Source organism: Microbispora sp. KK1-11, from assembly GCF_006874435.1.
GTDB classification, from domain to species: Bacteria; Actinomycetota; Actinomycetes; order Streptosporangiales; family Streptosporangiaceae; genus Microbispora; species Microbispora catharanthi.
In genome coordinates this window covers 54,576-110,748 of record NZ_VIRJ01000010.1, presented here as the reverse complement: position 1 = coordinate 110,748, position 56,173 = coordinate 54,576, and the positions used below count along the sequence as shown (strand labels likewise).

Sequence of the window (56,173 nt, the reverse complement as noted above, 5' to 3'; positions counted from 1 at the left end):
GCGGGCTGCCACCACGTGCCTGAAGTTGACCACGTAGGTGAATGTGCCCGGCTCGCCCTCGTGGGAGACCTGAAGGGGGACGACGGCGCCCTGCTCCATCCAAGTGACGAGTTTCTCGACGGCGGGCATCGTGCCGTGCACGCGAAGGATCAGTTCCTTCTCCTTGCCAACGCTAAGTAAGTAGAGCAGCCCAGTGGGAGCGTCGATGGTCATACCCCTCTCCTCACCGTAAGGACGGGACCGGCCCCACGTGGGTAGCCCCGCAGCGTCCCCGACCAGCATCCGCGTCACCGCTTTGCCGGCTCCGCGAACCTCTTCCCATAGCCGTGCCGCCACGGGCCCGACCGCCTACCAGTCCGTTACCGGTCCTGAACCGCTTCCTGTCCCATCATGGCCGCGACCTGCGGCCGCCGGACCCGGGCACCGGGTACACGTCGTACGGATGGGCGTTCGTGGCTTGGGTCCTCGATGGTCGCCGCTCCCTCGGAAGGCTCTATCTGTGATCCTTTGCGTGCGTCCGCATCCCCTGTGGCACTCCTGCGCCGGCTGGCGACAGCCGCGCACCGGCTGACGTCGCCGTCCCGAGGACTACTTCGCACGCCCCGGCCAGTGGGTCCGGATCGGCCCTGCAGGCCGTCGAAGAGGACCACTACTCACGATGAAAAGGGCCCAATGGTCAAGGAGGTGTCGCGGGAACAGGGGAAACCAGGGGGTAATCAGGATCAAGAATCGGGCCTGCCCACTTGCCCTCCGGGTGGACGAAGGCAGGCGGGGGATCGAGAGAAGTAATACGGGTTTATCGCCGGTACCGGCCATTTCGTCTACTGTTCGCCCATGTCCCTCAAACAACGCACACGCCGCCTGCTTACAGGTCAGGTCACCCTCTCCAAGGGCGTGGCTTTCGCTCTTGTAGGCGTTGCTCTCGTAATAGGCGGCCTCGCGGCTATTCACCTGCGGCTCGGTAACGTCCGCCTCACGCTGGCCGAGGGACACGCCATGCTGAACGGGACGGGTATCCACGGCACATTCCAGGCCGACAACGGTATCGCCGCCGGTGTCCCCGGAGAGGTGGCCTGGGCCGATCGAAGCGGCACCTGGCATGTGGGGAGCCGGCCCGCATGCCTATGGGATGAGGATCCGTCCGACAAGATGAATCGGAGTCAGGGAGCCCGCGTGGAAGCGGGATACAGGTGGGTCGAAATCCCCGGCGGAGGCTCCTATCCCCTGGTCATGTGGCTTCGCTGCCCATAGCGGCTCTTGCGAGGCGGCTCAAAACCCAGTCGCCCTTGATTGGTGGTCGGCCTACTCTGGCCGTATGGCCCATGGGAAGACCTCCTTCGTCTGCTTGCCTTGCCGAGCCTCGTACAAGCAGCCCTATCCAGGCCTGGGCCTCGACGATCGCCTCTGCCCACGCTGCGCCCAGCCGCTTGTCCATGTCGGCTCCGCCTTCGCGGCGCCGCGCCGTAGGGACAGGGCAGGCTGGCGGACGCTCTCGGTGCTGCTGCACGCGGGTGTCCGCTTTCACAAGAGTTGTTGCGGGGGCCCTGGTTACCGCCCGCGCTCGCTCAGCGAGGTGCGCGCACGAATGACGTACGCCCGGAGGACCGGAGAGCCCTTCTCCGAGGCTCTGGTGCGCCGCGAACTGCCCTAGCCGAGACCTCCCTGGCGGCCCTACCGGGCATGCGCATCTCCGGACCGAGGGTTGCCGTCGGCTTCCGGCCCGAGATGGTCGGCCTGCTTCTCAACCCGCTCGACGACCCGCCCCCTTGGCGTCCGTGAACGGCGTGCCTTCGAAGGCATGCTCACCGTCCAGATCGACAGGGGCGCGCCCTCGGGTCGCCGGAGCGTGCCGACGACTGTGGAGCCGTCCTCGGCAACGGCCGAGACCCCCGCCACACCCGCCCGGGCGTAGCTTGCGATGCGTAGATGACGCGACCTCCCACGACTCTTCGACGGGGCCGCGGGTCCCAGAAGGTGCCGGTGTGTGAACTCGTTTCCTGACTCGTGTGAAAGACGGGCGACACCACTTCCCTGGGAAGGCCCAACCCCATGCCGCTCAGCACGACCCTGTCTGACGCCGCCCTGATCGAACGGTCGTGGCGAGATCCCGAGGATTTCGCCTTGCTGTTCGACAGGCACGCAGGACACATCCACCGTTATGTGGCCCGCCGGCTCGGCGACGACACGGCCGACGACGTCGTCTCCGAGACGTTCCTCGCCGCGTTCAGGCAGCGCCGCGACTACGACACCGCCCGCCTGGAGGCCCTCCCCTGGTTGTACGGCATCGCGACCAACTTCATCCGCCGCCATCAGCGCGCCGAGACACACCGCTACAAGGCGTACTCGAAGATGGGCGCGCTTCCCGACGCCGACGACGCCGCGGATCACGCTCTTGAGCGGGCGAGCGCGCATGCCGTACGCCGCCCTCTCGCCCAGGCGCTCGCCACTCTGAAGGCCCGCGATCGCGACGTCCTGTTACTCGTGGCCTGGGCCGACCTCACCTACGAAGAGGTCGCCAACGCCCTGTCCATCCCGATCGGAACAGTTCGTTCCCGCCTCAACCGCGCGCGGGCCGTCGTCCGCGGCGCCCTCGGCAGCACCGACCCCACGACGGAGCAGACCTCATGAACGAACTGACCGACCTGCCCGAACTCCGCGATCTGTTCGCCGACAAGCCGCACCCCACGGCGGACCGCCTCGCCCCCGCCCGTACCGCCCTCCTGGCCGAGGCCCGCACGAAGCGGCGGCCCTGGACCCGGACCCGGACGGTCGGCCTGCGGCGTCTGATGCTGGCAGGCGGCCTGGTCGCGGCGATGGCCGGAGGGGTGATCGCCGTCCAGACGCTCACCCCCTCCGCTCCCGCGAGCGCCGCCGATGTCCTGAGGCTGGCGGCCGAGGCCGCGACCGCCACCCAGTGGCCGGAACCCCGCGACGACCAGTACCTCCACTACGAGCGGATCGCGTATACGCGCAGCGAGAACGGGGTTCCCAACGTCGGGCCGCGCCACATCACGGGCGAGGTCTGGGAGTCCGTCGACGGCTCCCGCCCAGGACTCCTCTGGAACAAGCCGGCGAAGTCCATTCCCCATGGCAACGAGTATCGGGAACTCCTGACCCGGTGCCCCGGCCATCCCGACCGGCCCACCTACGCCGACCTGCGCGGGTGGCCGACCGACCAGGAGCAGCTCCGGCACAAGCTGGCCGAACGCGGTAACCATCCGGCCGGGAACAAGGACACCGCGGCCCAGACCTGGAACGGCGCCGTCAGAGTCCTCGGCACCCCGGTCCCGCCCACGCTCCAGGCGGCCATCTTCGAGATCGCCGCGACCCTGCCGGGGATCGAGATGGAAGAGCTCAAGGACGCCACCGGCAGATCGGGCATCGCCGTGACCCGGGTGGACTCCGAGGGCCGCGAATCCCTCATCTTCGACAAGAGCTCCTACGTCTTCCTGGGTGGCCAGGAGCTCGTGCCGGGGCGAGGGCGTGAACTTTGGTCCATGACCCGTCCGCGGATCGCCGACGCACTCCCGGCCTGGTCCACATCCGTGAAGCAGAGGGGCTGCGTCTGACCCTGCGCTCACCGGACAGCGGGCGGGGCCGCACCGGCCCTGCCTGCCTGCCATCCCGGTAACAGGTGCTCGGCGCTGTCCGAGTGAATTGAGCCCGTGACGTCACACTTCGCTCTCCATCGTCCTCTCAGGAGGTGTGCCCGGGGAGGCACACCGAGATCACGACGACAGGGAGCACTCGGCATGACCGTTCTCGTCACCGGAGCCACCGGCACCGTCGGCCGGCAGGTCGTCCGCCATCTTCTCGAGCGCGGCCGGAAGGTGCGGGCACTGACCCGAGACCCCGGGCGCGCCGTCCTGCCGCACGGCGTGGAGGTGGTGGCGGGCGACCTCACCGACGCCGCCGGCCTGGAGGCGGCCTTCGACGGCGTCACCGCCGTCCATTTGATCAATTTCGGCGTCGGCTACCGGCCTCTCGCCAACGGACGCGACATCGTCGCTCTCGCGGAACGGGCCGGGGTCGGCAAGGCCACCGTCCTGGGCGGCTGGCAGGAGGGCACGCTGGAGCCGGCCGTCAGGGCGAGCGGCCTGGAGTGGACCTTCCTGCGGCCGCTGCAGTTCATGGCCAACTTCCTCAACGACTGGGGCGAGTCGCTGCGGACCACCGGACGGGTGCGTGAGCCGTACGGCGATCGCCAGAGCCCGCCGGTCGACGAGTACGACATCGGCGCCGTCGCGGCGGCCGTGCTGACGCAGGACGGTCACGGCGGCAGGTCCTACCACCTCACCGGCCCGGAGGTGCTGACGGCGCGGCGGATGGTGGCGATCATCGCCGAGGCGACCGGCCGCGACCTGCGGTTCGAGGAGCTCACCCCTGACCAGGTGCGCCGCGAGTGGAGCGTGCCGGGCCGGCGCCCGCCGCTGTCCCTCTTCCGCGCGTTCGCCGAGATCGACGGAACCGACGAGGCGGACCTGGTGGAGAGCCTGCTGCGGATGTACGGCACGCCCAACGAGTACGCCACCAGGCTGACCGACCACGTGGAGCAGGTCGCCGGCCGTCCGCCGCGCACGTTCGCCCAATGGGCCGCCGAGCACGCCCGTCACTTCCTGCCCACCGACCCGCGCTGACCGGACGAAGGCGAAAACCATGATCCTCATCACCGGAGCGACCGGCGCCGTCGGGCGTCTCGTCGTCCAGCGGCTCGTCGCAGAAGGCGCCCGTGTGCGCGCCGTGAGCCGCTCTCCGCGCGACGCGGCCCTGCCGTACGGCGTGGAGGTCGTCCAGGGCGACCCGGCCCGGCCCGGCACGATGGCCGAGCACTTCGCCGGCGTCGAGGCGGTCTTCCTGCACTCGCGCACCTTCGGCGAGTCCGCCGACCGGCTCCTCGCCCTGGCCGCCGAGCGGGGCGTGCGCACAGTGGTGGCCCTGTCGGCGATGAACATCGACGACCCGTTCGACCTGCAGCCGTCGCGCCGGCGGGGAGACCGGAACAAGGAGGCCGAGGAAGCGGCCGTCGCCAGCGGCCTGACCTGGACCAGCCTGCGCGCCAGCGCCTTCGCCGGCAACACCCTGCAGGCGTGGGGCGCCCAGATCCGCGCCGGCGACGTCGTGCGCTACGTGCACGCGGGCTTCCGGGAGTCCGTGCTGGACGAGCGGGATCTGGCCGACGTCGCGGCCCGCGCACTGCTCACCGACGAACTGGCGGGCCGCCGGCTGGAGCTCACCGGGCCGGAGTCGCTGTCGCACGAGGAGATGGTGGCCGTGATCGCCGCCGCGCTCGGCAGGCCCCTGCGCTTCGAGGAAGTCCCGTCGCGGACCGTCGCCGCGCATCTGATCGGCATGGGGCTGCCCGAACCGTTCGTCCGTGCCTTGATGGCCCGATACGACCACTACGCCGGCCGCGAGCAGCATCCCCCGACGGGTGAGATGGACAAGGCCCTCGGCCGCCCCGCACGGACGTACGCCGACTGGGTGGCCGACCACGTCGCCGCCTTCCGGAACGGATGAGCCTTCGATGCCGACCGCCTACGTCGTCACCTCTGTGGTGACCATCGCCTTCAACACGTTCTCCGGGTTCGCGGCCATGACCCGGTTCGCACCGATCATGCGTACCCTCGGCCCCGCGCTCGCCCGAGCCGGCGTGCCGGAGTCGTGGCTGGTCTGGCCGATCGGCGCGCTGAAGGCTCTGGGCGCGCTGGGACTCGCGCTGGGGCTGCTCGGCGTGCCCCTCGTCGGCACGGCCGCCGCCGCGGGCCTCGTCCTCTATTTCGTCTGCGCCCTGTACACCCATCTGCGCGTCGGCGACTTCTCGCCCCAGTTCTACCTGGCGATCGTGTTCCTCGGCCTGGCGGTCGCCACGCTGGCGCTCGATCCCGCCCTGGTGCTGCGCGCGGCGCGCTGATCCGGTATCCGTTAGCGGTAAGGAGTCCCATGATGCGTGAAATGCCCGCGGCCGACGCTTCCGAGGTGTTCGCCGACCACCGCGAGTTGTTGTTCTCCATCGTCTACAACATGCTCGGCACGGTCGGCGACACCGAGGACGTGCTTCAGGAGACCTGGCTGGCGTGGGCGGCACGGGATGTGGCCGGTGTCGACAACCCCCGCGCCTACCTGGTGCGTGTCGCGGTCAACCAGGCCCTCGGTCACCAGAGCGCGTTGCGCAGGCGCAAGGAGACCTACCTGGGCCCGTGGCTGCCGGAACCGCTGATCACCGGTCCCGACGCCGCCGAGCCCGCCGTACGCGCGGAGTCGGTGTCGATCGCGCTGCTGGTGATCCTGGAGACGCTCACCCCGCTGGAGCGGGCCGTTTTCGTCCTGCACGAGGTGTTCGCCTACCAGCACACCGAGATCGCCGCCATGCTGGACCGCAGCCCGACCGCGATCCGGCAGCTCGCCCACCGGGCCCGCGAACACGTGCAGGCGCGGCGTCCACGCGCCCGGGTCGACCGGCGTACGCACCGGGAGGTGACCGAGCGCTTCGTCGAGGCGGCGTTCGGCGGTGACCTGCCCGCGCTGATGGAGATGCTCGCGCCCGACGTCGTCCTGTGGCCCGACGGCGGAGGCAAGTCGGCGGTGGGCGGGCCGCGTCCGATCCGCGGCCGCGACAAGGTCGCCCGGGTTGTCGTGGCCAACGCGCGCGGCGGCGTGGACGTCCGGCACCGCCAGGTCAACGGCGACCCCTCCGTGGTCATCTTCGCGGAGGACGCGCCCCTCGCGGTGATGGTGCTCGACCTCGACGCGGGCGGGGAGCAGGTGCGCGACATCTACGTGGTCAGCAACCCCGACAAGCTCGGATCCGTCTCCGACCACACCGCCGGGCGAGGTCCGGAAACCTCAGAAACGAGTTGACGTGCACCGAAGCCGAAGGGCCGGGCGCCCGGAGGACGCCCGGCCCGGCGACATCAGCCGGCTTCAGCCGATGCGCTTCCAGGGACCGTTCGGGTCGCCCGGCTTCTGGTTGCGGGTCCACCACTTCGCCTGGTAGGCGACCCCCTGGTAGTCCGCCCGGTCGCCGGCGACGAAGATCCGTGACGGGGTCCAGACAGCGGTGCCGTCCGCCGTGGTCACGATCTCCTGCCACGGGCCGTACGGATCGCCGGGGGTCTGGTTCTTGGTCCACCACGAGGCACGCCAGACCGATCCGTGGTAGGACACCTGGTCACCGGTGTCGTAGGCCGTCGTGGCGGCCCAGGCCGGCGGGTTGCCGATGACGATGGAGACGGTCTGCTCGGTGGTCAGCCCGTTCGTGCCGACCGCGTCGATCTTGAGCTGGTAGGTGCCGTTCGGGTAGGCGGTGGTGTCGACGACGAGGTTGGGGTGGAGCCCGTCGTTGTGGCTGCCGGGTGCCTTGGTGTTGTCGGTCAGCCAGACGCCGCCGCGGTTGAGCTCGATGTAGGTGTAGGACACGTCGGACGCCGTGCCGCCGAGGTCGACGGTGAAGGTCGGCGTGCCGGAGACGGTGGCGCCGTCGGCCACCGAGACACCCTTGATCGTCAGGTAGGGCGCGAGGGTCCAGAAATGGTCGGGGACGGCGGCGTCGCCCGTCGCGGGCGCCGGGCTGGCGACGAGGGTCGCGTTGCGTCCGTTGCCCGACGAGTCCGCGACGGCCGTTCCCGTGCTCTCGTCGAACGTGTAGCGCAGGACGTCACCCGTGCCGGCCTGCCCGGTCGCGAGGGTGGACACCTCGGACGCGGTCAGCGCGCGGCTGTAGACGTTGAAGTCGTCGACCGCGGCGGCCAGGTACGGGTCTCCCGAGTACTGCGAGCGGCCGATCCAGTTCTGGGTGGTGTTGCCGAGGCTGGAGGGGTGCAGAGTCAGGTTGGTGTTGGTGCCCGCGACCTGGTCGTTGACGTAGAGGGTGCCGGTGGTGCCGGACACGGTCACCGTCACCAGCGACCAGGTGTTGAGCGGAAGCGTCGTGGTGGAGCTGATCTGCTGCTCCCCGCCGGCGCCGCTGGTCGTGATGGCGAAGCGGAGCCCGGTGTTCTTGTTGAGCGTCAGGAACATGTAGTTCGACGCGCCGGTGCCGAAGTCGAACACGCGCGACCACGTCGTGTTCTTGGCCGGGTTGACCCACGTCGAGACCGTGAAGTCGCCCGTGACGCCGCTCACCGCGCCGCGCGGCACGTTGACGTACTGGTTGGCTCCGGACAGCGCGACGGCCTTCCCGAGCTTGCCGGCCACCCGGGTGCCGCCGATGCCGGAGGACGTGACGGTGGTGTCACTCCACTGCACGACCTGGGCGCCGGAGTCCTTGCTCATGCCGTCGACGGCGAGCACCAGACCCGTGTCGTAGTTCACGAGCTGGTTGTGGCCCTTCCCATCGGGGACGACCTGCCAGAGCTGGGTGTTGCCGCCGGTGTCGGTCTCCACGACGGCGGACGCGCCGTTGCCTGACGAGGCGTCCTTCACCCCGAGCACCAGGCCACTGGCCGCGTTGACGACCTTGTACAGGCCGGAGCCGGTGGAGACCAGCTTCCACTTCTGCGTGGCGCCGCCCGCGACGGCGGCCTGGTTCACGAGGGTCCCGGCCGACGTCCCCGCGTCGTGGGTGTCGAGCGCGAGCCCGCTGTTGAGGTTGGTGATCCGATAGGTGTTCTCGAGGTCGGTCGCCGTGCCCGCGCCGCTGATCACCAGGTGGTAGGCGTCGGCGGAGCTCATCGCCACCGGCACGGTGATGGAGCCGTCGGTCACCTGGTAGACGGTGTCGGAGATGGTGATCGGGCCGGCGACGGGGTTGGTGCGCCCGTACGACGGGGTGTACTCGAGCCTGGCGTGGACGGCGGTGCCGCCCAGGTCGAGCTTGTCCAGTCCGTCGACCTTGACGGCGGTGGCGCCGCTGCCGCCGCCGAAGACCACGCTGACCTGCTTCTTGTCGCTCGGCACTGCGGCGGCGCCGTCGAGGCCGGTCGTGGCGTTGGGCGGGGTGGTGGTGACCATGTCCCCGCTCATGTCGGCGTACCACTTGTAGAGCCAGTAGGCGCCGTTCGGGCTTCCGCCGGTGCCGGTCAGCAGGTCGCCGAGCGCGCCGTAGCCGTTCCAGAACGCGAGCTCGGCGTCGTGGATGCCGTATCGCTCGAACTTCGCGATGTACCCCACCAGGGCGCCCGGGATGCCGACCTCGGAGGGCGCCGCGTACTCCTCGATCGCGATCGGGCGCGGGCTGATGCCGAGGTCCTTCATGATGGCGTTGACCTTGGCCAGGTCACCCACGATCTTGCCCGAGTTGATCAGCTCGTGCCAGGCGAGGATGTCGGGAACCGTGTCGGTCTCGACCGCGTTCCTCAGGAACTTCTCCATGTCGGTGATGTTGTCGGAGAAGCTCGGGCCCTGGATCGGCGTGGTCGGGTCGAGCGATCGCACCTGACGGAAGGTCTTCGTCCAGAAGTCCTCGTAGGTGCCGTTGGACGCGAGCCAGGTGTTGTCCGACTCGTTCCACAGCTCCCACGCCGCCATGTTCGTCGCTCCGGACGCCTGGACGGCCTTGACCTGCTGCTCCACCACGCCCGGCCAGGTGTCCCAGCTGAACTTGTACGGCCAGCCCGCGTAGTAGTCCGACAGGCGGTTCACGACCTTCGCACCCGCTCTGGCCGCCTTGTCGGCGACCACGAGCACGTCGCCCTTGGCCTGCTGCTTGCCGCCCACGGCCATCTGGACGAAGGTGTTCGGCTTGATGGCCTTGACCAGGGCGTCGGAGGGCGTCGCGTCGTCGGCGAGGCCGTACAGGGACCCCGTCGCGACATGCGTGACCGGGCGGAAGGGCTGGTCGGCCTTCACCACGAGCGTGGCCGCGGGGGCCGGTGCCGCGACCGCGGCCGCGGACGCGGGCGTGGCGGAGAGGGCGGCTCCCGCGGCCGCGCTCGTGAGCGCGGCCATCAGGGCCGCCAGGCGGCGGGACGCGCCCCGGGCCCGGTCGCGGCCACGGCGCGGGGCTAACGCACCTCCCGGGGAGAATGCCGTTCGAGACATGGGTGCTACTCCTTCGTGTTGCGTGAACGAGGGGGCGTTCACATCCGTTGTGCGTCGCCTCGAAGGGCTCCCGGCGGCGCCGCCGGGGCCCTGTGTTAGCGCTAACATTTCAGCCGAGCCGCGGTGGACGGCGCGTTCGTGTGGGTGCGGGGAGAGTCCTCAGTCCTTGACGGCGCCGGCGGTGACCCCGGCGGCGACGTAACGCTGGGCGATGACGAGCAGCACGGTGGCGGGGATGGAGGCGACCACGGCGGTGGCCATGATGGCGTTCCACTCCTGGTTGTTGTTGCCGATGTAGTGGTAGATGCCCAGCGTGATCGGCTGGTGGCCGCCGCCCTGGTCGAGGGTGGAGGCGAAGACGAAGTCCGACCAGGCCCACAGGAACGCGAACAGCGACACCGTGATGATCGAGTTGCGGCTGACCGGCAGCACGACCGACCAGAACGTGCGCAGCGCGCCCGCGCCGTCCACCCTGGCCGCCTGCATCAGCTCCTCGGGGATGCCGGACATGAACGCGGTGAAGATCAGCACCGCGAACGGCACCGCCAGCGTGGAGTCGGCCACGATCAGCCCCGGCACGGTGTTGAGCACGCCGGTGCTCAGGTAGATCGCGTAGAACCCCATGGCCATGATCACGCCGGGGATCATCTGCGCGATCAGCAGCACGAAGCTCAGCACCCCGCCGCCGCGCGGGCGAAGCTTGGCCAGCGAGTACGCCGCCGGAGCCGCGATCACCAGCGTCAGGGCCACGGTGCCCAGCCCCACCACGAGGCTGGTGGCGAGGAAGGGCCCCTGCTGCTCCAGCACCGCGCGGTAGCCCTCCAGCGTCCCGTGGACGGGGAACCAGTACGGCGGCGACTTGCGCATGTCCTGGTCGCGGGTGAACGAGACGTTGATCATCCAGTAGACGGGGAACAGCATGAGCGCGGTGAACACCACACCCAGGCCGGTCCGCCACCAGCTGCGCCGGGTCGCCGTCATGCCGCCCCCTGTCGTCGCTGCACGCGGATGTAGACGAGGCCGAAGACCAGCGCGATCACGATCAGCAGGTTGCCGACCGCCGCGCCGGGCCCGAAGGAGGGCAGCAGGTTGCCGAAGCCCAGCCGGTAGGACCAGGTGGCCAGCGTCGTGGACGCGTCGCTCGGCCCGCCCTTCGTCATGATCCAGATGATGTCGAACACCTTCAGCGTGTAGACCAGCCCGAGCAGCAGCGTGATCGCCGAGACCGGCCGCAGCAGCGGGAAGGTCACTCTCCAGAACCGCTGCCAGCCGTTCGCCCCGTCCAGGGCCGCCGCCTCGTGGATGTGGGAGGGGATGGCCTGCAGCCCGCTGTACAGCACGACGAGGTTGAACGGGATGCCGATCCAGATGTTGGCGATGATCACCGACCACAGCGACCAGTCCGGGGACGTCAGCCAGTTGACCGGGTCGATCCCCACCGCCGCGAGCACCGCGTTGACCACGCCCGACTCGCTGTTGAGCATCCACGACCAGGTCGAGGACGACACGATCAGCGGCAGCAGCCACGGCACCAGGAACAGTGCCCGCAGGGTCGCCGACAGCCGGAAGTTCCGGGTGAAGAACACGGCCAGGGCGAGCCCGATGGTGAACTGGAAGGCCAGCGACACCCCGGTGAACACCACCGTGTGCCACAGCGCCGGCCCGAACGTGGCGTCGCCGACGACCTTCGCGTAGTTGGCGAGCCCCGTGAACGGCGCGTCCCCCTGCACGAACGACCGCACCGTGTAGTTGCGCAGGCTCAGGTCCACGTTCCGGTACAGCGGATAGACGTAGAACGCGAGCAGGTAGACCACCACCGGCGCGAGGAACGCCCACGCCGCCCACTGGCCCGATCGCCGTGCGGGTGCGCGGCGGCCGCCTCCGGCCCGTGACGCCGGGGCCCGCTCCCGCCGGCCCGCCGCGGTCGGCGGGGCCGGCGTCTGTGTTGCGTGTTTCATGCTTTCCTTCATCTGGACGACCAGAGGCGGGCCCGGAGACCGACGCCCCGGGCCCGGACGCTACTGGACGGCGCTCGCCGCCGTGGCCTGGGCTGCCGTCAACGCCTCCTGCGGCGGCTGCGACCCGCTCAGCGCGGCCTGCATCGCCTTCCACATGGGCTCGGAGATCTTCGGGTACTTCGTGCCGAGGTTGTCGCTGGTGCGGCCCTTGGCGGCCTTGACCGCCTCCACCCACACCTTCAGCTCGGCGTTCTGCTCGACCTGCTTGGTCTGCACCTCCTCGGTCGGCGCGATGTACGACAGCGTGGTGTCGGTGGTGTAGGAGTTGCCGGTGCTGGCCAGGCACGTCACCAGCTTCTGGGAGGCGACGTAGCGGGCGGCGTCCTTCTGCACGGGAAGGGTGACGAACTCGCCGCCGGTCGGGGCGGGGGCGGTGCCGCCGTCCTTGGCGGGGATCGGGATGATGCCGTAGTCGAAGCCGGTCTTCTTGGCGTTGGCGAGCTGCCAGGTGCCGTTCTCGCCGAAGGCGAAGTCCCCGGTCGCGAACTCCTGCCAGCTGGTGGTCTGGGTGTTGTTGATGACCGAGGTGGGGGCGTAGCCCTTCTTCACCCAGTCGGTCCACAGCGACAGCGCCGCCACGCCCTCCGGGGAGTCGAGCTTCGTGAGGTTCGCGCCGGAGCCCCAGAACCAGGGCAGGAACTGGAAGCTGCCCTCCTCGGTGCCGATGGCCGAGAACGTGATGCCCTTCTTGCCCGCGGCCTTCACCTTCTCCAGCGCCGCGGTCAGCGACGCCCAGTCCTTCACCGCGGCCGCGTCCACACCGGCCTTCTTCAGCACGTCCTTGTTGTAGTAGAGGGCCAGCGTGTTCGCCCCGATCGGGATGCCGTACGTCTTGCCGCCGAGCTGGCCCGCCGCCAGCAGGTTCGGCGAGACGGTCGAGGTGTCGATCTTCGTCTCGTCGGTCGAGGTCAGCACCCCCGCCTCGGCCAGCGTCGAGACGACCGGATTGTCCACGATCAGCACGTCGGGCGAGTTGCCCTGCTGGGCCGCCAGCAGCGCCTTGTTGGTCAGGTCGGTGGTGTCGTAGCCGGTCCGCTTGACGGTCACCCCGGCCTGCGTCCCGCACTGCGTGAGCAGCTTCACCCAGTCGGAGGAGTCGTCGAACTGCGGGTACGGATCCCAGATCGTGTAGGTCCCGCCCCCGGCGGCCTGGCTCGCGCCCGCCGAGGAGGTGCCGGTGCCGTCGCCGGACGACCCGGAGCACGCGGTGAGGCCGCCGGCGACGGCGAGGACCACCAGGCCCAGGCCGGCGGCGCGCCGGCCCCTGTCGAGGCTTTCCATATCGTTCTTCCTTTCGACGGCCGGCGTCCGGCCGTTGTCATCTCGTTCACCCGCGCGGGTCCGCACGGTCAGGGTGCGAACCCGCGCTGTGGCTCAGGTGAGCTGGATGTGGTCCAGCTCGGCATAGCCGGTCCCGCCGCCGAAGCCGGGAGATCCCTTGGCCAGGCGGATCACGTTGTAGCCCGCCCGCAGGTTCACCGTGGTGCTGACCGTGGCGCCGAACTGGCCCCAGGCGGCGGTGGGCGGATAGCTGACCGTCGTCCAGGCGCCGCCGTTGTACGCCAGCCCCTGCGTGGCGGTCGTCCCGGTGGCGTTGGCGTAGCCGATGGTCATCGTGTACGCCCGGGCTGTGGGCACGTTCACCACGAAGTCGACGTAGCTGTCCGTGCTGTGCGTGCTCGTGTTGTTGTCGATGCGCCCGACGTAGCCGCCCTCGGACGCGCTGGAGCTCGTCAGCCGCTGGGCGCGGAAGACCGACGCGTTCTCCGCCTCGTAGCGCTGCTGGTAGGACGGCACGCCGCTGACCGGCTGGATCACCAGGTTGTAGGCGCTGGTCGCCGACATGTTCGGCACCGGCACGCTGATCTGCCCGTTGCTCACGGCGTACGTGCTCGTGGAGATGGTCGTGGGCGCGGTCACGGCGGTGAACCGGCCGTTCGCGGGGGCCGACTGCAGCGTCACCTGGACCGAGGAGCCCAGCGCGCCGATGCCGGTGACGCGCACCGTGTTGGTGCCCGACTCGTTGCCGAAGACCACGTTTACGATCTTGCGGGTGGAGTCGTAGGAGGCGAAGCCGTCCAGCCCGGTCTGGGTGGCCGGGGTGGTGGTCACCATGCGGCCGGCCATGTCGCCGTACCACTTGTACAGCCACCAGGTGCCGGTGGGCTGGCTGTTGTTGACGACAAGCCCGTTCATGGTGCCGTATTCGTACCAGAACGCCCGGTGCGCCATCTCGACGCCGGCGCGCTCGAACTTGGCCACGTAGCTGGCGATCCGGCCGGGGACGTCCACCTCGCTCGTCGCGGCGTACTCGTTGATCGCGATGCGGCGGGGGCTGATGCCGAGCGAGGACTCAAGCGAGCGGTAGTCGGCGATGTGCGCGGCGATGGTGCTGGGGTCGCCGCCCAGCTCGTGCCAGCAGATGACGTCGGGCAGGGTGCCCGCGGCCTTGGCGCTGCTCAGGAACGACGACAACCAGGAGCGGTTGTAGTAGGAGATGCTCGGGCCGACGATCGGCGTCGTGGTGTCCAGCGCCCGCACGGCCCGGTAGGTGCGCGTCCATCCGTCGTTGAACGGCCCGGCCGCGGAGGTGTTCCACGTCCCGTCGGGCTCGTTCCACAGCTCCCAGCCGATGACGTTGGTCACCGAGGTCGCGTTGAGCCTGGCCCGGACCATCGTGTTCACCTTGGCCAGCCAGTCGTCCCAGCTCACCCACTTGTAGGGGAAGTCGGGGTAGATGTCCGGCATCCGGATGAACTCCCCGGCCCCGACGCGGGTGGCCTGCGGGGCCACGAGCAGCGAGTCACCGCCGGGCGGCTGCCCGTTGGGCCTCTGCCCCACGCCGGGGGCGGGCTGCGTCAGCGAGTTGACCTTCAGCGGCAACAGCGCGGAGTCGGCCGGGCGGCTGTTCTCCGCCAGGCCGTACAGGCCGCCGGCCGCGACGTGGGTGACGGGCCGGAAGGGCTGCGCCACGTTCACCGTCAGGGTGGCGCCCGCCGCCTCGGCGGGCGCCGGCGGGACGAGCGCCCCGGTCAGTGACACGGCCAGCGACACGGCCAGCGCGGACAGCAGGGTCGTGCGTCGGGGTCTGCGCAATGTACCTACCTCGCTCTTTCTGTGCTCAGGTGGGGGGTGGAGAGGAGGTGAAGCCGGAACCGCCCGCCCCGAATTCGGCGGCGCACGCCGCGAGCGGTTCCCTCTGTCGCCGCGGGCCGTACGCTGCGGCCCGCGAGGTCATTCCGCGGCGGCGACCGGGATCCAGACCCGCATCGGGCCCTCGGTCCGGTTGCCCCACAGGAAGTACGGCACCGCCGTGAGCGTGAGCGGCGCGCCCGGCCGCTCCCGCCTGATCCCGATGGCGTACAGCGAGTCGCCGGTGCGGGCGACCAGCCCGCCCGCGGTGATCACGACCGGGATGTCCGGCAGATCCTCCCGGTGGCCTGGTGTCATCGGAGCGGCGGGGTCGAGCCGCACGTCCTCGAGGACCGTGCCCGGCGGCAGGTCGGCCTGCTCCAGGCAGTACACGAGCGGGCCGCGCGCCAGGGCGACGCAGCCCCGCACCGCGTCCACCCGCGGATGCGCGCTCACCTGCCGGACCGGCATCTCCAGGTCGAGGACGACCGTCGTGCCCGGCGCCCAGGCCCGGGTGAGCCGGATGTAGCCGTCGCGTGCGGGGGCCATCACCGGGCCGCCGTCGATGCGGACCGTGTACGCGTCGCACCAGGCCGGCACGCGCAGCGCGAGCGTCCAGGGGGCGGCGGTCTCGGAGGTCACGGTCAGCTCGATCCGGCCCTGCCAGGGGTATTCGGTGCGCACGTCCACCCCTACGGCGGCCCCCGCGACCTCGGTGTTCACGCTGCCCGAGGCGTACAGGTGGATCTGCAGGCCGTCGTCGTGGGCGGTGGCCAGATAACCGTGCAGCGAGGCCATCAGCCGGGCGATGTTGGGCGGGCAGCAGGCGCACGAGTACCAGGGCAGCCGGCGCGACGCCGCCTCCTCACCCGAGCTCGCGTGTCCCGTGCGCAGCTGCAACGGGTTGGAGTAGAAGAAGTGCCTGCCGTCGGACGACACGGCGGCGGCGACCGCGTTGTACAGCGCCCGCTCCATCTCGTCGGCGTAGCGGGCCCGGCCGGTGGCCAGCAGCAGCCGCCAGTTCGCGTGGACGCTCGCGATCGCCGCGCACGTCTCGGCGTAGGCCCGGTCGGGCGGCAGCTCGTACGGGTCGCCGTACGCCTCATCGCGGTGGCGCGAGCCGTGCGCGCCGGTCACGTAGGAGCGCCGGTGGACGGCGTCCTCCCACAGTCGCTCGGCCGCGTCCAGCAGCACATGATCGCCCGTCTCCACGCCCACGTCGACCATCCCGGCCAGCAGGTAGAGCTGGCGTACGGCGTGGCCGGTGACCTCGCGGGCTTCCCGTACGGGCACGTGGTCCTGGTAGTAGGCGGACCCGAACCGCCCGTGCCCGAGCAGCCCCCGTCCGCGCAGGTCGAGGAACCGGCGCGCCAGGTCCAGATAGGGCCGGTGGCCGGTCAGCCGGTAGAGCTCGGCGAGAGCGGTCTCGATCTCCGGATGCCCGCAGACCTCCTCGACACCGTCCGGGCCGAACCGCTCCACCAGCAGGTCCGCGAACCGCCGGGCCACGGCCACCAGCTCGGGGCTCACGCCGGTGCGGGCCGCGGCGACCGCCGCCTGGAAGAGATGGCCGGCGCAGTACAGCTCGTGGCTCCAGTCCGGCTTGCGCCACCGCTCGTCCGGCGCGACGACGGTGAAGTAGGAGTTGAGGTAGCCGTCCGCCTGCTGGGCGCGGGCGAGCAACGCGACCGTGTCCTCCACGAACGACCGCAGCGCCGCGTCGCCGGACGAGGTGCCCAGCTCCCAGGCCGCGGCCTCCAGCGTCTTGTGGACGTCGGAGTCGGCGAACCACATGCCGGCGAACGCCGCGTCCGACTCGCCCGCGGCGGCTCGGAGATTGCCGATGTTCCCGGCGTGGTGCAGGTTGTCCACGCAGTGCGGCAGCGTGTCCTCGGCGTTGCGCCGCTGCCACCGCCCCAGCAGGCCTCCCGTGTCGAGGCGGGCCTGGTCCGGGCTCAGCGGCCACAGCGCGGCGACCGCCCCGGGCCCCGGGGCGACCGGCCCCGCCGAACCGCGGAGGTCGACCGGGGAGGTGTCTGACAACTTCTGCTCAGTCATGCCTCATCTTTCGTGGAGCAGCGGACGTCCTTCACGCCGCCGAGAAATCTCCTGCTCACGGCGAGGGACGCGGGAAGTCCGCCGAGGCGGACCGCCCTGGTGACTGCGAAGCGAGAAGCCAGGGGGCGTGTCGCCCGCAGTAGGAAACTAGGAAAACGATTGCCGTCACGGTATCCAACCGGCTTCCAGACCGTCAATAGCCCGTTTCCGCCTTGTTACAGGGGCTTCGGGGTCGCACGCACGGCCTATAGAGTGGGGCTCAGGCAACCCCCTTAGGAAAGTGGAGGAAACGTGGGAAAGCTGGAGCGTCATGCCACGATCGCCGACGTCGCGGCGCTGGCCGGGGTGTCGGTGGGCACGGCCTCCAAGGCGCTCAACGGACGCGGATCGCTGCGGGAGGAGACCCGCATGCGCGTCCGCGAGGCGGCCCGGCAGCTCAGTTTCGAGGCGAACGCGGGTGCCCGGAGCCTGCACTCGGGCCGCACCTACACGGTCGGCATGATCACGACGGACACGATCGGGCGGTTCAGCATCCCCGTGCTGATGGGCGCGGAGGACGCGCTGGGCGCCGGGGAGATGTCGGTCTTCCTCTGCGACGGGCGCGACGACCCCATCCGCGAGCAGTACTACGTCAAGACCCTCCTCAGCCGCCGGGTCGACGGCATGATCGTGACCGGCCGGCGCACCGAGGCACGGGCGCCCATCGGCGCCAACCTGCCCGTGCCCGTGGTCTACGCCTTCATCAGCTCGGCCGACCCCGGCGACTGCTCAGTGGTCCCGGACGAGGCGGGCGGCGCACGCAAGGCGGTCGAGCACCTCCTGGCCGTCGGGCGCACCCGGATCGCGCACATCACGGGACCCGAGCACCACAACTCCGCCCGGGTACGCGCGGCCGCGGCCACGGAGCGGCTCGCCGAGGACGGGCTGTCCCTGGTCGCTCCGCCTCTGTTCGGCGGATGGAGCGAGGTGTGGGGCCGTCAAGCCGTCGGCATCCTCCTGGCCGGCCGGGCCGAGTTCGACGCCGTCTTCTGCGGCAGCGACCAGATCGCCCGGGGCGTCTGCGACGCGCTGCGGGCCGCGGGCCGCCGGGTCCCCCAGGACGTCGCCCTCATCGGCTTCGACAACTGGGACGTCATGACCGAAGCCTGCCAGCCGCCGCTGACCAGCATCGATCTGAACCTCGAAGGGCTCGGCCGGTCGGCGGCGGAGATGCTCCTTGCCGCCATCAACGGCTCCCCCTCCCCCGGCCGCCACGCCCACCCCTGCCGGCTCGTGGTCCGGGAGTCGACCACCGTGCCGCTCCCGTGACCGGTGCGGCCGCCGGTCAACGGTGGAGCGCGTCCGGGGCGCCGTCCTCGATGAGGAAGCCTCCGGACTGGTGGTGCCAGAGCCGGGCGTAGGGGCCTTCGGCCTGAAGCAGTTCGCTGTGGGTGCCCTGCTCCACGATGTGTCCCCGGTTGAGCACGACGAGCCGGTCCATGCGGACGACGGTGCTCAGGCGGTGGGCGACCACGAGTGCCGTACGGTCCTGCATCAACTGCCACAGGGCTTCCTGCACGAGGATCTCGCTCTCGGAGTCCAGCGCGCTGGTCGCCTCGTCCAGCAGCAGGATCGGGGCGTCGCGCAGGATGGCGCGGGCGAGCGCGATGCGCTGCCGCTGGCCGCCGGAGAGCTTGACGCCGCGCTCGCCGACCAGGGTGTCGAACCCGTCCGGCAGGGACTCGACGAACTCCGTGACGTGCGCCGCCCGCGCGGCCCTGAGGATCTCGGCCTCGGTGGCGCCCGGCCGGGCGAACGCGAGGTTGTCCCGCACGGACCGGTGGAACATGGCGGGTTCCTGCGGCACGTAGGCGATCAGGCTGCGCAGGTCGGCCTGACGCAGCCGGGCGATGTCCTGGCCGCCGATCAGGATCCTGCCTCCGTCTATGTCCATGAGCCGCAGCAACAGCCGGGTGAGGGTGGTCTTGCCGCCGCCGGACTGGCCGACCAGCCCGATCTTGGCACCGCTGGGGATGTCCAGGTCCAGGCCGTCGAACAGGGGCGCGCCGCCGCCGTGCGCGAACCGCACCCGTTCGAAGCGGACGCTCGCGTCGGCCGGGCGCAGTGGCTGCGGGTCGACCGGGTCCACCACGGTCGGCGGCACGAGCAGCAGCTCGGTGAACTGGGCCGCCTCGGTGAGCACGCTCTCGATGCGCCGGTAGATCTGGTTGAACTCGAACATGATGCCGATCGTGTTCGTGTAGTAGGTGAAGGTCACCACGATGGCCTCCACGCCGAGGCCGCCGCGGAGCGCCACGGCGAGTAGCAGGCCCACGGTGCTGGTGAGCACCGACAGCGGGGCGACGACGGTATCCACCCGAAGGTTGCCATAGTCCCAGGACCGCAGGGACAACCTGCGCTGCTCGGCGATCCTCGCCCGATATTCGGCGGCCTCGCGATCCTCGGCGGCGAACGAGCGAACCGTGTCCATGTTGCTCAGCACGTCGGCGACGTGGCCCGACACCCGCACTTTGGCGGCCTCGCGCTGGTCGACCAGCGCCTGGCGGCGGCGGATGAGCGGGGTGACGAGAAACCCCGTGACGATGACGAGGCCCACGAGGACGAGGACCAGCAGCGGGTGATACCGCCACAGCACCACCGAGGCGAAGACCAAGGGCACCAGCTTGGCGACGATCGAGAAGGTGAGCGTGTCGACGAACTCCTCGAACCTGGAGGAGAAGCCGATCACCCGCTTGGTCAGCGAGCCGGCGAAGTTGTCGTGGAAGAACGCGGCATCCTTGGCCAGCAGCTCGTCCATGCCCACCACGCCGAGTCGCTCGATGCCCCGGGCGTCGGCGCGGTTCAGGAAGTGCAGCCCCACCCGCCACAGCGCCTCGCCCGTCAGCAGCATCGCGCCGAAGCCGAGCACGTACGGCAGCAGCGCGTCGACGGTGCCGTCCCCGCCGCCGGACAGGTGCCCCACGAGTCCGGCCACCGCCAGCGGCGCCAGGTAGAACAGGCAGGTGTCCCCGATGGCCGGCAACATCAGCGCGGGCACCGCGACCCGCCATTGGCGCCTCAGCTCGCCGCAGTAGTAGCGCAGCACCAGCAGAATCGCTGATCTGCGCACGGATGGGCCGTTATCAGCGTCCTCAATTGATCCGAGCGCAGCCATCAGCCCTCCCCGCCGCCGAACCCGCCGTGGCCATGCTCTCGCAGCGCGTGAGGGAGAGCGAGCGATTTTCCCGCCGCCCCGGCGGGGCCGGCCGGCCCCCTCGTGGCCCGCAGGACGCGGTTCCCCCACCCGGCGGACGCGGTTCCCCCGCCGGGCCCCGAGGCGGGAGAATGGGCCTGGTCCCGCGCGTGTATGGTCGCGGGTTGACAAGGGATCGCGGGTGCAGGGAGTGCTGATGGGCAGGCGGACGCCCCACGCCACGCTCCAGATGATCGCCGACGAGACGGGCGTCACCCCCTCGACGGTCTCCCGGGTGCTGAACTCGACCTCCGAGGCGGAGGCGCGCCGCTGGGCGTCCATGGAGACGATCGAGCGTGTCCGCGCCGCGGCGGCCTCGCACGGGTACACGCCCAACCCGCAGGCGGTCGGGCTGCGGACGCGGCGCTCCCGGCTGATCGGCGTGATCGTGCCGAGGCTTCAGGACTACGTCCTCGCCACCATCTACGAGGGGATCGACGAGGCGGCCACCGAGAGGGGCTTCGCCACCTTCGTCACCAACTCTCTCGACGATCCGCAGAAGCGAGCGCGGGCGACCGAGACGCTGCTGTCGCGCCGGGTCGAGGGCATGATCTTCGGCGACGCGCTGGTCGACGGCGAGTTCCTGAAGGGGGTCGCGGAGCGCGGCACGAAGTTCGTCCTCGTCTCCCGGCGTGCCCGCGACTACCCGTCCGTGACCTGCGACGACCTTCTCGGCGGCAGGCTGGTGGGCGAGCACCTCGTGTCCATCGGACGCCGGGACGTCGCGATCCTGGCCGGGGAGCCGTACGCCTCGACCGGTCTCGACCGGACCCAGGGCGCCGTCGACGCGCTTCGCGAGGCGGGGGTGGACGTCCCTCCGCACCGCATCGTCCGCGGCCACTTCGACGCGCAGGGCGGACGGGAGGCGGCGGAGCGGATCCTCGACGGCCGCCCGCTGCCGGACGCGATCTTCGCCACCAACGACTTCGCGGCGATCGGCGTGATGGGCGCCCTGCGCGACAGGAAGCTGTCGGTTCCCGACGACGTCGCGCTGGTCGGCTACAACGACACCGCGCTGGCGGCCGAGCTGCCCACTCCGCTGACCACCGTACGGTCGCCGATGCACGAGATCGGACGGCTGGGGCTGCGGATGCTGCTCGACCTGCTCCAGGGCGCCGAGGTCGAGCCGCTGCGCCTGCCGCCGACGCTCGTCGTCCGCGAGTCGACGGTGTCGTCGGAGGCCTCCCGGTCCACGGGTCCGGGCGGGGCCGGCCGGTCGATGTGACCCTTGACATGGGCGGATGCCCGACTCTAACCTGCCTGCAGGTTACACAAAGGTTTGGGTAACAGACCGGGGCGCACCGGCCCCCACGCAGTTCCGGTGCGGTCCCGTACGGCCCGGCCGAGCGAGTGGATCGACGATTCCGCCGCCGGCCGGCGTGACGCCCGCGAACCCCATGTGCAAGGGCCGCCACAACCGCCGACTCGCACCCCAAAAGCCTTCGCTTTTACACAAACCTTTGTGTAGCGCTACACAAACCTTTGTGTGCATTGCAGTGCACCAAGTAGGAGGAGTCCCGCCATGGGAGCTGTCCCGTCGCAGGGAGCGCAGGGCGCGTCCCTGAGAGCGCCCGCCCGCGAACCCTGGAACCGGCCGGTGACGAAGCGGGCGGTCGCCTACGTGAGCGTCATCGCCTTCCTCGCCTGGGTCGCCTCCGTGTACGACTACACCCTCTTCGGCACGCTCCTGCCCAAGATCGGCGAGCATTTCGGCTGGTCCACGAGCCGGTCGACGATGGTCAACACCTTCGCCACGGTCGGCGTGTTCGTCGTCTCCCTCGTCGTCGGCCCGGTCCTGGACAGGATGGGCCGGAAGAAGGCCCTGGTCCTGTTGATGACCGGCGGCGCGCTCGCCTCGGGGCTCACCGGGCTCGCGGTCGGGGCCGTGAGCGTGGTCGTCATCCGGGCGTTCACCGGCCTGTCGCTCTCCGAAGAGGTGGTCAACGCCGTCTACCTCAACGAGATGTTCAAGAAGGTGAAGAACCGGGGCTTCGTCTTCAGCCTCGTGCAGGCGGGGTGGCCGGTGGGCGCGCTGCTGTCGGCGGGCATCACGGCGGTGCTCCTGCCGCTCGCCGGCTGGCGCTGGTCCTTCCTCTTCGCCCTCGTCTTCTCCGTCCCGATCATCCTGCTCGCGCTCAGGCTGCCCGAGTCCCCGACGTTCCTCGCGATGAAGGAGGTCAAGCGCCGCCAGGAGCAGGGCGATCACGCCGGGGCGCGCCGGCTCGCCGAGGAACACGACGTCACCGAGCTGGTGGACGGCACGACGAGCGGCGCGCTCAAGGACGTCCTCGCTCCCGGGCTGCGGCGGCACACCATCAGCCTGTCGCTCGCGTGGCTCACCAACTGGATGGGCATCCAGGTCTTCTCCGTCCTCGGCACCACGGTCCTGGTGGAGGCGAAGGGCGTCTCGTTCGAGAGCGCGCTCATCGTCCTCGTGCTGTCCAACATCGCCGGATTCGCCGGATACCTCTTCCACGGCTGGATCGGCGACAGGATCGGGCGGAAGCTGACGATCACGCTCGGGTGGACCATCGGAGGCACCGTCAGCCTTCTCATGCTCCTCCTGCCCACCGGGCAGGGACTCACCGTCGCGCTCTACGCACTGACGCTGTTCTTCCTCAACGGCCCGTACGCCGCGATGTTGTTCTACATGGGCGAGTCGTTCCCGGCGCACGTACGGGGAACGGGAGCCAACGTGGCGCACGTCATGGCGCCGCTGGGCGGTATCGCCGGATCGGCGCTGCTCAGCGTGCTCCTCGCGGCCGGGCTGTCCATGACCGTCGCCGCGATCTCCGCCGGCTCCGTCTTCATGCTGATCTCGGGCCTCCTGATGCTCGGCACGAACACCACCAACAGGTTCGGCGACCACGCGGCAGAGAAGAAGGAGGTTCTCGCATGACCAGGGACGACGGGCTCGACGGCAAGGTCGCGGTCATCTCGGGAGGGGCCAGCGGCATCGGCCGGGCCCTGGCCGTCGCCTACGCCAGGGCCGGGGCGCACTCGGTCGTCGGCTACTACCCGGGGGACCCGCACGACGCGGGCGAGACGGTCGCGGCCGTCGAGGCCGCGGGCGGGCGCTGCACGGCCGTGGAGCTCGACGTCCGGTCGTACGAGCAGACCGAGCGCTTCGCCCAGGCGGCGGTGGACGCTTTCGGCCGCCTCGACATCGCCGTGGCCGCCGCCGGCGTGCTGCGCCGTCAGCCGCTCGAGGAGATGACCGACGGCGCGTGGGACGACATGCTCTCTGTCGACCTCGGCGGCGTCCTGCGGATCTTCCGCTCCTGCGCGGCGCGGATGGAGCACGGCGGCGCGATGGTCGCCACCTCCTCGATCGCCGGCGGCGTGTACGGGTGGGAGGAGCACAGCCACTACGCGGCGGCCAAGGCCGGCGTGCTCGGTCTGTGCCGTTCCCTGGCCGTCGAGCTGGCATCGCGCGGGATCCGCGTCAACGCGGTGATCCCCGGACTGATCGAGAGCCCCCAGTCGCTCGACGAGGTCAACTCGCTCGGGCCGCAGGGCCTGCGGGAGGCAGGAAAGATCATCCCGGCCGGACGGGTCGGCACGGTCGACGAGGCGGCCCGGGTGATCCGGTTCCTCACCTCCGACGACGCCGCGTACGTGACCGGGCAGAGCGTCGTCGTGGACGGCGGGCTCACGGTCCGCTGGCCGAGCTGAGGGGGAACAGGACATGGGAACGCTCGACGGCCAGGTCGCCGTCATCACCGGAGCGTCGAGCGGGATCGGGGCCGCGACGGCCCGGCTGTTCGCCGCCGAAGGCGCCCGTCTCGCCCTGCTCGACGTCAAGCCCGCCCCCGAGGAGCTGCTGGGCCTCGGCACGGTCACCGGCCACGTCACGGGCCACGTCGTCGACATCACCGACGCCGCCGCCGTCGAGCGCGCGACGGCCGAGGTGGTGGAACGGCACGGCCGGATCGACGTGCTGGTCAGCGCCGCCGGCATCCTCGACGAGGTCCCCTTCCTGGAGATGACCGCCGAGCGCTTCGACCGCACCATCGCGGTCGACCTGCGCGGGGTCTTCCTCGCCGCCCGCTACGCAGCGCCGTACATGGTGGCGGCGGGCCGGGGCCGCATCGTCAACATCGCCTCCCAGCTCGGGATCAAGGGCGGCACGAACCTCGCTCACTACGTCGCCGCCAAGGCGGGCGTGATCGGCCTGACGAAGGCCCTCGCCCTCGAACTCGCGCCGAAGGGCGTGCTCGTCAACGCGATCGCCCCCGGCCCGATCGTGACGCCGCTCATCGACGGGCTGTCGGAGGAGTGGAAGCGGAGCAAGGCCGCCGAGCTGCCGCTCGGCAGGTTCGGCCGTCCAGAGGAGGTCGCGCCGACCGCGCTGCTCCTGGCGAGCTCGCCCGGCGGCGACATCTACGTCGGCCAGACGCTGGGGCCCAACAGCGGCGACGTCATGCCATGAGCGGCGGCACGGAAGGCGCGGCTCGGACGGCACGCGTCGTCGTCATCGCGACCGGCGGCACCATCGCGTCGAGCAGCGAACCCGGCGGCGCGGCCGTGGCGCGCAGGACCGCCGCGCAGCTGCTCGGCTCCACCGGCTATGGGGACGTCGAGGTCGAGGGCCATGATCTGCTCAACCTCGGTTCCTACCTGCTCGGCCACCGCGAGCTGCGCCTCATCACGGAGGCCGTCGCGGCGCAGATCGTCAGGGACGACGTGACCGGCGTCGTGGTGACCCACGGCACCGACACCATGGAGGAGACGGCCTTCCTCCTGGACCTCGTCCACGACATCGACAAGCCCGTCGTCCTCACCGGCGCGCAGCGGGCGGCCGACCAGCCCGACAGCGACGGGCCGCGCAACCTCCGGGAGGCCGTCGCCGTCGCCGCCTCCCCCCGAGCGCGTGGGTGCGGCGCGCTCATCTCCTTCGCCGGGCGGATCTTCGCCGCCCGGGGCACCCGCAAGCACCACACCGTCGCCGCCCAGCCGTTCAGGACCCTGGACGGCGGTCCCATCGGCCGGGTGGACGCCTCCGGGGTCCACATCACGGCGCGGCCGGTGCGCCCGGCGCCGCTGAGCCTGCCCGGCCCCCGATTCGACGACACCCGGGTGGACGTCGTGACGGTCCACCCCGGCGCCGACGCCGCGCTCGCCCGGGCCGCCGTACGCGCCGGTGCGCGGGCCGTCGTGCTCGCCGGGACCGGCGTCGGCAACGCCAACCACGCGCTGTTGGAGTGGATTACCGAGGCGGTGTCCGCGGGAACGGTCGTAGGGCTGTCCACGCGGGTGGCCGAGGGGCCGGTCGTGCCCACGTACGGCAACGGCGGCGGGGTCGACCTCGTACGCGCCGGGGCGCTGAGCATGGGCGGGCTGCCTGTCTATCAGGCGAGGCTGCTGCTGGCGCTGCTGCTCTCCGAGGGTGTCCCCGTCACGCGGCAGACCCTCGCCGCCCATGTCTGACCCATCGATACCAAGAAGAGAGGATGCGCTGTGGCCAAGGAAATCTTCGTAGCGTTCGGGATCGACGTCGACGCGGTCGGCGGCTGGCTCGGCTCCTACGGTGGTGAGGACTCCCCGGACGACATCTCGCGCGGCCTGTTCGCCGGAGAGGTGGGCGTGCCGCGGCTCAACGCCCTGATGAAGAAGTACGACCTGCCGTCGACCTGGTTCTGGCCCGGTCACTCGATCGAGACCTTTCCCGAGCAGTTCGAGCAGGTCGTGGCCGCCGGACACGAGATCGGCGTGCACGGCTACAGCCACGAGAACCCGATCGCGATGACCCGCGAGCAGGAGTCGACCATCCTCGACTACTGCATCGACCTCATCGAGACGCGCACCGGCCGGCGTCCCACCGGGTACGTCGCGCCGTGGTGGGAGTTCTCGCCGGTCACCAACGAGCTGCTGCTCGAACGCGGCATCAAGTACGACCACTCGCTCATGCACCGCGACTTCGAGCCGTACTACGTGCGCGTGGGCGACACCTGGTCGAAGATCGACTACAGCAAGGACGCCCGCGAGTGGATGAAGCCGCTCGTGCGCGGGGAGGAGACCGACCTCGTCGAGATCCCGGCGAGCTGGTACCTCGACGACCTGCCGCCGATGATGTTCATCAAGACCAGCCCGAACAGCCACGGCTTCGTCAACCCTCGCGACATCGAGGAGATGTGGCGCGACCAGTTCGACTGGGTCTACCGCGAGTCGGACTACGCCGTCTTCACCATGACGATCCACCCGGACGTCTCGGGCCGCCCGCAGGTCCTGCTCATGCTGGAGCGCCTCATCGAGCACATCAACAAGCACGAGGGCGTCCGGTGGTCCACGTTCGACGCCATCGCGGACGACTTCACGGCCCGCCGCCCCCGGGCGTGACCGTCCCGGTTCCGAGCAGGAGGGGGGTGTTCGGATGTGCGGCGCCTGTGGAGGTCCGCCCGCCGACTGGGCCGGGCCCCTCGTGTCCGGGCACCGGCGCCGGTGGGCCGTCGCCCGGTTCGCCGGCGCCGTGTGCACGGGGGTACGGGTCCGTACCGTCCCGCAGGGGTGGCTGGTGTCCGGCAGCACCGGAGGGGCTCGCGTCGCGCCGACCCTCGATCGGTTGCTGGACCACGTGGCCCGTTTTCTGGTCCCGACGGGATGGGACGAGCTCGAAGCGGCGCTGCGCGACCACGAGCACGGGACCGGCCACGAGGACGACGCCCATCCCGGCTACCGTCCGCCGCCGGCGCCGCACCCGCCGGCGGCCGTCACGGTCATGAGCGTGCCGTCCGGCGGCGCCCTGCACCTGCGGCTCGCCGCGTTCGGGCTGGGCGTCCGCGCGTTCGACCGCCGGGCGGTCGCCCTCGACGCGCCCGGCCGGGCGGCGCCGTTCCGGCTGCTCGCGGCGGACGGGAGGATCGTCGGCGCCGACCCGGTGTGAGCGCGGAGCCCTCGTCGGTCTCGGGGCCGGCGGCCGCGCGCTCCTCGGCCGAAGGGTCAGCCCTTGCTGCCGGTGTGGGCGATGCCCTGGATGAACTGCCGCTGCAGGAACACGAAGACGGCGATCACGGGAAGCGAGGCGATCAGGGAGCCGGCCATGAGGACCGGGTAGTCGGTCTGATACTGGCCCTGCAGTGAGGCCAGCCCCGCCGACAGCGTCATCTTCTCCGGATCGGTGTTGACCACCAGCGGCCAGAACAGGTCGTTCCACGCCCACAGGAGCACGAGCACGGACAGCGCCACCAGCCCCGGTCTGGCCAGCGGCAGCATGATCGACCAGTAGATCCGGACCGGGCCCGCGCCGTCGAGCCGGGCCGCCTCCTCCAGCTCGCGCGGCAGCCCGAGGAAGAACTGCCGCAGCAGGAACACCCCGAACGCGCTGAACAGGCCGGGCACGATGATCGCCTGGAGGCTGTTGAGCCACCCGAGCGAGGACATGATCTGATACTGCGGGATCACGAAGAGCTGCGGCGGCACCATGAGGACCGACAGGAACACCCCGAACAACACGTTCCTGCCGGGGAAGCGCAGCCGGGCGAAGGCGTAGGCGGCCATCGAGCAGAACAGCACCTGCCCTGCGACCCGCCCCGCCGCCATGACGACCGTGTTGACGAACTGGTCGCCGAACGGCAGCAGCTCGAAGACCTTGGCGTAGTTGTCCCACCGGCCCTCCGGCAGGAACGTCGGCGGCACCCTGGTGGCGCTGCTGAGCGTCTTGAGCGAGGTGACGACCTGCCACACGAACGGCGCCACCATCGCCAGCGACGCCGCGACGAGCACAGCGTGCACGCCGAAAGCACCGCGCACGCCGAAAGCACCGCGCACGCCGAAAGCACCGCGCACGCCGAAGGCCCGGCGCTCGGACACGCGGTGGTCACACATGGGGTGGTCAGACATGGGGTGGTCAGACATAGGGTGGTCAGACATAGTGCACCCACCTCCGCTGGAGCCGGAACTGCAGGATCGTCAGCCCCGCGATGAGCACGAGCAGCGCGATCACGACGGCGGCCGCGTAACCGCGGTCGTTGGTAACGAAGGCCCGCTCGTAGAAGAGCTGCACCACGGTCTGGAGCCGCCCGTACGCCGGGTTGGCCCGCGCCGACTGACCCGACCCGGTCATCACGAAGACGAGGTCGAACAGCTGCAGCGAGCCGATCACCGAGACGATCGAGACGAAGAACGCGGTCGGCGACAACATCGGCAGCGTGATCGAGAAGAACTGCCTGACCCGTCCCGCCCCGTCGAGGGAGGCCGCCTCGTACAGCTCCTTCGGGATGGCCTGCATGCCGGCCAGGAAGATGATCAGGTTGTAGCCGATGCTGCTCCAGACGCCCACGACGACCAGCGCGTACATCGCCGTGGCCGGATCCGCGATCCAGTTGGGCCCGTCGATGCCGACCGTCGCGAGCACCTGGTTGACCAGGCCGTAGTCGCCGTTGTAGAGCCAGCGCCAGAGCATCGCGACCGCGACCGGCATGGTGACCACGGGCAGGAAGAACGCGGTGCGGTACACGCTCACGCCCCGCAGCCCCGGCCGGTTGAGCAGCGCCGCGAACACGATCGCGAGCGGGATCCCGATCAGGCCGAGGGAGGTGTACGCGAGCGTGTTGAGCATCGCCCGCCCGACCTCGGGGTCGCCGAGGAGCCGGGTGTAGTTGTCGAGCCCCGTCCAGGTGTGCCCGCCGAACGCCCCCCACTCGGTGAAGGAGAAATAGGCGGTCTGCAGGACGGGCCACAGGTAGAAGACGGCCAGGCCGAGGCCGGTGGGGGCGATGAACGCATACCCCCACAAAGCCTCGGCGCGGGGCCGCCGCGCCTTCTCCACGCGGGCCGCCCGTACGGCCCGCGGTCCGGCGGTGGTGGTCACGTCACTCCTTGGCCAGCAGGTCGTTCATCCCGGCCGCCAGGTCCGCGGCCGCCTTCTCGACCGGCACCTCGCCGGTCCACGCCTTGGTGAGGTTGGTGAGCTCCGCCTCCTGCCAGGCGGCGGTGTTCTTGGAGACGGGGTACGGCACCGCGTACGCGACGGCGTCGAGGAAGACCTGCAGCTTCAGCTCGGGGTGGGCGCTCACCCAGGCGCTCTGGGTGCCGTTGTAGGCCGGGATCGGGCCCTTCTTGCCGAGGATGTCGGCGGCCGGCTTGGAGCCGAGGAACTTGACGAACTCCCACGCCTGCGCCGGGTGCTCGGTCTTGGCCGACATCACGTTGGCGACGCCGTGGATGATCGTGGCCTGCTTCTTGCCCTTCGGCAGCGGGGCGACGTCCACCTTGTCCTTGGTGTAGTCGTTCTTGGTGAACTCGGCCACGTCCCAGGAGCCGCCCCAGTACATCGCCAGTTTGCCGGCCTCGAAGAGCTGGAGCGGAGCGGTGTCGGTCATGGTCTTGAGGTCCGGCGACTGCTTGGCGGCGATCAGGTCGGTCCAGAACTTCAGGCCCTCGATGGTCTTGGGGTCGTCGTAGCCGGACTTCCTGCCGTCCGGAGAGATCACGTAGCCGCCGGCCTGGTAGATGGTGTTGTACTGGTATTCCTGGAAACTCGTGAGCTCGGCTCCGATGGCGTGGACGCCCTTGTCCTGGTCGGTGAGCCTGGCGGCCGCCTCCTTGAAGTCGGCCCAGGTCCAGCCGTCGGCGGGGTATTTCACCTTGGCGGCGTCGAAGAGCGCCTTGTTGTACCAGACGCCGACCGTGTCCATGTCCTTCGGCAGGCCGTACAGCTTGCCGTCGTACGTGTAGAGGTCGACCAGCGCCTTGGGGTAGACCGACGTGTCGACCTGCTCCTCGATCGGCTCGATCACGCCGTTGGAGGCGTAGAGCTGGAAGTTGGGGCCGTTCATCCAGAAGACGTCGGGAGCCGCCCCGCCGCTCGCCGCGGCCTTGAGCTTCGTCCAGTAGTCGGCCCACGGCGTGAGCTGGACGTCGATGGCGATGTTCGGATGCGTCCTGGTGAACTCCGCCGCCAGCTCCCGCATCGCGCTCTGCTGGGTCGCGTCCCAGACTCCGTAGGACAGCGTCACCTTCTCCTACGACTGCGCGCCGGAGCCGGCCTGCTCACCGCCCCCGCACGCGGAGGCGAGCAGCGCCGCGCAGAGGAGCGCAGCACCGCGTCGTGCCGACTTCCACATCTCCCGGTCCTCTCCTAGAACGTGGGAGTAATCATGGAGTCCTGTGAAATTTTGTTCAAGGGTGGCTGTGTTACAGATGGCTCACGAGCTCACGGGTGGCGCAGCAGCTCACCGGTGGCCGACCAGCGGGGTGCGGCCGTCGAGCACGCGGTCCTCGACGTCGTCGAGGGCCAGCCGTACGGCGCCGAGCACCACGCCCTCCTCGCCGAGCGCCGACATGCGCACCTCGGGGGTGCGGATGCACCAGCGGTCGAGCTCGCGCCTGAGCGGCTCGATGAGCACGTCGGCCGAGCGCGAGAAGCCGCCGCCGACCACGACCATCTGCGGGTCGAGCGCCAGGACCAGCGCGGACGTGCCGAGCGCCAGGTCCCTGACGTAGCGGCGCACGGCCGCGGCCGCGGCCCTGTCACCCGCCCTGGCCGCGGCGAACACGTCGCCCGCCTCGCCGCTGGCATCGCTCAGGTGCTCCTGCGCGCGGATCCAGCCGAGCACCGGCAGCGCGCCGATCTCGCCCGAGGCGTTGGCGAACCCCTTGTGCAGCTTGCCGTCGATGACCAGGCCCGCGCCCGTACGCAGGCCGGCGAGCAGGAACACCATGTCCTTGGCGTAACGCGCCACGCCGCGCCAGCACTCGGCCAGCGCGGCGAGCCTGCTGTCGTTCTCGACGAGCACCGGGGCGGGGACGAGCCGGCGCACGTGCGCGGCCAGATCGACTCCGGTCCACTCGGGCAGCGCCTCCGAGAGCACCACCCTGCCGGCGCCGTCCACCAGGCCGGTGGTGCCGACGCCCGAGGCCCACACGTCACCGCCGGTCAGGCCCACCGTTTCCAGGCACTCGGTCACCGCTCGGTCGACCGCCTCCAGGCGCTCGGCCCGGCCCATCTCGGGCGTGACGGGGACGCGGGCGGTGTTCTGCACGGCGCCGTCCAGGTCGGCGACGACCGCGCGGACGTTGTGCCCGCCGATGTCGACGCCGAGCACCCGACCCGCCTCCGCCCTGAACCGGTAGCGCCTGGCCGGGCGGCCCACGCCGCCCGCGGTGGGTTCCGCCTCGGTCAGCCAGCCCTTCTGCAGCAGCTCGCGGACCACGTCCTCGGTGGAGGCACGCGACAGCCCGGTGCGCTTGGCCACCTCGGTGAGCGTGAGCGACGTCCCGCCCTGCAACGCCTTGATCACGGCAAGCGAGTTGAGCTGCCTGAGCCGCGACAGGTCACCGCCGCTCGGCTCCCCAGCCATCGAGCCCCCCTTGCCGTCGACTTTTCCGGGACGAATAATGATGTTCTCCATGATATTGACTCGGGGAAGGTTCCATGACTGAGGTGACTTTAGCCGTCGTCGGCGGAGGCCTGCGAGGGCTGACCTACGCTCGCCGTGCCCACCACACGGGCGCAGGCCGCGTGGTCGCGGTGGCCGATCCCGATCCCCTCCGGCGTGCCATCTTCGTGGAGGAGTTCGGGATCGCGCCGGATCGGGCGCACGCCGGCTGGGAGGACCTGGCGGCGGGCGGCCGGATCGCCGACGCGGCGGTCGTCGCCACGCACGACCGGTTGCACACCGAACCGGCGGTGGCGCTGGCGGACCTCGGTTACCACATTCTCCTGGAGAAGCCGATGTCCACGACCGAGCAGGAGGCGACCAGGATCGCCGACGCGGCCAGGCGCAACGGCATCATGCTCGCGGTCTGCCACGTGCTGCGATACACGTCCTACACGCGGGCGATGCGCGGGCTGCTGGAGGACGGGCGGATCGGGCGGCTCGTCAACGTCCAGCACCTGGAGCCCGTGGGGTGGTGGCACCAGGCGCACTCGTTCGTCCGCGGGCACTGGCGGCGGCAGGACACCTCCGCGCCGATGCTGCTGGCCAAGGCGTGCCACGACATCGACTGGCTCGTCCACCTCTTCGGACGGCCACCCGTACGCGTCTCGTCGTTCGGCTCCCTCTCGCACTTCCGTCCCGAGGACCGGCCCGCCGGGGCCGCCGACAGGTGCCTCGACTGCCCGGTCGAGTCGTCGTGCCCCTACTCGGCGCCGCGGCTCTACCTGGGGTGTCTCGGGGATCCGTCGAGCGAGTTCTGGCCGCTGTCGGCCGTCACGCCCGGGCGCACCGAGGCGGACGTGCTGGAAGCGCTGCGCACGGGGCCGTACGGGCGGTGCGTGTACGCGTGCGACAACGACGTCGTGGATCATCAGGAGGTCCTGATGGAGTTCGGCGACGGCGCGACATGCTCGTTCACGATGAGCGCGTTCAGTCCGATGGAGCACCGGCGCACGCGGTTGTTCGGGACGCACGGCTACGTGGACGGCGACGGCCGCACGTTGCGCCTGGTCGACTTCCGCACCGGCGCCGAGGAGACGATCATCGTGGACGCCGATGACGCGACGTCCGAGGTGCAGGGCCCGTCGGCGGCCGACGGGCACGGGGGCGGGGACGAGGGCCTCACGGACGCCTTCCTCGCCGCGGTGGCCTCGGGCGACGCCGGCCTGCTGCGCTCGGACGCGGACGAGAGCCTGATGACCCATCGTGTGGTGTGGGCCGCAGAACAGGCCCGTCTCACCGGCGCCGTCGTGACCCTCTGAATCCCCCGCCGCGACGGGTTCGCGCGCGTGACTTCTGACCAAGGTGGCTGACACGGAGCGGTGATGCGCATACGTGATCTACGGGAGGACAACCGCCGCTTCCGCTCGGACGTGTATCACTCGCGCCTCTTGCGCATCAGTCGCCCCTTATGCCTTGGAGAGGGAAGTCCCGTGGCTATCAAGTTGCCGGGCGGGCGGAGCATCGGCCTCGTGACGGCCGGCGCCCTGGTCGGGTCGGTCCTGGTTCTGGGTGGTGCGGCCACCGCTTCGTCGGCGAGTGACGCCGCCTTCTACGCGTGTGTGAACAAGAGCACGCGGTATATGCGCCTGGTCAACGCCAGGACGACGTGTAAGCCGACCGAGACGAAGGTGTCGTGGAACAAGACCGGTCCGCAGGGTCCGGTGGGCGTCGGCGGCACCGGTGCGAAGGGCGACACCGGGGAGCAGGGCCCGCGTGGCCCGCAGGGCCTGCGGGGTCCCCAGGGCCTGCGCGGTCCCGCCGGTCCGCAGGGCCCGAAGGGTGACACCGGCGCCCTGGGCAAGGACGGCAAGGACGGCGCCCCGGGCAAGGAGGGCGACCGTGGCCCCGCCGGTCCGCAGGGCCCGAAGGGGGACAAGGGCGAGACCGGCCCCCAGGGGCCGAAGGGCGAGCGCGGCCTCACGGGTCCCCAGGGCCCGAGGGGTGAGAAGGGCGAGACGGGCGCGCGTGGTCCCGCGGGTCCGGCCGGACCCGCGGGCCCCGCAGGCTCCGGGGGTGGATCCGCCAGCGTCATCACGAAAGCGGACTCCCTCTACCTGCCGGCCGGCGGCGGCAGCGACGACATCATGTGCCCGGACGCCATGCTCGCGACGGGCGGCGGTTTCATCGCCGGCAGCGGGGCGAGCGCGCCCTTCATCACCACGAACGCGCCCTACCTCGTCAACGGCAAGGCGGTCGGCTGGAGGCTCTACGGCAAGGGCGTCAGCGGCACCATCTACGTGATCTGCATGGGGAGCTAGGGAGCCGCCCCGGGCCGATGCCGCCCACCCACCCGACGAGGGCATCCGGGCGGCGGCTCCGCCAGCCGCCGCTCCCGCGCAACGCCCGCATGGCGGCAGTGCCACGCCCGTGTCCCGGCGGCGTACGGTCGGGACATGGCCGACATTCGCGACGACCTTGGCTCAGGGCGTCCCGCCCCTCGGCTTCAGGACGAGCCGGAGCGGCGCGTCGTGATGATGTGCGGCATCGCGGGTTCGGGCAAGACGACCTACGCGCAGGAGCTGGAGCAGCGCGGCTACATCCGGCTGTCCATCGACGAGGCCGTCTGGGCACGGCTGGGGCGCGACGGCGGCCATCTCGACCCGAAGGAGTACGAGGACCATCAGGCCCGTGCCGAGGAGGCCTTACGGCAGGAGCTTGTGCGCCTGATGCGGGCAGGCAGGAGGGTGGTCCTGGACTACAGCTTCTGGCGGCGCGCGACGCGCGACCGGTACAAGTCTCTGATCGAGAGTCACGGGTATCGGTGGGAGCTCGTCTACCTGAAAGCGACCCCGGAGACCCTGCACCGACGGCTCGCGGCGCGCAACGCCCTGCATGGGCCGAACAGCGTCACGGTGTCTGAGGATCTTCTGCGGTCCTACCTGGCGGGCTTCGAGGAGCCCCTTGGTGAAGGAGAGCGGGTCATTCCTCAGGAATGAGGCCCCGGTTTGGGGGTTCTAGCGCTGTCCGGCGAGGTGGGCGCCGTTGGCCGCGCCGATCACGCGGGTCAGCGCCTGGTGCAGGCTCTGCAGCTCGGTCAGCTCCATGCCCAGCCGCTCGACGATCGCCACGGGCACCTTCTCGGCCTGCCGAAGCAGCGCGCGTCCCTCTCCGGTCAGCACGATCGCCAGGGAACGCTCGTCGTCGCTGGCGCGGCGGCGCTCGACGAGGCCGGCGGTCTCCAGGCGCTTGAGCAACGGCGACAGCGTGGCCGGCTCCAACTGCAGCAGCCTGCTGAGGTCCTTGACCGACAACGGCGCGTACTGCCACAGGGCCAGCATCACCAGATATTGGGGGTGGGTCAGACCCATCGGTTCGAGCAGGGGCCGATAGAGGCCGATGACCGACCGTGAGGCGACCGCCAGGGCGAAGCAGACCTGGTTCTCCAGGGCCAGCGGGTCGACGATGTCGCCAACGTCACTCATGTGCACCTCCACCGCTATGCTACTTGATTAGTACACTAACTGTTAGTGCACTACTCAGCGCCGAGAACACAGGAAGTGTCATGGCCCGTAGGAAGAGTCTCGAAGAGCGCATCGCCGACCGCGTCGCCCAGCGCCCGCCGATGAAGGAGAGCAAGCACTTCGAGCACGGCCCCGCCAAGTGGATCTTCGCCAGCGTCCTGGTGTTCGCGGTGCTCATCCACTTCGTCATCGTCGGCATCGTCATGATCTTCGGCCACTGATCGAGGCGGCGCCCCGCTGCGGGAGCCGGCAGGTTCAGCCGTCGTGCCCGGCGCGGACATGCCGAGGGCCCGCGGCGCGGCCGCCGCGGGCCCAGGCGTCAGGGTCCGATCACCCGTGGGTCACGGGCTGGTGCAGGTGGCCGTCGGGGTGGCCGAGGACCCTCCGGCGATGAAGCCGAAGGTCGTGCTCCCGTTGGCCGCGACCGAGCCGTTCCACGCATCGTTGCGCACCGTCACGTTCGAGCCGGAGCCCGACCGTACGCCTCCCCATATCTGGGTGATGGTCTGCGAACCCGGCCAGGTCCAGTTCACCGTCCAGCCGTTGACGGCGGAGTTCCCCGCGCGCACCGTCACCTCACCCTGCCAGCCGCCGGACCAGGAGTTGACCACCCGGAACGTCGCCGAGCACGCGCCGCTCACCCCGCCGGACGGCGAGGGGCTCGGGCTCACCGGCGGGCTCGGGCTGGTGTTCGGGCTCCCGCTTGGCGAGGGGCTCGGGCTCACGGGCGGGCTCGGCGAGGGGCTCGGGCTGGGAGACGGGCTCGAGTCGGTCAGGACCGGGGTCGTCCAGTCTCTCCACTGCGACAGGTTGCCGGACTTCTTGGACGAGACCCGGAACACGGCGGGGGCGTTGCCCGTCTTCAGCAGGAACTTCTGGATGTTCTGCTGCAGCGGGGTGCGCCATTCCGACCGGGCGGCACAGTGGGTGCCGTCCTGCACGTCGGACCAGTAGCTGATGTTGTCTCCCGCGCCGAGCGCCTTGTAGATCTCGGCCCCGGCCAGCGCGGCCACGCTGCCCGACTGGGCGCCCAGCCAGTCGACGTGCGGGTTCTCCATGATGAACAGCCCGCGCGGGGCGATCATGCCCACCATCTCGTGGGTGTCCACCGGCAGTTGGCCGGGGTTGCCGGTGAAGGAGCTGAACGCGTCTCCCAGCCACGGCTGCTCGGAGTAGGCACTGCTGAGCGGCTGCGCGCCGGACTCCTGGGCGATGCCGCGGAAGATGGGAACGCCGGCGCTGCCCGACTCGATCGGCATGGTCAACGCGATGCGCTGGTCGAACACTCCGGCCGTGAACGCGCCCTTGCCGAACCGCGAGCAGCCCGTGACGCCGGTCGCATCCGCCTTGAGGATGCCGCCACCCGACTGCTCGATGACGTCGATGATGCGGCTCACGCCCCAGGCCCAGGCGGCGAGCAGTCCGGTGCTGCTCGAAGAGCCGTAGATGCTGTAGTAGGCACCCTGCTTGTTGTTGCGGGCCGTGCCCTCCTTGCCGACCGTGTAGGGGTCGTAGCTGATGACGGCGGCGCCGCTCGCCTTGATGGTGGCCGTGTCGGCGCCGAATCCTCCGTAGACGATGACGGCCGGGAAAGGCCCGGTGCCACTCGGCAGGTCCACGCTCGCCGAGAAGCTCGCGCTCCTGCCGCTGTCCGACACGTTGACCGTGATGCCGGTCCTCGAGACCGTCCCGGTGACGCCGGCCGGCTTGCCGTGCTTCTCACCGTAGACATACCGTTCGGCCAGTTTTTTGATCTCTTCGCGGCGGCACCGCCAGTCCGACTTCGAGGTGATGCGCTGCCCGTTGATCTTCTTGAAGGGATCGGGAAGCCTGGAGTTGGCCGTCAGAGCTCCCAGGTCGGACACCGCGCAGTCGGCGCCCTCGTCCTCGTCCTCGGCGCCGGCGGCCGCCACCGCCTGCGCCGTCCCTGTCCCGACGAGTGCGCCCACGCCGGCGTTCGCACCGGGGATCTCGAACACCGCGAGACCCAGCGAAAGCGCCGCGACGGCGCCGATGACGAGCGCGCGGCGGACGCCCGGGGTGCGGCTCCCGCCGCCTGAGGTGACGTCGTCGATCATCGGCCGCCCCCGTGGGAGGGCCGACCGGCATCGATGGAGAGTGCGGGCCCGGCCTGCACCGGCTTCGCCGGTGTTGCCGCCGAGACCTTGAGACCTTTCACGACAGTGCGTCCTTCCTCCTGAGGGATCCCGGACCTGTCACGGGTCCGGAGAGAACCGCAAGCCGGATGGGGGTGAATGATTTCGAAGCATCAGCGAAATGTTGCAGCCACCGCAAGACCCAAATCAGAGGGGGTTCCACCCGGGTACACGAGGACGACGACAACGCTGTTCGCGACAGGATTACCGCTACTGTCGCAGACGTTTTTCCGAAAAATGCGCGAAACTTTCATAGCAGCCGGGCCACAGTGAGCGACCGGCCGGCGCCGGACTCACCGCATGGAACGCCGAGGCGTGGACGCTCTCACTCTTCGCCCGCCTCGCTCGAGGAAGCCGCCGGGCCGGGCCGTCGCCACTCCCATAGCAGGCCGCGGACGAGGTGCTGGAACAGCAGCGCACCGAAGGCGAAGAACCCGACGCGCACCAAGACGGGCCCGTCGTCGAACAGCCCCCGGATCATCGCGCCGAAGCCGGCGAGAAGCCCCAATCCCGTTCCCACCAACGCGAGAGCCCGGCCGGCGGCTGTGTTCATGGCCCGAGTCTCCCAGGTTCACCGGGTTCGTCACCGCCGGTACGCCTACTCGACGGCGGCGGACACAAACAGGGCGCCCCCGGTCCTCCGGACAACCGGATTTCCGGCCGAGCCGGGCGGCGGGGTGTGTCACCCCGCAGGGCCACGCCGAGGAGCGGCCTAACGCTGATTACGGACAAGAAGATTCGGCGCAGGAGCGGCCGGTTTTCGCGGATGCGCTCCTGGTTCCGCCCGGCCGGCTCCGAGCCGGTCTCGCCATTGAGCCGCGTCTCGCCATTGTCCCTTTGTCTTGCTATCGGCCTGGCCGAAACGCAGTCGGTGGAGCCGTGAATTCGACGGTTCGGGACGGGAATCCCCGGCCTTCCGCACATCCGAACGTTCTCCGGCAGTTCCAGAGGCCGACACCGGCCGTCCTCCTCGGCCCTGAACACGCCCTTCGCCCACGCGACTTCTTTCTCCCATGGCACGAAATCTCAGGAAATCCTTCCGCCAACCGTATCGAAGCAGTGGAAATGGCGTTAACCGAACCCTCTGATTGGTGAATTGGCGCAACTTGTCAACATTATGAGAGAAATCTTACAAAGATCGAAAAGTTTGTCCGTCTGATGTGATCATTTCGGTGAATCGCCCCTATGAGGGCGTATCCGTACCGATGGGAGTTCATCGGAATGCAGCTCAGGCGAACCCTCTCCCTGGCGGCAATGTGGGCGCTCGCGGCCGTCCTGATCGTCCTACCCTCGCGGGCGTCGGCCGCCGCGCCGCCGGACGACGGCCCCTCCCGCGTCGCGTCCGACGTCTTCCCCGGCGCCAAGATCGGCCATCGGGCCGGCCCGGCCGCGCTTCCTTCCGCCTCGGCGGCCGAGGCGCAGGCGACCCCGCAGCTGGTGGCCTGTGACGGCGACGGCACCAGCGGCAAGCGGGTGGAGGTGCTGTACGTACGCGAGTCGTCGATGCCCGACCGCTACGCGCAACTGCTGCCCATGTTCCGGGCCTGGCTGGCCGACGCGGACGACCAATTCAACGACGGCGCCGCGACCTCCGGCCGCAGCCGGCACATCCGCTACGTGACCACGTCGGCGTCCGGCGGTTGCGCTCCCGTCGTGCGCAACCTCGTGGTCCCGGCCGGTTCGCTGGCCGACTTCGACTCCGGCATCAACGCCGTGAAGGCCCTCGGCTACACCAGCACCGACCGGCACTACCTCATGCTCACCGAGGCCACCGTGATCTGCGGCGTGGGCGAGATCAAGGGCGACGACCTGACGACCGGGGCCGCCAACCTCAACAACGGCCTGGCCTACGCCCGGGTGGACGCCATCCCCGGCTGTTTCGGCGCCAACGCCATCGCCCACGAACTCGGGCACACCTTCGGCGCCGTACAGATGAGCGCCGCGCACTCCGACGGCAGCTGGCACTGCCTGGACCAGTGGGACCTCATGTGCTACGGCGGCACCCCGTCGTGGAACTGCCTCCAGTGGAACGACTACCGCCTGCCCGACTGCAACCGGGACGACTACTACAACGCCGCCCCGGCCGCCGGCAGCTACCTGGCCACGCACTGGAACACCGCCAACAGCGCCTACCTCATCGCCGGGAGCACGGCCGACAGCGACCCCCATCCCAAGGTCGGCAACACCTACGTCGTCACCAACGTGGCCACGGGAGGGGCGCTGGAGCCCATCGGCGCGTCCACCGGGACGCTGACCGAGCTGAGCCAGCGCGCCCGTGTCGACACCCCCAGCCAGAAGTGGCTGATGGGCTACACGACCGGGCTGCAGTTCATCAACGTCGGCAGCCGCCTGTGCGCCGACAGCTCCTACAGCGGCACCACCCCCGGCACGACGCTGCTGCAGTACATCTGCAACGGCCAGGACGGCATGCGCTTCGCCTACCTGCCGGTCGGCACCAACACGTACGCCATCTTCGACTGGCTGTCGGGCCTGGCACTGACCGCGACCGGCTCCTATCCCTCGCCCGTCACCCAGCAGACCTACACCGGCGCCACCAACCAGCAGTGGGTGTTCAACCAGGTCACCGGCATCGCCCCGGTCAACAACAGCGTCTACTACCTCCAGGGCCGGGGCAGCCGCGACAACGCCGAGCCGGTCGGCGGCTCGACCGCCTCCGGCACGCTGGTCACCCACAACCCGCCGTCGGGGGCGACCAGCCAGCAGTGGCGGCTGCAGGCCACCGGGTCGTACTGGAACCTGGTGAACGTCAACAGCGCCAAGTGCCTGGACCTGGTCTCGGCCGGCACCGCGAACGGCGTGCAGATCAGGCAGGCGACCTGCGGCACCGCGACCAGCCAGCAATGGACGTTGCGGCGGGTCGCCGACGGCACGTTCTATCTGGTCAACCGCTTCAGCAGCAAGGTGCTCGACAGCCCGCCGGGCAGCGGCACCACCCTGGAGCAGCAGACGATCACCGGCAACACCGACGGCAGCCTCGGCATCGTCGCCGGTGACCAGATCTGGCATCTGAACCCGGCCTGACGCTCCTCGCGGGCCGTCCGGAACCGTCCGGGCGGCCCGCATCGGGCCCTGTCAGCGTTGTCCGGGAAGCTGGAAATGCCAGACGACCATCGTCGGCACGTCGCCGTCGGCGGCTTCCGCCGCCTCGGGCACCAGGTCGGTCAGGCACCAGGGCCACAGATCCCACACGCCGACCGCCTCTCCCACCGGCGGCACCCCGCTGCGCCGGGGACGCTCCGCTTTGGGTTCCTCGCAGCGTCGCACCTGAAATCCGGCCGACAGCGCGGCGCGCAGGTAATCGCCGATCGAGTGCTGGTAGGTGGAGATCCGTCCCGGCGTGCCGTCTGCTCGCCGTACGGGCGGGACGAAGCCTCGTCTGACTCCTTCGGGATGCATGTCGGAGACAACCAGGTGCCCGCCCGGACGCAGGACTCTGGCGAACTCGGTCATCACCGGTCCCAGCGCGGGGACATGAGTCAGTGCCAGACAGCAGACCACCAGGTCCACGGCGTCGTCCGGCACCGGCAGGTCGTGCAGATCCCCGAGCAGGAACCGGCCGAGCGGCGCCCGGGCACGGGCGCGGGCCAGCATGTCGGGGGACCTGTCCACGCCCAGCACCCGATGACCCCGCCCGGTCAGCAGCGCCGCGACCCGGCCGGTTCCGCAGGCGGCGTCCAGGGCGACGCCCGCGGGCAGTGCGTCGACGATCCCGGTCATGAGGGGCTCGTCGATGTCGAACAAGCCGTTGGGGCCGTCGTAGGAGCCGGACCAGATGCGGTAGCCCTCCGTCGTGTCCACGCGCGCGACCTCCACGGCCGCCTCCGCCAGTGCCTCGTCGTCGAGCAGCCTGCGGATCTCGGCGATGCGCGCGTCCACGAAGCCGCGGTCGAACCGGCCGGTGAAGGAACGCGACAAGGCGGCGCCCTCGATACCGAGCAGGTACGCCAGGGGATGCTCGTACATCACCGGGCGAGACTAGCGAGACGCGTTTCCGCGATGCCATCGGAATAAGCGCCGCCCTCCGCTGCCTCGGCCGCCCTCCGTCACCGCTCGGCGTCTCACGGTGCTCAGGCGGACGGCCTGGCGACGTCGGCGCCCCGCTCTTCGAGCAGTTCGGCCAGGCGTGCGGCGTTGCGCTGGGAGTTGTCGGCGCAGCAGTTGTTGGTCAGCACGTGTGTGGTCGCCGTACGGGCGGCCAGGTCCGCGATCCGGCCGGCCCAGTGCCGGAGCTCCTCCTCCGAGTAGAGGTAGCCGAACCGCTCCTCGATGACGCGGCTCGTCCACTTCTCCGAGTGACCGTGCAGGCGGACGACGGCGAGGTCGGAGGTGGCCGCGAGCACCGGCGGGACCGACGAGGGATGCCCCTGCGGCATGTCCACCCCGACGTACGGCACGTCGTTGGCGGCCAGGAAGTCGAGGGTGTCCCCCCGGGTGGCCTCGTCCATCCAGGCCGCGTTGCGGAACTCGACGCACACGCGCATCGGCAGGCAGCGGTCGCGGCATTCGAGGATGTAGCGGCGGTTCGCGCCGCCCGGCGGGAACCACTGCGGGAACTGGAACAGCACCGCGCCGAGTTTCCCCGACTCGTGCAACGGCTCCAGCGCGCCGAGGAACCGGCGCCACACCTCCTCGACGACCTCAGGAGGGAGGTCGCGCCGGTAGAGCGTGCGTCTGGGCTCCCCCAGCACGGCCCGCAGGTCCCTGTAGAGCGCGGCCGGCCGGGTCGGATGCCCGGTGAGCAGGGAGAACGCCTTCACGTTGAAGGTGAAGTCCTTCGGCGTACGGTCACGCCACAGCTCGGCCGTACGCCGAGCCGGCGGGTTGTAGTAGGTGGCGTCCACCTCCACCAGGGGAAACCGGCTCGCGTAGTAGCCGAGCCTGGCCTCGGGCGTGGACGCCTCGGGCGGATACCAGCCCGAGGCGAGCAGCGACTTGTCCGTCCAGGAGGCCGTACCGACCAAGATCTTTCCCATCACGTCGCACGGTGCCCGTCACAGTCGCGGGGGACCGACTGCGTCAGCAGGCGGGGGGTCCGCGCTTCCTCCCTTCCATGATCCCCAGTGCCCCGGGTGACGAACGTGACGCGGGTCAGCGGCCGAAACCGGCCTCACGGGCTCGTACGATCGCCTGCGCCCGGTCGGCCACCTGCAGCTTCGCGAAGACGTTGGACACGTTGTTGCGCACCGTCTTGGGCGACAGCGACAGGCGCTCGGCGATGCGGGTGTTGGACAGACCGGCCGCGATGAGATCGAGGATCTCACGCTCCCGCGCGGTGAGCTGCGGAAACGGGTCCTGCTCCCGCGACCGGACGGCGGCGAGCCTGCTGAAGTAGCGGGTCACCCGGCCGGCCAGCGCGGGCCCGAAGATGACCTCGCCTCCGGCGACGGCGGCCACCGCCCGCAGGATCTCCGTCTGGTCGGCGCCCTTGAGCAGGTAACCACGGGCTCCGGCCAGCATGGCGGCGAAGACGCTCTCGTCGTCCTCGTGCATGGTCAGCACGAGCACGTGGGTCTGCGGGCAGGTCTCCACGATGCGCTGGGTGGCCTGGACGCCGTCGAGCCGCGGCATCTGCAGGTCCATGACGACGACGCGCGGGCGGAGCGTCATCGCCTGGGCGACGGCCTCCTCGCCGTCGGCCGCGGTGCCGACCACCTCGACCTCGCCCGTGGAGGCGAGCATCATCCGCAGGCCGTTGCGGTAGACGGGATGGTCGTCGGCGAGCAGCACGGTGGGCATGCCGGCGCCGTCGGGGGACGGGCCGGCGGTCATCGCGTCGCCTCCGCGGGAAGGACGGCGTGGACGCGGGTCCCGCCGCCGTCGCGGGAGGTGACGAAGCAACTCCCGCCGAGCTCTTCCGCCCGCTCCCGCATGCCGACCAGGCCCACGCCGACCAGGGCTCCCGGCCGCACGCCTCTCCCGTCGTCGAGCACCTCGACCTCCAGTTCGCCTCCGGTCGCCGTCAGGCGGACCTCGCAGGTGCCGGCGTCCGCGTGCCGCGCGACGTTGACCAGAGCCTCGCAGACGATCCGGTAGGCCGCCACCTCGGTCGCGGCCGGCAGTCCGGCCAGGTCGCCCGCGGCGTCCACGCGTACGGTCAGCCCGCCCTCCCGGAACCGGGTGGCCTCCTGCCGCAGCGCTCCCGCAAGGCCGAACTGGTCCAGGGCCGGTGGGCGCAGGTTGTGGACGAGCCGGCGTACGTCGCCGAGCACGGACGACAGGTCGGCCCGCACCTCGTGCAGCGCCTCGCGGGCGGCGCCGAGGTCCCGGGTCACCAGGTTGCCCGCGGCCTCGACCTTCAGCGCGGCGGCGGCGAGCGTGGGCCCCAGCCCGTCGTGGAGGTCTCTGCGCAGCCTGCGGCGTTCCTCCTCGACGCCTGTCACCAGGCGTTCCCTGCTGTGCTGGAGCTCCTCGGCCAGGGCCGTGGCCCGTACGGCCGCCGCGGCCTGCCTTACGACGTCGGCGAGCAGTCGCTGGTCGGCGTCGGCGAGCGGCGCGCCCGCGCGCGGGACGAGGACGAGGCGGCCGATCGGGGCCGCGCGGTAGGCGAAGGGAAGGACGAGGACGTCGTCGCGCCGTGCGCCGTGCTCGACCACGAGCGTGCGGCCGTCCGCGCGGTCGAGTTCCACCCGCACGTACGGCGAGCGCAGCGCCGTGGACACCGCCCCGGCCACGGTGAGCAGCAGTTCCTCCGGGCTCACCGACTCCTCCAGCCGCCGGGCCAGGGCCGAGACGACGTCGTACGGCTCCGCCCGCCCGGCGAGGACGCGGCCCACCCAGCGGCGGACCCGCTCGCGCAGCGGAGCGTAGACGACGGCGACCGCGGCGGCGGCGAGCACGGCCGCGACCGGCTCGTCGATGAGCGCGCCCAGCCCCACGAAGACGGGGACGTCGATCGCGACGACGGCCACCGCCAGGCCGCCGTAGAGGAGGGTCCAGCCGAGCACCGGGTCGATGTCGTACAGCCGGTATCGGCCGACGGCCACCAGGACGGCGACGGCGATCGCCACCAGGGAGACGACGAACGTGAGATCCTGCGGCGCCCCCTCGACCACGGCGGGCACGAAGATCAGCACGCCGTTGAGCAGGGCCGCCAGCAACATCCAGCGCAACTGTGCGCGGCGCGCGCCGGACGACCCCCGGAAGCGCCGGACGAAGGCCGCGAGCGACACCAGAAGGCTCAGCACCAGCGCCGCCGGGGTGAGGGCCATCGCGACCCGCCAGAAGGCGTCCGGCACAGGCGGCATCGGCAGGTCGAGCCCGGTGCCCCGCCACGGCTCCCCCGGCGACTGCACCCGCCACGGAACGGTGAGGAAGACGAGCACGGCGAGGCCGGTGGCGCCGAGCGACAGCGACGCTGCCCACCGCCAGCGCGGCGACGGCAGCCTGCCGTCGGGGAAGAACAGCAGCACGAGCAGCGGCACCAGGTTGAGCAGCGGCCCGAGCCTCGCCCCCGCGTACACGGCGACGCCGGTCAGCGGCAGCGTGCCGCCGTGCCGGGTGAGGGACAGCACGGCGTAACCGCCGGCGAGGCCGTTGAGGCAGGACACCGCGCCGCCGCCGATCAGCAGCCAGGTCATCGGATGCGCGGGCAGGCGGGCGGCCAGCACCCCGCCGGCGACGGCGAGGGCCACGCCGGGAACGGTGGACGACCACACGGCCCAGTCGAGCGGCTCGGGCCGGACCACCGGTCCGGTCGCGATCTCGATCCAGGTGGCGGACGCGGCGGCGACGACGGACAGGGCCGCGAGCACCGTCGCGGCGGCCCCGAGACGGCGAGAGGCGTCAGAAGGGCCGGGCACGCGGTCCAGCGTGCCACAGGGCCGCCCTTCCCGGCATGGGACCGGTGTCCCGTTTCCGCCCGGGACGCGTGCCCCGGACCGGTGCGGGCGCGGCGGTGGCCTCGCTCTCTGTCGGCCCGGGACGCGGCGTGGAGACCGTGGTCACGGCACCACCGGTCGCGGCGCCACCGATTGCGGCACCACCGGTCGCGGCACGAAGGCTTCCACCAGGAGGAGAACGATCATGTCCGTTCACATCACGCCCAGCAACGTCAACCCACAGGAACCGACGGCGGCTTCGGCTCCGGCCGTGGCGGCGCCGCCCTGGACCAGGACGGCCGGAGTGCTGCTGGCTGTCGGAGCGGCGGCCTGGGCGGCCGGCACGGTCATCGTCGGCGACGACATCCAGAGGGGCATCCAGACACTCGACACCCTGACCGGGATGCTGTTCGTCGCCGGGGTGTTCGGCTTCGTCGCGCTCGTGCTGGCCACCCGGGCCACCGGCGCCGGGTGGGGCCGGATCATCCCGGCGGGCCTGCTCGTGTCGCTTCCCGGCGCGTTCCTGCTGAACGTGCTCTCGTTCGGCTACGCCACCCACGACGACTTCCCGTTGTGGCTGATGATCCTCGACGCCTGCTGGCCGCTCAGCATGCTCGGCATGCTGGTCCTCGGCATCGCCGTGGCGGTCACCGGCCGCTACCGCGGCGCCCTGCGCTGGCTGCCGCTGCTCGCCGGGCTGTGGTTCCCGGTCACGATGGTGGCGCAGATCTTCGCCGGGTCCACGGCATCGGTGTGGGTCAGCGCCGCCTGGCTGCTGGCCACCCACGCGCACACCGGCGTCCGGCTCGCGCTGCGCCCCGCCGTCTGAACGAGCGCCGCACGCCGGCCCTCTCACCCGATGACATAGCCTGTGAGCAGGCAAAACACCGACCAGAGGAGAACCCCGCCATGGGTTCGCTCAGCCCTGTTCACTGGATGATCGTGTTCGTGGTGCTCGTGCTGCTCTTCGGCGCGAAGAAGTTGCCGGACACCGCGAAGGCCGTCGGGCAGTCGCTGCGGATCCTCAAGAGGGAGACCGGCAGGCTCGGCGACGAGGACAACGCCCCGGCCGCCCGAGCCCGTACGGCACCCGTCTCCGCGGACGCCGTGGCGCGGCTGCGCGCACTCGAAGAGGAGAACGCCCGGCTCAGGGCCGCGGCGGACGCCGCGCGGCGGAACGAGCCCGAGGCCCGCTGAGGCGTTCTCGGCGCGCTGCCGACGGCGCCGTATGCCACGAGCCGGCGGACGGCGAGCACCACGCTCGGCGTCCCGGGGCGTTCGACGCGGCGTGGTGGCGACCCTGCGTGGTCACGTGCGGAAACCCGCCCGGTTCGCGCGAACCCTTCCGCGCGAACCTTTCCGCGCGAACCTTTCCGCGCGGCCCGGACTCCAACAGGGCATGAAGCTCACCCTCTCGCTCCGCGTCGTTCTCCCCGCCGCCGCGGCCGCCGCGTTGCTCTCCGCGGCGGCGCTCCCGGCCGACGCCGCCGCCATGCCGAAGTTCGCCGCGCCCAAGGCGTACGGCACGTCGTTCCAGAGCGACCCCCACCATGACTTCACCAAGCACATTTCGCCGCGACACGACGGCATCCTGCGGGGCTGGGTCACGCATTACCGGTCCGGGGTGGCGGAATACGAGCCGATCAGGTGGGTGAAGGACACCCACATCGAGGGGTACTTCGAGGGCCCGCCCGAGGGTGACGTCACCGCCTACGCCTCTCCCGTGGCGAAGAACGTGGTGTTCTACAGCGCCACCGGGTGCAAGGGCACCACGGTGACCGTGAAGAACGGCGGCCTGGGGGCGAAGCGGTGCTCCCGGAGTGAGCTGATCTCCCGGATGAAGTCCGTGCGACACCCGGCGCTCATCACCGTCTATCGCGGCGCGATCGTCAAGGTGCAGGAGATCTACACCCCCTGAGTACCTGAAGACCGCCGGTCACCCGGCACCGCTCCGCACAGGGCCGGACTTCCCATTCCCCGGAAGTCCGGCCCTTCTTCGCGCACAGGCCTTTCACGCACGTGGGCGGCGCCGGCTTGACGCCGATCGAGTTAGGAGCACATACTCTGGTTATAGCCTTTAACCAACAGAACGGGGTGTCATGCTCGTGTCTGTCCGCGTCCGCGGCGCCTCGCTCGCGCTGCTGGCGTCGTCGCAGTTCCTGGTGGTGCTGAACACCTCGATCGTCAACGTGGCGCTGCCCGCCATCGGCGACGACCTGAGCCTGTCGGCCGCCGGGTTGTCGTGGGTGGTCAACGCGTACCTGATCGCCTTCGGGGCGCTGCTGCCCGTGGGCGGCAGGATCGCCGACCTGTACGGCGGGCGGCGCGCCCTCTCCGCGGGGCTGGCCCTGTTCACGGCCGGCTCGGCCGGGGCCGCGCTCTCCTCGGGCGCCGGGGCGCTGATCGCGGCGCGGGCCGTCCAGGGCGTCGGGGCCGCCGTGCTCTCCCCGGCCGCACTCGCCATCCTGCTCGCGTTGTATCCCGCCGGCGCCGCACGCGGCCGGGCGCTCGGCGTATGGGGTTCGGTCTCGGCGGCGGGCGGCGCGGCCGGGGTCCTGCTGGGCGGGCTGCTGACCGAGGCACTCGGCTGGTGGTCGGTCTTCGCCGTCGGCGTGCCCGTCGCGGCGTTCGTCCTGGCCGCCGTGCCGCACCTGGTCCCGGGCGGCGACGCCCCGCCGCGCCGCGACCGGCTCGACGTGCCGGGAACGCTGTCGGTGACGCTGGGCCTGCTCGGCGTCGCGTACGGCCTGGGCGGCGGCGGATGGGCGGCGATCGCCGCGGGCGTGGCCCTGCTCGGCCTGTTCGCCCTGTGGGAGCAGCGGGTGGAGCGACAGGCGGCAGCCCCGCTGATCCCGCCGAGCCTGCTGCGCACGGCCGACGTGGGCATCGGGAACGTGCTCATGCTGCTGCTCGGGATGGTCTGGGTCGGCACGTTCTTCTTCCTGCCGCTCTACCAGCAGCGGGTGCTCGGCTACTCGCCCTTGGAGGCGGGGCTCACCCAGCTTCCCCTCGCGGTGGCGCTCGTCCTGGCGCCGCTCGCGGCGGGCCGGCTGCGCCGCACACTCGTCCCCGGCCTGGTGACGCTGGCCGCCGGGCTGGCCTGGCTGGCCCGGGCGCCCGAGGACGCGACCTTCCTCGTCGACCTCCTGGGGCCGACGGTCCTGGTGGGCGCGGGACTGGGGCTGGCGTTCGTGCCGCTGACCGCGCTCGGCGTCGCCGGGGTGCCCGGCGAGCTGTCGGGCGTCGCGAGCGGCCTCGTCACCACCACGCGGCAGGTCGGCGGCGCGCTCGGCCTCGCCGTTCTCACCTCGGTCGCGGGCCTCGCCCCTGCCGGCGTCACCGGCTACCGCCGCGCCTTCCTGGCGGCGGCGGCCATCTCACTCATCGCGGCGACCGCCGCTCTCCTGAAAGGACGCATCCGATGGACAAGCCCTACCTGACCGGGCACTTCACTCCGCACGTGGACGAGGTGACCGCCCGCGACCTGGTGGTGGAGGGCACGCTGCCCGCCGAGCTGACCGGCCGGCTGGTGCGCAACAGCCACAACCCCCTCCCCGGCGTCACGCCCACGCACTGGTGGAAGGGCAGCGGCATGGTCCACGGCATCCGGCTGCGAAACGGCCGGGCCGAGTGGTACCGCAACCGCTGGGTCCGCACTCCCGCCCTCGACGGCGCGCCGTACATGACCGAGAAGGGCCCCGACCTGACCGCCAGCACCGCGGGAACCCACGTGATCGAGCACGCGGGCAGGCTGCTGGCGCTGTGCGAGGCCAACCACCCCTTCGAGCTGACCCCGGAGCTGGAGACCGTGGGGGCGTACGACTTCGGCGGGAAGCTCACGACGATGATGACCGCCCACCCGAAGAGCGACCCGGTCACCGGTGAGCTGCACTTCTTCGGCTCCTCGCCGTTCCCGCCCCACCTCGTCTACCACGTGGCCTCGGAGACGGGCGAGATCGAGTTCAGCGAGGAGGTGCCGGGCGCGACCGCCTCGCTCAAGCACGACTTCGGGATCACCGAGCACTTCGTGGTGTTCGTCGAGGGTTCCGTGACCTTCGACCACACCGAGACCTCCGGCATCCCGTACTCCTGGAGCGACGACCAGGCCACCCGCATCGGCGTGATGCCGCGCGGCCGGGGCGGCGCGGCGAAAATCCGGTGGTTCGACATCGAGCCCGGCAGCCTGCTGCACGTCGCCAACGCGTACGAGGACGCCGAGGGCCGGATCGTCCTCGAAGGACCGGCCATGGACCGCGACGGGTTCCGGCGGTCGTGGAAGTGGTGGGCGGGGCTGCCCGGGCACGGCGCCGTGCCCGGCTCACGCTCCTTCAACCGCCGCTGGGTCGTGGACCCGCGTACGGACAAGGTCGCCGAGGACGTGATCGACGACCTGGTCGTCGAGTTCCCCACGATCAACGACGACCTGCTCGGCCGCGACCACCGCTACCAGTACTCGATTTCCTTCCCGGACGACCGGGGCGTGGGCGGCTACGGCGTGGTCAAGTACGACCGGGTCTCCGGAGGCAGGCAGGTGCTGCCGGTCGGCGACGGGCGGCTGCCGAGCGAGGCCGTCTTCGTGCCCGCCGCGGGCGCGGCGAACGAGGACGACGGCTACCTGCTGACGGTCGTGAGCGACCTGCACGCGGACGCCTCCCAGCTGCTGGTCCTGGACGCCACCGACCTGAACCGGCCCCCGGTCGCGACCGTGCACCTGCCCCGCCGGGTCGTCGCCGGCATCCACGGCTCGTGGATCTCCGACAACTGACATCCGTCGAGAGGAAGAATGAGAGGAAGAACGATGGACATCGACCGGAACGCTCCCGTCATCGTCGAGCTGGAGACCACCGTGCACGCCCCGATCGAGAAGGTCTGGCGGCTGCACACCGACATCGACGCCTGGCCGAGCTGGAACCCCGACGTCTCCTCCGCGCGTCTGCGCGGCGGCCTCGCCGTCGGCGCGACCTTCGACTGGCGGACGCACGGGCTGGTCATCGCCTCGACGGTCGCCGAGCTCGTCCCCGGCCGCCGCATCGTCTGGGGCGGTCCGGCCCACGGCATCGAGGGCGTGCACGTCTGGACCTTCGAAGAGATCGAAGGAGGGGTGCTCGTACGGACCCGGGAGTCGTGGGCGGGCGCGCCCGTCGAGGCCGACCCCGAGGGGATGCGGGCGGCGCTGGAGGGCTCGCTCCGGTCCTGGCTCGCCGCACTCGGTCAGACGGCGCTCAAGCAGACGGCGCTCAAGCAGACGGCCGAATGATCCCTCGGACCCGGGAGACGCGATGAGCCGGGAGACGGCGATGAGAGGCACTCACCATAATGAGGGGATGTCAACGCCGCGGCAGCGCTACCGGGACCAGGTCCGTTCGGAGATCAAGCAGATCGCCCTCGTGCAGATCGGCGAGGGCGGGGCGGCGGCGCTGAGCCTGAACGCGGTGGCAAAACAGCTCGGCGTCACGGGCCCGGCGCTCTACAAGTACTTCCGCAGCCGCGACGACCTGCTGACCGAGCTGATCCTGGAGGGCTTCGACGAGGTCGCGGCGGCCGTACGGGCCGCCGCAGGCGAGGGCGCGCCGCGCGAGCGGCTGCACGCGCTGGCCCGGGCCTTCCACGGATGGGCGGTGGCCAATCCGCACCTGTTCCAGCTGCTGGCCGGGACGCCCTCGCCCGGCTACCAGGCTCCCCCGGAGAGCGTGCTGCGGGCCCGGAGCGTGCTCGGGCCCTTCCTTCCGGTGTTCGCCGGGGGGCACTGCCGACCGGGCAGCGAACCGCTGCGGGAGCAGATGCGGCGATGGGTGGAGGAGACCCCGGCGGTCGCCGAGTGGGTGCGCGCGTTCGCCCCGGAGGGGGATCCGGCGACCGCTCTCGCCGGAACCGTGATGGCCTGGTCCCAACTCCAGGGCGTGGTGAGCCTGGAGGTGCAGGGGCAGTTCGCGGACATGGGTCACAGCGGGGCCACCCTGCTCGACGCCGTCATGGACGCTCTCGCCGACAGCATGGGCCTGTAACGGGCATCCTGGAACGATGCGTATCGAAACGATCGGCGCGGCGGCGGCGGGGACCTGGCGGCTCGGCGACCTCACGGTCAACCGGATGGGGTTCGGCGCGATGCGCCTGACGGGCAGCGCCGCCTTCGACCTCGGCACCCCGAGCGACCGCGAACGGTCCATCGCGGTGCTGCGGCGCGCCGTCGACCTCGGCGTCAACCACATCGACACGGCGGCGTTCTACTTCTCGCGGCTGCGCTCGGCCAACGAGCTGATCAACCGGGCGCTCGCGCCCTACCCGGACGACCTGGTCATCGCCACCAAGGTGGGCCCGGGGCGGGACCCGTCCGGCGAGTGGCTGCCGTTCGCCCGGCCCGACCGGCTGCGCGGCCAGGTCGAGGAGAACCTGCGCCAGCTCGGCCGCGACCACCTCGACCTGGTCTACCTGCGCCAGCCGGGGCTCGACTCGATCGCCGAGCACTTCGGGGCGCTCGCCGAGCTGCGTGAGGCGGGTCTCATCCGGCACCTCGGGATCTCCAACATCCGGCCCGGGCATCTCGCGCAGGCCCAGGCGATCGCGCCGGTGGTGAGCGTGCAGAACCGGTATGGCGTCGGCGCCACGCGCAGCCGAGGCCTTCTGCGCACCTGCGGCGAGCAGGGAATCGCCTTCGTGCCGTTCTTCGCGATCGCCGGTGAGGGCCGCGAGTCGGGGGCGAGCGGCACCGACCAGGAGGAGGTGCGCGCCGTGGCCCGCGCGCACGGAGCGACGTCCGCGCAGGTGCGGCTGGCCTGGACGCTCCGGCAGGGGCCGCACGTGCTGGCCATCCCGGGCACCGGCAACCCCGATCACCTGACCGAGAACGTCGCCGCCGCCGCACTGCGTCTCACGGACGAGGAGATGGCCCGCCTGGACGCGCTCTCCGACGTCGGCTGACCGGGGACTCACAAGAACGCCACCCTCGCGCCGCGACGCCGCGATCGACCGCTCCCGGTCGCCCGGAGAGCAGGGCCGCCCCCGGCGCATCCGCAGGAGGGCCGCCGGCTTCTCAGCGGAGCCGGCGGTCCGGTCGTGCGGCGATCACTGGTCGCTCTCGGCCTCCGCCTTGGCCGACTGCGTGTCCTCGCCCTTGCCCACCTTGGCCAGCGCCTCACGAAGCTGCTCGGCGGTCATCTTCGAGCTGCCCTCGTCGCCCGCCTCATCGCCCTGACGGCGCAGGTCGTGGAGTTCCCGGTCCTCGGTCATGACCCGTCCCCTCCTGCGTACCGACATCAGAGCCGCTGGTTCCCACGGACTCGCCGCCCACACGGCCGCCGGTCGAAGTTGACGCGATTTTTCGCCGGAGGTACGCGTTCAGGCGGCGGCCGAGGCGCTGCCCGGGGGCCTCCACCAGCCGGTACGCCACGTGACCGAGCACCAGCAGGACGAGGAAGAACACCGGGAGGTTCGGGACGACCCGCAACAGGAGGGGATGCAGCAGATACAGCGAGAAGCTGATCACCCCGAGGTGGGCGAGCCACCGGGGGAACGTCCGGTGCCGCAGCCGGAACGCGAGCGCGAAGAAGCCCGCCGCCAGCAGGACCGCCGCGGCCCAGGCGGGCTCGTCGGCCACCAGGACGCCGCAGACGAGGACCGTCAGCAGCGCGGCGACGGCCCGGACCGGCCGGAGCGTGCCCTGCTCGGCGCGCCACACGGCGGTCCCGGCGAACATCACTGCCGCGATGACCAGGCCCTGCCCCGCACCGATGCGGCTGCCGAGGATCACCAGCGCCAGGCCGAGCAGGCCGCCGATCACCGCGGCCGCCGTCCTGAGGCGGCCGTTCGCGGTCACGGTCACGACGATGACCAGGATCACCGCGACGCCCATGAGCGCGGCGACCAGGTCCGCGCCGCCGTTGATCGTCGCGCCGGGCATGAGCAGTCCGAGCGGCACGGCCGCCACCGCCAGGACCACGGCGATCGGCGCCGACCTGTGCGCCTGCCGTACGGTGAACAGCCCCGCCGTCATCAGGTAGAACGCCATCTCGTAGGAGAGCGTCCACATCACGTTGATCATCGAGGGGACGCCGAGGAGTTCCTGCAGCATCGTGAGGTTCGCCAGCGCGACGAGCGGCGGCGGCCGGCGGTCGAGGCCCGGCGACGTCGAGAACACCCCGGCGTACGCGAGGAGCAGCGCGAGGGCGAGCGCGGCGAGCAGCAGCGGGAGGAGCCGGAAGGCCCGGCCGGTCCAGAAGGCCCGCAGGTCGCCCCGCCGTTCCAGCGAGGCCGGGATGATGTATCCGCTGACCAGGAAGAACACGAAGACGCCCCAGGTGCCGACGTCGACCCTGCGGTCCACCTCCCCCCAGACGGCCGGGACGAAGGTCCAGGCCGAGTGGTGCAGCGCCACGGCCGGAGCGGCGATCCCGCGTAAGGCGTCCAGCCATACCAGCCGGGTGCGGTTTGCTGCCATTCAGGTGACTTTAGGCGAAATACGGCGTCGATAGCACTGCGCCGCGTAAGCGGCGAACTGCGCAGGAATGCTAGGAAACGGGGATGGACCATCGTGATCTACGACTCCTGGACGACGACGCACTGGAGCGGTCCCCGGTCGTGGCCAACAGCGACATGAACCGCGAACGCCGCCTGCCGGCCTACCGGCGCGAACTCGGCGTCGACGTCCTCGCCCTCCTGCGCGGCGCCGATCGGGTCGTCCGGTGGCTCGACCTGTGCTGCGGCACGGCGAACGCGCTGTTCGAGGCCTCTCATGAGCTGGGAGACCGGGCGGAGATCGTCGGCGTGGACCTGGCCGGCCACTTCGCCGGGCCACCCCGGCCGCCGCGGCTGCGGCTGGTCACGGCGTCGGTGACCTCGTGGGCGCCCGATGCGGCGTTCGACCTGATCACCTGCGTCCACGGACTGCACTACGTCGGCGACAAGCTGGGCGTGATCGCCCGGGCCGCCTCCTGGCTGGCCGACGACGGCCTGTTCGCCGCCAACCTCGACGTACGGAGCGTACGGCGTGCGGACGGGACGCCCGCGGGACGGCGGCTGACGGCGGCGCTGCGGGCGAGCGGCCTCGTCTACGACGCCAGGAACAAACGGGTGAGCCGCCGTGGCCGCGGGGAGATCGGCCTGCCCTGGTCCTACCTCGGCGCCGACGACCGCGCGGGCCCCAATTACACCGGCCAGCCGGCTGTGGACTCCTACTACGCGTTCGGCTGAGGCCCGTCGCCGGGCCGGGGGCGTACGTCGCAGTCCGGCAGGCCCGCGAGCACGCCGGCGAGCTGGCGGGCGTTGGTCTGCGCGTAGTCGCGGTAGCAGTTGTTCATCAGCACGTGGGTCGTGGACGCCTGGCCGCCGAGTTCGCGCAGCCTCGGCGCCCACCGCTTCAGCTCCTCCAGGGAGTAGCGGTAGCCGAAGCGCTCGTGGATGTCGTGGCTGGTCCACTTGTCGCTGTGGCCGTGGAACCGCACGACCTCCAGGTCGGACGTGGCCGCGACGACCGGCGGGATCGAGTCCGGATAGCCCTGCGGCATGTCCACGCACACGTACGGAATGGCGTACGAGCGGAGGAAATCGAGGGTCTCGGCCTGGTTCTCCTCGCTCATCCAGGTGTGGTTGCGGAACTCTACGGAGATCCGCAACGGCTCGCAGCGGCGCTTGCACTCCAGGATGTAGTGCTTGTTCGCCCGGCCGATCGGGAACCACCGGGGGAACTGGAAGAGCACCGCCCCGAGCTTGCCCGCCTCCCGCAGCGGCAGCAGGGCGCTGAGGAACCGCTCCCAGACCTGGTCCACGACCTTCGGGTCGAGGTCGCGGGCGTACAGGTTCTTGCCGCCGCCGTTCGGGCGCAGGTCCTTCGGCAGCGCGGCAGGCCGGGTCGGATGCCGCGTGAGCAGCGAGAACGCCTTGACGTCGAAGACGAACCCCGCGGGCGTGCGCTCGGCCCACAGTCGTACGGTGGCCTCGGCGGGCGGCGCGTAGTAGGTCGAGTCGACCTCCACCAGCGGGAACAGGCTCGCGTAGTGGCGCAGGCGTTCCTCCGGCGTCGTGACGCCGGGCGGATACCACCCCGACTCCAGCAGCGTCTTGTCGGTCCACGACGCCGTGCCGACCAGGATCTCCCCCATACCTCACCCTAAGGAGCCCGATCCGCCCCGGCCTGTCTCCGACGGTCAAAAAGAGCTGTGGCCTACGTGACCTGTGAAGCGTCCGCGGGACTATGATGTTGGAAAGTAAAGTGCCCCCGGTGTCCGGCGGCCACTGGACGAAGCAGCACCGGAAACCAGCACTGCGCGGAGCACACCGGAGGTGGCGATGCTGTCGACCTGGGCTCTGGAGACGTTCGGCCCGCGCGCCGAGCAGATCCGCCAGGGGGTGGCCGAGGCGCTGGCGCTCGCGCTCGAGAACGCCCAGGACGCCCAGAAGACGGCGCGGACCGAGCTCCTCCACCCGTTCGGCTTCACGCTCATGTCCCGCAAGTTCGAGGCCCTGGCCGCCACGTTCGCGGACATGCCCGACGTCGAGACCGTCAAGCCGCCGGGCTCGCAGCACGAGCTCGTCGTGCTCGGCGGCAACCTGCTGTTCCCCTTCCGCTACGCCAAGGACCGCTCGGTCAGCGTGGTCAACGCCAGGATCGGCGACGGCAGGCCGTCCGGGCTGGTGCAGGCGCTGTTCACCAGGTTCGGCCCGCGGCCCTGGGCCGAGCAGCTCGCGCTCGGCGGCGTCGAGGCCGCCCTGCCGGAGCCCGCGACTCCGGCCGCCCGCGCGCTCACCCGGCTGCCCGAGGGCACCCGCCTCGTGCTCATCGCGTACGCGTGCAACGCCAGGGCCGGTCTGCTCGACGTGTGGTGGGGCGAGGCCGAGCTGCTCGACCGCACCGGCAGCCTGCGCTGGCACCACTGCGAGCCGATCCCGCTCGCCGGGCAGGCGCCCGCGGCCGAGCTGCCCGGGGT

The 56,173-nt window shown here is 70.9% G+C and carries 51 protein-coding genes (2 of these 51 only partly in view); 29 read left to right on the top strand and 22 right to left on the bottom strand.

What is annotated here, in order from left to right:
- A protein-coding gene (locus tag FLW16_RS16675) for a hypothetical protein (RefSeq protein ID WP_142560999.1) crosses the window boundary here: on the bottom strand, positions 1-213 show its 5' portion. The gene continues 39 nt to the left of window position 1, outside the view; 213 of the gene's 252 nt are visible here — the first part of the coding sequence; its start codon is at positions 211-213; the stop codon falls past the left edge of the window.
- 1,836 nt (positions 214-2,049) lie between these two features.
- Between FLW16_RS16675 and FLW16_RS16665 the strand changes: the two genes are divergently transcribed.
- The 6 genes from FLW16_RS16665 (at position 2,050) to sigJ (ending at position 6,858) form a co-directional block, all read left to right on the top strand.
- Positions 2,050-2,628, top strand: coding sequence for an RNA polymerase sigma factor (locus tag FLW16_RS16665; RefSeq protein WP_142560995.1), 579 nt, complete (start codon positions 2,050-2,052; stop codon positions 2,626-2,628).
- Positions 2,625-3,569 carry a CU044_5270 family protein gene (locus FLW16_RS16660; protein WP_142560994.1) on the top strand — a complete coding sequence of 315 codons (945 nt, stop codon included), beginning with the start codon at positions 2,625-2,627 and terminating at the stop codon, positions 3,567-3,569. The genes FLW16_RS16665 and FLW16_RS16660 overlap by 4 nt, the downstream gene beginning before the upstream one ends.
- 183 nt (positions 3,570-3,752) lie before the next feature.
- The gene (locus FLW16_RS16655) at positions 3,753-4,637 is read left to right on the top strand and encodes an SDR family oxidoreductase (protein WP_142560992.1); all 885 of its coding nucleotides are present in this window, start codon (positions 3,753-3,755) and stop codon (positions 4,635-4,637) included.
- A 19-nt stretch (positions 4,638-4,656) separates the two neighbouring features.
- Positions 4,657-5,517 (top strand): NAD(P)H-binding protein, encoded by an 861-nt coding sequence (locus FLW16_RS16650; RefSeq protein ID WP_142560991.1) that lies wholly within the window; start codon positions 4,657-4,659, stop codon positions 5,515-5,517.
- A 7-nt stretch (positions 5,518-5,524) separates the two neighbouring features.
- A complete protein-coding gene (locus FLW16_RS16645) occupies positions 5,525-5,911 on the top strand; it encodes a DoxX family protein (protein WP_142560990.1) in 387 nt (128 codons plus the stop codon).
- 29 nt (positions 5,912-5,940) lie between these two features.
- On the top strand, positions 5,941-6,858 hold the full coding sequence (sigJ, locus tag FLW16_RS16640; RefSeq protein WP_260615327.1) for an RNA polymerase sigma factor SigJ: 918 nt from the start codon (positions 5,941-5,943) through the stop codon (positions 6,856-6,858).
- Between the two features lie 63 nt (positions 6,859-6,921).
- On the opposite strand, the gene FLW16_RS16635 is transcribed toward sigJ, so the two are convergent.
- The 6 genes from FLW16_RS16635 to FLW16_RS16610 form a co-directional block, all read right to left on the bottom strand.
- Entirely contained in the window at positions 6,922-9,978 is a 3,057-nt protein-coding gene (locus tag FLW16_RS16635; protein ID WP_142560988.1) for a LamG-like jellyroll fold domain-containing protein, read from the bottom strand.
- Between the two features lie 159 nt (positions 9,979-10,137).
- Entirely contained in the window at positions 10,138-10,959 is an 822-nt protein-coding gene (locus FLW16_RS16630; RefSeq protein WP_142560987.1) for a carbohydrate ABC transporter permease, read from the bottom strand.
- On the bottom strand, positions 10,956-11,936 hold the full coding sequence (locus FLW16_RS16625; RefSeq protein WP_142560984.1) for a carbohydrate ABC transporter permease: 981 nt from the start codon (positions 11,934-11,936) through the stop codon (positions 10,956-10,958). The genes FLW16_RS16630 and FLW16_RS16625 overlap by 4 nt, the downstream gene beginning before the upstream one ends.
- A 60-nt stretch (positions 11,937-11,996) precedes the next feature.
- Positions 11,997-13,277 (bottom strand): extracellular solute-binding protein, encoded by a 1,281-nt coding sequence (locus FLW16_RS16620; protein WP_142560983.1) that lies wholly within the window; start codon positions 13,275-13,277, stop codon positions 11,997-11,999.
- 93 nt (positions 13,278-13,370) lie between these two features.
- Positions 13,371-15,092: a hypothetical protein gene (locus FLW16_RS16615; RefSeq protein ID WP_221891122.1), complete on the bottom strand. Its 1,722-nt coding sequence runs from the start codon at positions 15,090-15,092 to the stop codon at positions 13,371-13,373.
- Between the two features lie 138 nt (positions 15,093-15,230).
- Entirely contained in the window at positions 15,231-17,186 is a 1,956-nt protein-coding gene (locus FLW16_RS16610) for a glycoside hydrolase family 127 protein (protein WP_142560981.1), read from the bottom strand.
- 291 nt (positions 17,187-17,477) lie between these two features.
- Between FLW16_RS16610 and FLW16_RS16605 the strand changes: the two genes are divergently transcribed.
- Positions 17,478-18,494: a LacI family DNA-binding transcriptional regulator gene (locus tag FLW16_RS16605; RefSeq protein WP_221891121.1), complete on the top strand. Its 1,017-nt coding sequence runs from the start codon at positions 17,478-17,480 to the stop codon at positions 18,492-18,494.
- 16 nt (positions 18,495-18,510) lie between these two features.
- Here the strand turns inward: FLW16_RS16605 and FLW16_RS16600 are convergent, their stop codons facing one another.
- The gene (locus FLW16_RS16600) at positions 18,511-20,295 is read right to left on the bottom strand and encodes an ABC transporter ATP-binding protein (RefSeq protein WP_260615326.1); all 1,785 of its coding nucleotides are present in this window, start codon (positions 20,293-20,295) and stop codon (positions 18,511-18,513) included.
- Positions 20,296-20,575: 280 nt separating this feature from the next.
- On the opposite strand from FLW16_RS16600, the gene FLW16_RS16595 reads away from it, so the two are divergent.
- From FLW16_RS16595 to FLW16_RS16565, 7 genes are all read left to right on the top strand, one after another.
- The gene (locus FLW16_RS16595) at positions 20,576-21,643 is read left to right on the top strand and encodes a LacI family DNA-binding transcriptional regulator (protein WP_142560978.1); all 1,068 of its coding nucleotides are present in this window, start codon (positions 20,576-20,578) and stop codon (positions 21,641-21,643) included.
- A gap of 297 nt (positions 21,644-21,940) precedes the next feature.
- Positions 21,941-23,317 carry an MFS transporter gene (locus tag FLW16_RS16590; protein ID WP_142560976.1) on the top strand — a complete coding sequence of 459 codons (1,377 nt, stop codon included), beginning with the start codon at positions 21,941-21,943 and terminating at the stop codon, positions 23,315-23,317.
- On the top strand, positions 23,314-24,093 hold the full coding sequence (locus tag FLW16_RS16585; protein ID WP_142560974.1) for an SDR family NAD(P)-dependent oxidoreductase: 780 nt from the start codon (positions 23,314-23,316) through the stop codon (positions 24,091-24,093). Before FLW16_RS16590 ends, FLW16_RS16585 begins: the two co-directional genes overlap by 4 nt.
- Positions 24,094-24,106: 13 nt before the next feature.
- Positions 24,107-24,850, top strand: coding sequence for an SDR family NAD(P)-dependent oxidoreductase (locus tag FLW16_RS16580; RefSeq protein ID WP_142560973.1), 744 nt, complete (start codon positions 24,107-24,109; stop codon positions 24,848-24,850).
- Positions 24,847-25,848: an asparaginase gene (locus FLW16_RS16575; protein WP_142560971.1), complete on the top strand. Its 1,002-nt coding sequence runs from the start codon at positions 24,847-24,849 to the stop codon at positions 25,846-25,848. Before FLW16_RS16580 ends, FLW16_RS16575 begins: the two co-directional genes overlap by 4 nt.
- 30 nt (positions 25,849-25,878) lie before the next feature.
- Entirely contained in the window at positions 25,879-26,757 is an 879-nt protein-coding gene (locus FLW16_RS16570; protein ID WP_142560969.1) for a polysaccharide deacetylase, read from the top strand.
- Between the two features lie 34 nt (positions 26,758-26,791).
- Positions 26,792-27,301 carry a hypothetical protein gene (locus FLW16_RS16565; RefSeq protein ID WP_142560967.1) on the top strand — a complete coding sequence of 170 codons (510 nt, stop codon included), beginning with the start codon at positions 26,792-26,794 and terminating at the stop codon, positions 27,299-27,301.
- 56 nt (positions 27,302-27,357) lie between these two features.
- Here the strand turns inward: FLW16_RS16565 and FLW16_RS16560 are convergent, their stop codons facing one another.
- The 4 genes from FLW16_RS16560 to FLW16_RS16545 form a co-directional block, all read right to left on the bottom strand.
- Positions 27,358-28,227, bottom strand: coding sequence for a carbohydrate ABC transporter permease (locus tag FLW16_RS16560; protein ID WP_260615325.1), 870 nt, complete (start codon positions 28,225-28,227; stop codon positions 27,358-27,360).
- Positions 28,228-28,279: 52 nt separating this feature from the next.
- On the bottom strand, positions 28,280-29,227 hold the full coding sequence (locus tag FLW16_RS16555; RefSeq protein WP_260615324.1) for a carbohydrate ABC transporter permease: 948 nt from the start codon (positions 29,225-29,227) through the stop codon (positions 28,280-28,282).
- A 1-nt stretch (position 29,228) separates the two neighbouring features.
- Positions 29,229-30,374 carry a sugar ABC transporter substrate-binding protein gene (locus FLW16_RS16550; RefSeq protein WP_221891120.1) on the bottom strand — a complete coding sequence of 382 codons (1,146 nt, stop codon included), beginning with the start codon at positions 30,372-30,374 and terminating at the stop codon, positions 29,229-29,231.
- A gap of 216 nt (positions 30,375-30,590) precedes the next feature.
- Entirely contained in the window at positions 30,591-31,718 is a 1,128-nt protein-coding gene (locus FLW16_RS16545) for an ROK family transcriptional regulator (RefSeq protein ID WP_142560965.1), read from the bottom strand.
- Positions 31,719-31,792: 74 nt separating this feature from the next.
- Here FLW16_RS16545 and FLW16_RS16540 point away from each other — a divergent pair, with 74 nt between their 5' ends.
- The 3 genes from FLW16_RS16540 to FLW16_RS16530 all read left to right on the top strand — a co-directional run bounded on the left by FLW16_RS16540 (position 31,793) and on the right by FLW16_RS16530 (position 34,735).
- Positions 31,793-33,058 (top strand): Gfo/Idh/MocA family protein, encoded by a 1,266-nt coding sequence (locus tag FLW16_RS16540; RefSeq protein WP_142560964.1) that lies wholly within the window; start codon positions 31,793-31,795, stop codon positions 33,056-33,058.
- A 171-nt stretch (positions 33,059-33,229) separates the two neighbouring features.
- Positions 33,230-34,057: a collagen-like protein gene (locus tag FLW16_RS43710; protein WP_185949450.1), complete on the top strand. Its 828-nt coding sequence runs from the start codon at positions 33,230-33,232 to the stop codon at positions 34,055-34,057.
- Positions 34,058-34,192: 135 nt separating this feature from the next.
- Positions 34,193-34,735 (top strand): ATP-binding protein, encoded by a 543-nt coding sequence (locus FLW16_RS16530; RefSeq protein ID WP_142560963.1) that lies wholly within the window; start codon positions 34,193-34,195, stop codon positions 34,733-34,735.
- Between the two features lie 18 nt (positions 34,736-34,753).
- On the opposite strand, the gene FLW16_RS16525 is transcribed toward FLW16_RS16530, so the two are convergent.
- Positions 34,754-35,221, bottom strand: coding sequence for a MarR family winged helix-turn-helix transcriptional regulator (locus tag FLW16_RS16525; protein ID WP_142560961.1), 468 nt, complete (start codon positions 35,219-35,221; stop codon positions 34,754-34,756).
- A gap of 80 nt (positions 35,222-35,301) precedes the next feature.
- Here FLW16_RS16525 and FLW16_RS16520 point away from each other — a divergent pair, with 80 nt between their 5' ends.
- Entirely contained in the window at positions 35,302-35,481 is a 180-nt protein-coding gene (locus FLW16_RS16520) for a hypothetical protein (protein ID WP_139577483.1), read from the top strand.
- A 120-nt stretch (positions 35,482-35,601) separates the two neighbouring features.
- On the opposite strand, the gene FLW16_RS16515 is transcribed toward FLW16_RS16520, so the two are convergent.
- Both FLW16_RS16515 and FLW16_RS16510 read right to left on the bottom strand, forming a co-directional pair.
- A complete protein-coding gene (locus tag FLW16_RS16515; protein ID WP_142560959.1) occupies positions 35,602-37,338 on the bottom strand; it encodes a cellulose binding domain-containing protein in 1,737 nt (578 codons plus the stop codon).
- A 403-nt stretch (positions 37,339-37,741) separates the two neighbouring features.
- Positions 37,742-37,969, bottom strand: coding sequence for a hypothetical protein (locus FLW16_RS16510; protein ID WP_142560958.1), 228 nt, complete (start codon positions 37,967-37,969; stop codon positions 37,742-37,744).
- Positions 37,970-38,637: 668 nt separating this feature from the next.
- Between FLW16_RS16510 and FLW16_RS16505 the strand changes: the two genes are divergently transcribed.
- Positions 38,638-40,458 (top strand): RICIN domain-containing protein, encoded by a 1,821-nt coding sequence (locus FLW16_RS16505; protein ID WP_185949449.1) that lies wholly within the window; start codon positions 38,638-38,640, stop codon positions 40,456-40,458.
- Between the two features lie 51 nt (positions 40,459-40,509).
- Here FLW16_RS16505 and FLW16_RS16500 read toward each other — a convergent pair whose 3' ends face one another.
- From FLW16_RS16500 to FLW16_RS16485, 4 genes are all read right to left on the bottom strand, one after another.
- Positions 40,510-41,400 carry a class I SAM-dependent methyltransferase gene (locus tag FLW16_RS16500; protein WP_260615323.1) on the bottom strand — a complete coding sequence of 297 codons (891 nt, stop codon included), beginning with the start codon at positions 41,398-41,400 and terminating at the stop codon, positions 40,510-40,512.
- A 104-nt stretch (positions 41,401-41,504) separates the two neighbouring features.
- Positions 41,505-42,410 carry a DUF72 domain-containing protein gene (locus FLW16_RS16495; RefSeq protein WP_142560952.1) on the bottom strand — a complete coding sequence of 302 codons (906 nt, stop codon included), beginning with the start codon at positions 42,408-42,410 and terminating at the stop codon, positions 41,505-41,507.
- A gap of 115 nt (positions 42,411-42,525) precedes the next feature.
- Complete coding sequence (locus FLW16_RS16490; RefSeq protein ID WP_260615322.1) at positions 42,526-43,206, bottom strand: response regulator transcription factor; 681 nt, start codon at positions 43,204-43,206, stop codon at positions 42,526-42,528.
- Positions 43,203-45,236 carry a sensor histidine kinase gene (locus FLW16_RS16485; RefSeq protein WP_185949448.1) on the bottom strand — a complete coding sequence of 678 codons (2,034 nt, stop codon included), beginning with the start codon at positions 45,234-45,236 and terminating at the stop codon, positions 43,203-43,205. Before FLW16_RS16485 ends, FLW16_RS16490 begins: the two co-directional genes overlap by 4 nt.
- A 223-nt stretch (positions 45,237-45,459) precedes the next feature.
- Between FLW16_RS16485 and FLW16_RS16480 the strand changes: the two genes are divergently transcribed.
- From FLW16_RS16480 to FLW16_RS16445, 8 genes are all read left to right on the top strand, one after another.
- Positions 45,460-46,083, top strand: a complete 624-nt coding sequence (locus tag FLW16_RS16480; RefSeq protein ID WP_142560948.1) for a hypothetical protein — start codon at positions 45,460-45,462, stop codon at positions 46,081-46,083.
- An 80-nt stretch (positions 46,084-46,163) separates the two neighbouring features.
- Entirely contained in the window at positions 46,164-46,451 is a 288-nt protein-coding gene (gene tatA / locus FLW16_RS16475) for a Sec-independent protein translocase subunit TatA (protein ID WP_142560947.1), read from the top strand.
- 202 nt (positions 46,452-46,653) lie between these two features.
- A complete protein-coding gene (locus FLW16_RS16470; protein WP_142560946.1) occupies positions 46,654-47,172 on the top strand; it encodes a hypothetical protein in 519 nt (172 codons plus the stop codon).
- 181 nt (positions 47,173-47,353) lie between these two features.
- Positions 47,354-48,694, top strand: a complete 1,341-nt coding sequence (locus tag FLW16_RS16465) for an MFS transporter (protein ID WP_142560944.1) — start codon at positions 47,354-47,356, stop codon at positions 48,692-48,694.
- Positions 48,676-50,019 (top strand): carotenoid oxygenase family protein, encoded by a 1,344-nt coding sequence (locus FLW16_RS16460; RefSeq protein WP_142560942.1) that lies wholly within the window; start codon positions 48,676-48,678, stop codon positions 50,017-50,019. Before FLW16_RS16465 ends, FLW16_RS16460 begins: the two co-directional genes overlap by 19 nt.
- A 33-nt stretch (positions 50,020-50,052) precedes the next feature.
- On the top strand, positions 50,053-50,511 hold the full coding sequence (locus FLW16_RS16455; RefSeq protein WP_221891119.1) for an SRPBCC family protein: 459 nt from the start codon (positions 50,053-50,055) through the stop codon (positions 50,509-50,511).
- A 67-nt stretch (positions 50,512-50,578) separates the two neighbouring features.
- Positions 50,579-51,259: a TetR/AcrR family transcriptional regulator gene (locus FLW16_RS16450; RefSeq protein WP_142560939.1), complete on the top strand. Its 681-nt coding sequence runs from the start codon at positions 50,579-50,581 to the stop codon at positions 51,257-51,259.
- A gap of 16 nt (positions 51,260-51,275) precedes the next feature.
- A complete protein-coding gene (locus tag FLW16_RS16445; protein ID WP_142560937.1) occupies positions 51,276-52,172 on the top strand; it encodes an aldo/keto reductase in 897 nt (298 codons plus the stop codon).
- A gap of 144 nt (positions 52,173-52,316) precedes the next feature.
- Here FLW16_RS16445 and FLW16_RS43705 read toward each other — a convergent pair whose 3' ends face one another.
- Together FLW16_RS43705 and FLW16_RS16440 are read right to left on the bottom strand one after the other, a co-directional pair.
- Positions 52,317-52,481: a hypothetical protein gene (locus FLW16_RS43705; protein ID WP_185949447.1), complete on the bottom strand. Its 165-nt coding sequence runs from the start codon at positions 52,479-52,481 to the stop codon at positions 52,317-52,319.
- Positions 52,435-53,688 carry an acyltransferase gene (locus tag FLW16_RS16440; protein WP_142560935.1) on the bottom strand — a complete coding sequence of 418 codons (1,254 nt, stop codon included), beginning with the start codon at positions 53,686-53,688 and terminating at the stop codon, positions 52,435-52,437. The genes FLW16_RS43705 and FLW16_RS16440 overlap by 47 nt, the downstream gene beginning before the upstream one ends.
- Positions 53,689-53,771: 83 nt before the next feature.
- Here FLW16_RS16440 and FLW16_RS16435 point away from each other — a divergent pair, with 83 nt between their 5' ends.
- On the top strand, positions 53,772-54,440 hold the full coding sequence (locus FLW16_RS16435; protein WP_142560933.1) for a trans-aconitate 2-methyltransferase: 669 nt from the start codon (positions 53,772-53,774) through the stop codon (positions 54,438-54,440).
- On the opposite strand, the gene FLW16_RS16430 is transcribed toward FLW16_RS16435, so the two are convergent.
- Positions 54,425-55,348 (bottom strand): DUF72 domain-containing protein, encoded by a 924-nt coding sequence (locus FLW16_RS16430; RefSeq protein WP_142560932.1) that lies wholly within the window; start codon positions 55,346-55,348, stop codon positions 54,425-54,427. The two genes, FLW16_RS16435 and FLW16_RS16430, sit on opposite strands and share 16 nt — an antisense overlap.
- A gap of 187 nt (positions 55,349-55,535) precedes the next feature.
- Here FLW16_RS16430 and FLW16_RS16425 point away from each other — a divergent pair, with 187 nt between their 5' ends.
- Positions 55,536-56,173: the 5' portion of a hypothetical protein gene (locus FLW16_RS16425; RefSeq protein WP_142560930.1), read on the top strand. The gene runs 154 nt beyond the window's last position; the window shows 638 of its 792 coding nt (coding positions 1-638); its start codon is at positions 55,536-55,538; its stop codon lies beyond the right edge, outside the window.

What these genes read in the sequence shown, in the direction of transcription:
- FLW16_RS16665 (WP_142560995.1), top strand. Translation starts at nt 2,050, where the DNA reads ATGCCGCTCAGCACGACCCTGTCTGACGCCGCCCTGATCGAACGGTCG.
- FLW16_RS16545 (WP_142560965.1), bottom strand. Translation starts at nt 31,718, where the DNA reads ATGGCTGGGGAGCCGAGCGGCGGTGACCTGTCGCGGCTCAGGCAGCTC.
- FLW16_RS16515 (WP_142560959.1), bottom strand. Translation starts at nt 37,338, where the DNA reads ATGATCGACGACGTCACCTCAGGCGGCGGGAGCCGCACCCCGGGCGTC.
- FLW16_RS16470 (WP_142560946.1), top strand. Translation starts at nt 46,654, where the DNA reads ATGAAGCTCACCCTCTCGCTCCGCGTCGTTCTCCCCGCCGCCGCGGCC.
- FLW16_RS16480 (WP_142560948.1), top strand. Translation starts at nt 45,460, where the DNA reads ATGTCCGTTCACATCACGCCCAGCAACGTCAACCCACAGGAACCGACG.
- FLW16_RS43705 (WP_185949447.1), bottom strand. Translation starts at nt 52,481, where the DNA reads ATGACCGAGGACCGGGAACTCCACGACCTGCGCCGTCAGGGCGATGAG.
- FLW16_RS16430 (WP_142560932.1), bottom strand. Translation starts at nt 55,348, where the DNA reads ATGGGGGAGATCCTGGTCGGCACGGCGTCGTGGACCGACAAGACGCTG.
- FLW16_RS16620 (WP_142560983.1), bottom strand. Translation starts at nt 13,277, where the DNA reads ATGGAAAGCCTCGACAGGGGCCGGCGCGCCGCCGGCCTGGGCCTGGTG.
- FLW16_RS16565 (WP_142560967.1), top strand. Translation starts at nt 26,792, where the DNA reads ATGTGCGGCGCCTGTGGAGGTCCGCCCGCCGACTGGGCCGGGCCCCTC.
- FLW16_RS16530 (WP_142560963.1), top strand. Translation starts at nt 34,193, where the DNA reads ATGGCCGACATTCGCGACGACCTTGGCTCAGGGCGTCCCGCCCCTCGG.
- FLW16_RS16645 (WP_142560990.1), top strand. Translation starts at nt 5,525, where the DNA reads ATGCCGACCGCCTACGTCGTCACCTCTGTGGTGACCATCGCCTTCAAC.
- FLW16_RS16580 (WP_142560973.1), top strand. Translation starts at nt 24,107, where the DNA reads ATGGGAACGCTCGACGGCCAGGTCGCCGTCATCACCGGAGCGTCGAGC.
- FLW16_RS16500 (WP_260615323.1), bottom strand. Translation starts at nt 41,400, where the DNA reads ATGTACGAGCATCCCCTGGCGTACCTGCTCGGTATCGAGGGCGCCGCC.
- FLW16_RS16465 (WP_142560944.1), top strand. Translation starts at nt 47,354, where the DNA reads ATGCTCGTGTCTGTCCGCGTCCGCGGCGCCTCGCTCGCGCTGCTGGCG.
- sigJ (WP_260615327.1), top strand. Translation starts at nt 5,941, where the DNA reads ATGATGCGTGAAATGCCCGCGGCCGACGCTTCCGAGGTGTTCGCCGAC.
- FLW16_RS16505 (WP_185949449.1), top strand. Translation starts at nt 38,638, where the DNA reads ATGCAGCTCAGGCGAACCCTCTCCCTGGCGGCAATGTGGGCGCTCGCG.
- FLW16_RS16540 (WP_142560964.1), top strand. Translation starts at nt 31,793, where the DNA reads ATGACTGAGGTGACTTTAGCCGTCGTCGGCGGAGGCCTGCGAGGGCTG.
- FLW16_RS16490 (WP_260615322.1), bottom strand. Translation starts at nt 43,206, where the DNA reads ATGACCGCCGGCCCGTCCCCCGACGGCGCCGGCATGCCCACCGTGCTG.
- FLW16_RS16525 (WP_142560961.1), bottom strand. Translation starts at nt 35,221, where the DNA reads ATGAGTGACGTTGGCGACATCGTCGACCCGCTGGCCCTGGAGAACCAG.
- FLW16_RS16440 (WP_142560935.1), bottom strand. Translation starts at nt 53,688, where the DNA reads ATGGCAGCAAACCGCACCCGGCTGGTATGGCTGGACGCCTTACGCGGG.
- FLW16_RS16445 (WP_142560937.1), top strand. Translation starts at nt 51,276, where the DNA reads ATGCGTATCGAAACGATCGGCGCGGCGGCGGCGGGGACCTGGCGGCTC.
- FLW16_RS16435 (WP_142560933.1), top strand. Translation starts at nt 53,772, where the DNA reads ATGGACCATCGTGATCTACGACTCCTGGACGACGACGCACTGGAGCGG.
- FLW16_RS16460 (WP_142560942.1), top strand. Translation starts at nt 48,676, where the DNA reads ATGGACAAGCCCTACCTGACCGGGCACTTCACTCCGCACGTGGACGAG.
- FLW16_RS16630 (WP_142560987.1), bottom strand. Translation starts at nt 10,959, where the DNA reads ATGACGGCGACCCGGCGCAGCTGGTGGCGGACCGGCCTGGGTGTGGTG.
- FLW16_RS16635 (WP_142560988.1), bottom strand. Translation starts at nt 9,978, where the DNA reads ATGTCTCGAACGGCATTCTCCCCGGGAGGTGCGTTAGCCCCGCGCCGT.
- FLW16_RS16585 (WP_142560974.1), top strand. Translation starts at nt 23,314, where the DNA reads ATGACCAGGGACGACGGGCTCGACGGCAAGGTCGCGGTCATCTCGGGA.
- FLW16_RS16595 (WP_142560978.1), top strand. Translation starts at nt 20,576, where the DNA reads ATGGGCAGGCGGACGCCCCACGCCACGCTCCAGATGATCGCCGACGAG.
- tatA (WP_142560947.1), top strand. Translation starts at nt 46,164, where the DNA reads ATGGGTTCGCTCAGCCCTGTTCACTGGATGATCGTGTTCGTGGTGCTC.
- FLW16_RS16495 (WP_142560952.1), bottom strand. Translation starts at nt 42,410, where the DNA reads ATGGGAAAGATCTTGGTCGGTACGGCCTCCTGGACGGACAAGTCGCTG.
- FLW16_RS16510 (WP_142560958.1), bottom strand. Translation starts at nt 37,969, where the DNA reads ATGAACACAGCCGCCGGCCGGGCTCTCGCGTTGGTGGGAACGGGATTG.
- FLW16_RS16520 (WP_139577483.1), top strand. Translation starts at nt 35,302, where the DNA reads ATGGCCCGTAGGAAGAGTCTCGAAGAGCGCATCGCCGACCGCGTCGCC.
- FLW16_RS16455 (WP_221891119.1), top strand. Translation starts at nt 50,053, where the DNA reads ATGGACATCGACCGGAACGCTCCCGTCATCGTCGAGCTGGAGACCACC.
- FLW16_RS16610 (WP_142560981.1), bottom strand. Translation starts at nt 17,186, where the DNA reads ATGACTGAGCAGAAGTTGTCAGACACCTCCCCGGTCGACCTCCGCGGT.
- FLW16_RS16650 (WP_142560991.1), top strand. Translation starts at nt 4,657, where the DNA reads ATGATCCTCATCACCGGAGCGACCGGCGCCGTCGGGCGTCTCGTCGTC.
- FLW16_RS16575 (WP_142560971.1), top strand. Translation starts at nt 24,847, where the DNA reads ATGAGCGGCGGCACGGAAGGCGCGGCTCGGACGGCACGCGTCGTCGTC.
- FLW16_RS16660 (WP_142560994.1), top strand. Translation starts at nt 2,625, where the DNA reads ATGAACGAACTGACCGACCTGCCCGAACTCCGCGATCTGTTCGCCGAC.
- FLW16_RS16450 (WP_142560939.1), top strand. Translation starts at nt 50,579, where the DNA reads ATGTCAACGCCGCGGCAGCGCTACCGGGACCAGGTCCGTTCGGAGATC.
- FLW16_RS16590 (WP_142560976.1), top strand. Translation starts at nt 21,941, where the DNA reads ATGGGAGCTGTCCCGTCGCAGGGAGCGCAGGGCGCGTCCCTGAGAGCG.
- FLW16_RS16655 (WP_142560992.1), top strand. Translation starts at nt 3,753, where the DNA reads ATGACCGTTCTCGTCACCGGAGCCACCGGCACCGTCGGCCGGCAGGTC.
- FLW16_RS16625 (WP_142560984.1), bottom strand. Translation starts at nt 11,936, where the DNA reads ATGAAACACGCAACACAGACGCCGGCCCCGCCGACCGCGGCGGGCCGG.